This is a genomic window from Acidimicrobiia bacterium, from assembly GCA_030584185.1.
In the GTDB taxonomy this organism is placed as follows: Bacteria; Actinomycetota; Acidimicrobiia; order Spongiisociales; family UBA11373.
In genome coordinates, this window is sequence record CP129495.1 from 626127 (window position 1) to 682679 (window position 56553).

The 56553-nt window shown below is 68.1% G+C and carries 59 protein-coding genes and 1 other RNA gene (2 of these 60 running past the window's edge); 18 read left to right on the forward strand and 42 right to left on the reverse strand.

All coding sequences use genetic code 11. The features are described from left to right. From QY307_03210 to QY307_03225, 4 genes are all read right to left on the reverse strand, one after another. Positions 1-185, reverse strand: the 5' end (the start) of a protein-coding gene (locus QY307_03210) for an MBL fold metallo-hydrolase (protein WKZ83752.1). It extends 466 nt beyond the left edge of the window; the window shows 185 of its 651 coding nt (coding positions 1-185); its start codon is at positions 183-185; the stop codon falls past the left edge of the window. 133 nt (positions 186-318) lie between these two features. Beyond that, positions 319-1692, reverse strand: coding sequence for a hypothetical protein (locus tag QY307_03215; protein WKZ83261.1), 1374 nt, complete (start codon positions 1690-1692; stop codon positions 319-321). Then, positions 1689-2534 carry a PHB depolymerase family esterase gene (locus QY307_03220; protein ID WKZ83262.1) on the reverse strand — a complete coding sequence of 282 codons (846 nt, stop codon included), beginning with the start codon at positions 2532-2534 and terminating at the stop codon, positions 1689-1691. The genes QY307_03215 and QY307_03220 overlap by 4 nt, the downstream gene beginning before the upstream one ends. A gap of 36 nt (positions 2535-2570) precedes the next feature. Beyond that, positions 2571-3170: a hypothetical protein gene (locus tag QY307_03225; protein ID WKZ83263.1), complete on the reverse strand. Its 600-nt coding sequence runs from the start codon at positions 3168-3170 to the stop codon at positions 2571-2573. Positions 3171-3273: 103 nt separating this feature from the next. Here QY307_03225 and QY307_03230 point away from each other — a divergent pair, with 103 nt between their 5' ends. Then, complete coding sequence (locus tag QY307_03230) at positions 3274-3957, forward strand: response regulator transcription factor (GenBank protein ID WKZ83264.1); 684 nt, start codon at positions 3274-3276, stop codon at positions 3955-3957. Further along, a complete protein-coding gene (locus tag QY307_03235) occupies positions 3954-5228 on the forward strand; it encodes a HAMP domain-containing sensor histidine kinase (protein ID WKZ83265.1) in 1275 nt (424 codons plus the stop codon). Before QY307_03230 ends, QY307_03235 begins: the two co-directional genes overlap by 4 nt. A 60-nt stretch (positions 5229-5288) precedes the next feature. Here the strand turns inward: QY307_03235 and QY307_03240 are convergent, their stop codons facing one another. Beyond that, complete coding sequence (locus tag QY307_03240) at positions 5289-5987, reverse strand: hypothetical protein (protein WKZ83266.1); 699 nt, start codon at positions 5985-5987, stop codon at positions 5289-5291. 106 nt (positions 5988-6093) lie between these two features. Here QY307_03240 and QY307_03245 point away from each other — a divergent pair, with 106 nt between their 5' ends. After that, complete coding sequence (locus tag QY307_03245; GenBank protein ID WKZ83267.1) at positions 6094-6450, forward strand: DUF983 domain-containing protein; 357 nt, start codon at positions 6094-6096, stop codon at positions 6448-6450. On the opposite strand, the gene QY307_03250 is transcribed toward QY307_03245, so the two are convergent. After that, on the reverse strand, positions 6447-8111 hold the full coding sequence (locus tag QY307_03250; GenBank protein ID WKZ83268.1) for a DUF885 domain-containing protein: 1665 nt from the start codon (positions 8109-8111) through the stop codon (positions 6447-6449). The two genes, QY307_03245 and QY307_03250, sit on opposite strands and share 4 nt — an antisense overlap. 70 nt (positions 8112-8181) lie before the next feature. Here QY307_03250 and QY307_03255 point away from each other — a divergent pair, with 70 nt between their 5' ends. Both QY307_03255 and QY307_03260 read left to right on the forward strand, forming a co-directional pair. Next, entirely contained in the window at positions 8182-8871 is a 690-nt protein-coding gene (locus tag QY307_03255; GenBank protein ID WKZ83269.1) for an AzlC family ABC transporter permease, read from the forward strand. Further along, complete coding sequence (locus QY307_03260) at positions 8868-9194, forward strand: AzlD domain-containing protein (GenBank protein WKZ83270.1); 327 nt, start codon at positions 8868-8870, stop codon at positions 9192-9194. The genes QY307_03255 and QY307_03260 overlap by 4 nt, the downstream gene beginning before the upstream one ends. On the opposite strand, the gene QY307_03265 is transcribed toward QY307_03260, so the two are convergent. From QY307_03265 to QY307_03280, 4 genes are read right to left on the reverse strand one after another with little or no spacing between them, the layout of a single operon-like run. Then, complete coding sequence (locus QY307_03265) at positions 9184-10068, reverse strand: hypothetical protein (GenBank protein WKZ83271.1); 885 nt, start codon at positions 10066-10068, stop codon at positions 9184-9186. The two genes, QY307_03260 and QY307_03265, sit on opposite strands and share 11 nt — an antisense overlap. Before the next feature lie 15 nt (positions 10069-10083). Beyond that, complete coding sequence (locus tag QY307_03270) at positions 10084-10932, reverse strand: hypothetical protein (GenBank protein WKZ83272.1); 849 nt, start codon at positions 10930-10932, stop codon at positions 10084-10086. Positions 10933-10965: 33 nt separating this feature from the next. After that, a complete protein-coding gene (locus QY307_03275) occupies positions 10966-11832 on the reverse strand; it encodes a hypothetical protein (protein ID WKZ83273.1) in 867 nt (288 codons plus the stop codon). Between the two features lie 52 nt (positions 11833-11884). Then, a complete protein-coding gene (locus tag QY307_03280; GenBank protein ID WKZ83274.1) occupies positions 11885-12568 on the reverse strand; it encodes a DUF4328 domain-containing protein in 684 nt (227 codons plus the stop codon). Between the two features lie 76 nt (positions 12569-12644). Here QY307_03280 and QY307_03285 point away from each other — a divergent pair, with 76 nt between their 5' ends. From QY307_03285 to QY307_03295, 3 genes are read left to right on the forward strand one after another with little or no spacing between them, the layout of a single operon-like run. Beyond that, positions 12645-13571 carry an ABC transporter ATP-binding protein gene (locus QY307_03285; GenBank protein ID WKZ83275.1) on the forward strand — a complete coding sequence of 309 codons (927 nt, stop codon included), beginning with the start codon at positions 12645-12647 and terminating at the stop codon, positions 13569-13571. Then, a complete protein-coding gene (locus tag QY307_03290; protein ID WKZ83276.1) occupies positions 13571-14344 on the forward strand; it encodes an ABC transporter permease in 774 nt (257 codons plus the stop codon). Before QY307_03285 ends, QY307_03290 begins: the two co-directional genes overlap by 1 nt. Further along, positions 14341-15150 (forward strand): ABC transporter permease, encoded by an 810-nt coding sequence (locus tag QY307_03295; protein WKZ83277.1) that lies wholly within the window; start codon positions 14341-14343, stop codon positions 15148-15150. The genes QY307_03290 and QY307_03295 overlap by 4 nt, the downstream gene beginning before the upstream one ends. On the opposite strand, the gene QY307_03300 is transcribed toward QY307_03295, so the two are convergent. Next, the gene (locus QY307_03300) at positions 15147-16352 is read right to left on the reverse strand and encodes a hypothetical protein (GenBank protein WKZ83278.1); all 1206 of its coding nucleotides are present in this window, start codon (positions 16350-16352) and stop codon (positions 15147-15149) included. The genes QY307_03295 and QY307_03300 overlap by 4 nt on opposite strands. A 30-nt stretch (positions 16353-16382) precedes the next feature. Next, positions 16383-16655, reverse strand: a complete 273-nt coding sequence (locus QY307_03305; GenBank protein ID WKZ83279.1) for a hypothetical protein — start codon at positions 16653-16655, stop codon at positions 16383-16385. A gap of 90 nt (positions 16656-16745) precedes the next feature. Between QY307_03305 and QY307_03310 the strand changes: the two genes are divergently transcribed. The 3 genes from QY307_03310 to QY307_03320 all read left to right on the forward strand — a co-directional run bounded on the left by QY307_03310 (position 16746) and on the right by QY307_03320 (position 18855). Next, a complete protein-coding gene (locus QY307_03310; protein WKZ83280.1) occupies positions 16746-17144 on the forward strand; it encodes a DUF2177 family protein in 399 nt (132 codons plus the stop codon). A 296-nt stretch (positions 17145-17440) separates the two neighbouring features. Continuing rightward, entirely contained in the window at positions 17441-18112 is a 672-nt protein-coding gene (locus QY307_03315) for a helix-turn-helix domain-containing protein (GenBank protein WKZ83281.1), read from the forward strand. 65 nt (positions 18113-18177) lie between these two features. Beyond that, positions 18178-18855 carry a hypothetical protein gene (locus QY307_03320; GenBank protein ID WKZ83282.1) on the forward strand — a complete coding sequence of 226 codons (678 nt, stop codon included), beginning with the start codon at positions 18178-18180 and terminating at the stop codon, positions 18853-18855. A gap of 130 nt (positions 18856-18985) precedes the next feature. Here QY307_03320 and ssrA read toward each other — a convergent pair. The 11 genes from ssrA to QY307_03375 all read right to left on the reverse strand — a co-directional run bounded on the left by ssrA (position 18986) and on the right by QY307_03375 (position 29726). Beyond that, positions 18986-19338, reverse strand: a transfer-messenger RNA (tmRNA) gene (gene ssrA, locus QY307_03325). 61 nt (positions 19339-19399) lie between these two features. Continuing rightward, positions 19400-19876: an SsrA-binding protein SmpB gene (smpB, locus tag QY307_03330; protein WKZ83283.1), complete on the reverse strand. Its 477-nt coding sequence runs from the start codon at positions 19874-19876 to the stop codon at positions 19400-19402. A gap of 25 nt (positions 19877-19901) precedes the next feature. Continuing rightward, a complete protein-coding gene (locus QY307_03335; protein WKZ83284.1) occupies positions 19902-20783 on the reverse strand; it encodes a permease-like cell division protein FtsX in 882 nt (293 codons plus the stop codon). After that, positions 20780-21535, reverse strand: coding sequence for a cell division ATP-binding protein FtsE (ftsE, locus tag QY307_03340; protein ID WKZ83285.1), 756 nt, complete (start codon positions 21533-21535; stop codon positions 20780-20782). Before ftsE ends, QY307_03335 begins: the two co-directional genes overlap by 4 nt. 103 nt (positions 21536-21638) lie before the next feature. Beyond that, positions 21639-22758 (reverse strand): peptide chain release factor 2 gene (gene prfB, locus QY307_03345; GenBank protein WKZ83286.1). Its coding sequence is split into 2 segments (ribosomal slippage): positions 21639-22700 and positions 22702-22758, totalling 1119 coding nucleotides; the frame shifts between segments, so codons are not numbered across the junction. 33 nt (positions 22759-22791) lie between these two features. Next, entirely contained in the window at positions 22792-25419 is a 2628-nt protein-coding gene (gene secA / locus QY307_03350) for a preprotein translocase subunit SecA (protein WKZ83287.1), read from the reverse strand. 45 nt (positions 25420-25464) lie between these two features. After that, on the reverse strand, positions 25465-26784 hold the full coding sequence (locus tag QY307_03355; GenBank protein WKZ83288.1) for an HD domain-containing protein: 1320 nt from the start codon (positions 26782-26784) through the stop codon (positions 25465-25467). Next, a complete protein-coding gene (locus QY307_03360; GenBank protein ID WKZ83289.1) occupies positions 26781-27830 on the reverse strand; it encodes a HEAT repeat domain-containing protein in 1050 nt (349 codons plus the stop codon). Before QY307_03360 ends, QY307_03355 begins: the two co-directional genes overlap by 4 nt. A gap of 2 nt (positions 27831-27832) precedes the next feature. Continuing rightward, the gene (locus QY307_03365) at positions 27833-28483 is read right to left on the reverse strand and encodes a response regulator transcription factor (protein WKZ83290.1); all 651 of its coding nucleotides are present in this window, start codon (positions 28481-28483) and stop codon (positions 27833-27835) included. Further along, on the reverse strand, positions 28480-29028 hold the full coding sequence (gene raiA, locus QY307_03370; GenBank protein WKZ83291.1) for a ribosome-associated translation inhibitor RaiA: 549 nt from the start codon (positions 29026-29028) through the stop codon (positions 28480-28482). Before raiA ends, QY307_03365 begins: the two co-directional genes overlap by 4 nt. Positions 29029-29159: 131 nt before the next feature. Further along, on the reverse strand, positions 29160-29726 hold the full coding sequence (locus tag QY307_03375) for a hypothetical protein (protein WKZ83292.1): 567 nt from the start codon (positions 29724-29726) through the stop codon (positions 29160-29162). Between the two features lie 114 nt (positions 29727-29840). Here QY307_03375 and QY307_03380 point away from each other — a divergent pair, with 114 nt between their 5' ends. Then, the gene (locus QY307_03380) at positions 29841-31613 is read left to right on the forward strand and encodes an AAA family ATPase (GenBank protein ID WKZ83293.1); all 1773 of its coding nucleotides are present in this window, start codon (positions 29841-29843) and stop codon (positions 31611-31613) included. 3 nt (positions 31614-31616) lie between these two features. Here the strand turns inward: QY307_03380 and ahcY are convergent, their stop codons facing one another. From ahcY to manB, 4 genes are read right to left on the reverse strand one after another with little or no spacing between them, the layout of a single operon-like run. Further along, positions 31617-32864, reverse strand: coding sequence for an adenosylhomocysteinase (gene ahcY / locus QY307_03385; GenBank protein ID WKZ83294.1), 1248 nt, complete (start codon positions 32862-32864; stop codon positions 31617-31619). Continuing rightward, complete coding sequence (locus QY307_03390; protein ID WKZ83295.1) at positions 32861-33856, reverse strand: bifunctional phosphoglucose/phosphomannose isomerase; 996 nt, start codon at positions 33854-33856, stop codon at positions 32861-32863. The genes ahcY and QY307_03390 overlap by 4 nt, the downstream gene beginning before the upstream one ends. Beyond that, entirely contained in the window at positions 33849-34025 is a 177-nt protein-coding gene (locus QY307_03395; GenBank protein ID WKZ83753.1) for a Trm112 family protein, read from the reverse strand. Before QY307_03395 ends, QY307_03390 begins: the two co-directional genes overlap by 8 nt. 11 nt (positions 34026-34036) lie before the next feature. Continuing rightward, a complete protein-coding gene (gene manB / locus QY307_03400) occupies positions 34037-35362 on the reverse strand; it encodes a phosphomannomutase/phosphoglucomutase (GenBank protein ID WKZ83296.1) in 1326 nt (441 codons plus the stop codon). Positions 35363-35430: 68 nt separating this feature from the next. Between manB and QY307_03405 the strand changes: the two genes are divergently transcribed. Next, entirely contained in the window at positions 35431-36144 is a 714-nt protein-coding gene (locus tag QY307_03405) for a glycosyltransferase family 2 protein (GenBank protein WKZ83297.1), read from the forward strand. Here QY307_03405 and QY307_03410 read toward each other — a convergent pair. From QY307_03410 to QY307_03440, 7 genes are read right to left on the reverse strand one after another with little or no spacing between them, the layout of a single operon-like run. After that, the gene (locus QY307_03410; GenBank protein ID WKZ83298.1) at positions 36085-38280 is read right to left on the reverse strand and encodes a hypothetical protein; all 2196 of its coding nucleotides are present in this window, start codon (positions 38278-38280) and stop codon (positions 36085-36087) included. The genes QY307_03405 and QY307_03410 overlap by 60 nt on opposite strands. A gap of 58 nt (positions 38281-38338) precedes the next feature. After that, a complete protein-coding gene (locus QY307_03415) occupies positions 38339-38539 on the reverse strand; it encodes a hypothetical protein (GenBank protein ID WKZ83299.1) in 201 nt (66 codons plus the stop codon). 29 nt (positions 38540-38568) lie between these two features. Then, positions 38569-38865, reverse strand: a complete 297-nt coding sequence (locus tag QY307_03420; GenBank protein ID WKZ83300.1) for a hypothetical protein — start codon at positions 38863-38865, stop codon at positions 38569-38571. A gap of 4 nt (positions 38866-38869) precedes the next feature. After that, the gene (locus QY307_03425; protein ID WKZ83301.1) at positions 38870-39097 is read right to left on the reverse strand and encodes a DUF3499 family protein; all 228 of its coding nucleotides are present in this window, start codon (positions 39095-39097) and stop codon (positions 38870-38872) included. Positions 39098-39149: 52 nt separating this feature from the next. After that, positions 39150-39524 carry a hypothetical protein gene (locus QY307_03430; protein WKZ83302.1) on the reverse strand — a complete coding sequence of 125 codons (375 nt, stop codon included), beginning with the start codon at positions 39522-39524 and terminating at the stop codon, positions 39150-39152. Continuing rightward, positions 39517-40845 carry a DUF5719 family protein gene (locus tag QY307_03435; protein ID WKZ83303.1) on the reverse strand — a complete coding sequence of 443 codons (1329 nt, stop codon included), beginning with the start codon at positions 40843-40845 and terminating at the stop codon, positions 39517-39519. The genes QY307_03430 and QY307_03435 overlap by 8 nt, the downstream gene beginning before the upstream one ends. Further along, complete coding sequence (locus QY307_03440) at positions 40842-43637, reverse strand: hypothetical protein (protein ID WKZ83304.1); 2796 nt, start codon at positions 43635-43637, stop codon at positions 40842-40844. Before QY307_03440 ends, QY307_03435 begins: the two co-directional genes overlap by 4 nt. A gap of 27 nt (positions 43638-43664) precedes the next feature. Between QY307_03440 and QY307_03445 the strand changes: the two genes are divergently transcribed. The 3 genes from QY307_03445 to QY307_03455 are packed head-to-tail and all read left to right on the forward strand — an operon-like array spanning position 43665 to position 46192. After that, a complete protein-coding gene (locus QY307_03445) occupies positions 43665-44585 on the forward strand; it encodes a 2-phospho-L-lactate transferase CofD family protein (protein WKZ83305.1) in 921 nt (306 codons plus the stop codon). After that, the gene (gene cofE / locus QY307_03450) at positions 44582-45286 is read left to right on the forward strand and encodes a coenzyme F420-0:L-glutamate ligase (GenBank protein WKZ83306.1); all 705 of its coding nucleotides are present in this window, start codon (positions 44582-44584) and stop codon (positions 45284-45286) included. Before QY307_03445 ends, cofE begins: the two co-directional genes overlap by 4 nt. A 21-nt stretch (positions 45287-45307) precedes the next feature. Next, a complete protein-coding gene (locus QY307_03455; protein WKZ83307.1) occupies positions 45308-46192 on the forward strand; it encodes a zinc finger domain-containing protein in 885 nt (294 codons plus the stop codon). 4 nt (positions 46193-46196) lie between these two features. Here the strand turns inward: QY307_03455 and QY307_03460 are convergent, their stop codons facing one another. The 5 genes from QY307_03460 to QY307_03480 all read right to left on the reverse strand — a co-directional run bounded on the left by QY307_03460 (position 46197) and on the right by QY307_03480 (position 50865). Continuing rightward, the gene (locus QY307_03460) at positions 46197-47132 is read right to left on the reverse strand and encodes a GDP-mannose 4,6-dehydratase (GenBank protein ID WKZ83308.1); all 936 of its coding nucleotides are present in this window, start codon (positions 47130-47132) and stop codon (positions 46197-46199) included. 7 nt (positions 47133-47139) lie between these two features. Continuing rightward, positions 47140-48180: an NDP-sugar synthase gene (locus QY307_03465; protein WKZ83309.1), complete on the reverse strand. Its 1041-nt coding sequence runs from the start codon at positions 48178-48180 to the stop codon at positions 47140-47142. Further along, positions 48164-49396: an LCP family protein gene (locus QY307_03470; GenBank protein ID WKZ83310.1), complete on the reverse strand. Its 1233-nt coding sequence runs from the start codon at positions 49394-49396 to the stop codon at positions 48164-48166. The genes QY307_03465 and QY307_03470 overlap by 17 nt, the downstream gene beginning before the upstream one ends. Before the next feature lie 130 nt (positions 49397-49526). Beyond that, entirely contained in the window at positions 49527-50123 is a 597-nt protein-coding gene (locus QY307_03475; protein ID WKZ83311.1) for a hypothetical protein, read from the reverse strand. 34 nt (positions 50124-50157) lie between these two features. Next, positions 50158-50865 (reverse strand): biotin--[acetyl-CoA-carboxylase] ligase, encoded by a 708-nt coding sequence (locus QY307_03480; protein WKZ83312.1) that lies wholly within the window; start codon positions 50863-50865, stop codon positions 50158-50160. 20 nt (positions 50866-50885) lie between these two features. Here QY307_03480 and QY307_03485 point away from each other — a divergent pair, with 20 nt between their 5' ends. Next, positions 50886-52436 carry an acyl-CoA carboxylase subunit beta gene (locus QY307_03485; protein ID WKZ83313.1) on the forward strand — a complete coding sequence of 517 codons (1551 nt, stop codon included), beginning with the start codon at positions 50886-50888 and terminating at the stop codon, positions 52434-52436. Between the two features lie 10 nt (positions 52437-52446). After that, positions 52447-54198: an acetyl-CoA carboxylase biotin carboxylase subunit gene (locus QY307_03490; protein WKZ83314.1), complete on the forward strand. Its 1752-nt coding sequence runs from the start codon at positions 52447-52449 to the stop codon at positions 54196-54198. 24 nt (positions 54199-54222) lie between these two features. On the opposite strand, the gene QY307_03495 is transcribed toward QY307_03490, so the two are convergent. The 3 genes in view from QY307_03495 to QY307_03505 are tightly spaced (at most 21 nt apart) and all read right to left on the reverse strand, a layout consistent with a single transcriptional unit that may run on beyond the window. Then, a complete protein-coding gene (locus QY307_03495) occupies positions 54223-55062 on the reverse strand; it encodes a DMT family transporter (protein ID WKZ83315.1) in 840 nt (279 codons plus the stop codon). Positions 55063-55083: 21 nt separating this feature from the next. Next, positions 55084-56448, reverse strand: a complete 1365-nt coding sequence (locus QY307_03500; protein ID WKZ83316.1) for an FAD-dependent oxidoreductase — start codon at positions 56446-56448, stop codon at positions 55084-55086. Beyond that, positions 56445-56553, reverse strand: partial view of a methylmalonyl-CoA mutase family protein gene (locus QY307_03505; GenBank protein WKZ83317.1) — the 3' portion only. The gene runs 1478 nt beyond the window's last position; only the last 109 of its 1587 coding nucleotides appear in the window; the start codon falls outside the window, past its right edge; its stop codon occupies positions 56445-56447. Before QY307_03505 ends, QY307_03500 begins: the two co-directional genes overlap by 4 nt.

Sequence of the window (56553 nt, forward strand, 5' to 3'; positions counted from 1 at the left end):
TCGGCCACGCCCGGTGGGGCGAGAACCGGGAGGCCGGCGACCTCCGGGCGGTCGAAGCGGAGGTACTGGAAGAGAAAGACGAGATCCGAGCAGTGGTCGGGATGGCCGTGGCTGAGCACGATGGCGTCGGGCAGGAGGCCCGCCTCCATGAGGGCGGCGAACGTGCCCGGTCCGACGTCGAGCATCACCACCCGGTCTCCACAGGAGACGAGGTAGCCCGAGCCAGGCCGCCCCGGCGTCGGATAGGTTCCGTTGCTACCCAATACCTTCAGTCGCACTGCGTGGCGAGCCTAGATACCAGCCGGTTCCGCCGTTTCCTCAGGCGACGGCGAGGACCGTCAACCCGGTGCAGGTGAGCAAACCCATCAGGGCGACCATGGCGTACTGACTGCGTACCGAGTCGCCTCCGGGAAGCCGGGCCAGGGCGCGATCGTGAGCCAGGGTCACCGCGACCAGGTGTCCGATCAGGATCACGATCAGTTGCACCCACCACACCGCCACCGGAGGGAGCCAGGTGAAGTCCGGGGAGAAGTCGGCGGTGCCGAAGAGGTCCCATCCCCTTGCGAAGGGATCGGAGAACGCTGCCAGCAGCGACTGCCCTTCGAAGGCGATCAACGTGAAGTAGTGGGCGAAGGCATAGGCGACGGCGATCGGCACCAGGGTGTGGGCGAAGGAGGCGGCGACCTCCGTGGTTCGCAGCCCGGGGGTGTTGGCCGCCCGGGCCGCCCACCGGCATGCACCCAGGTAGGCGAGGTGGACCAATGCGACGACGATCAGTAGCGAAATGGTGGTGAACCAGATCGCGTGCTGTGCCGAGCCGACCAGGGCAAAGCCCATGTCGTCCCAGAACGGGGTTCCGGCAAGACCGTCGTAGGTGACGGACCCGATGGCAGCGTTGGCGAAGAAGGCCAGACCCGGCCACTCGGGAAGGGCCACCAGCCCCCGCAGCCATCCCCGGTACCGCACCCTGCCCTCCGCGTCCCGACCGAAGGGAGCGATCCCCGAGAAGAGACGGTGGTAGACGGTGAAGGCGTCCGCCGAGGCCATCGCCCGGGAGACTCCCGTCACCCGGGTCCACAGGGCGAGATACCCGGTGTAGAAGAGCGCCGCCCAGGCCAGTGTCGCCGGATCACCGGAGCCGGGGTGTATCAGCTCCAGCCAGACGAAGGCGAGGAGGGCGAAAGCCGCCGGCCACACGCCGAGGCGCCCGGGGCCATCCGGCCCTTCTGATCGAATCAGCCCGCCGATGGCGCGCCACGGGTTGAGCACCTGCCACAGGTTGCCGGTGGCGACGGCGGCGAACGGGATCACGAGCCAGAACACCACCCACACCACGATCGGACCCAGATTTCCACCCTGGCCCCCGTCGAGGAGACCGGCGGTGACCACCAGCGCCAACCCGGTGACCCCCACCCACCGCAACACGATCGTCAGCCACTCAGGGGGCAGCCACCCGGTTCCCCGCCATCGTGGTCCTCCCTGGAGGCGGGGCCGCGGCCAGGCCACTGCCAGCAGCCCGAACGAGGCGAGGAGCACGACCAACGCAGCCACCAAGAAGTACTCCAGCGGCAGGGGCAGGTCGCTGCGCCCGCCTATGCCGTGTGCGGATGCCTCACGAGGAAGGGCGAGAAACATCAGGACCGCCGTTCCCGTGAGCAGCAACCTGCGGGGGCCCCTGGCGATTTCGATCACTGCCCGTTCCGAGACTGGTCGAGGAAGAACTGCCACATGAGCTCGGTGGCGTCGATCGATTCGGTGGAGGCCCCACGCCCTACCGAGAGCGCCGACCCAGGCCATCCGTGTCTCCCGTCCTCGATCGTGTACAGGAGCACCGGTGCCGGACAGCCGTCCCATGCGGCGAGCGACACGTCGTCGGCCACCCTCGAGTGGCTGGGCCCGGAGCAGTCACCGGCGTCGGCCCACTCACCCGCCCAGGTCTCGACCGGGGCCACCGCCACACCCAGCCCGGCGTAGGGGACGATCCGGTCGGAGGTGCCGTGGAAGGCGATCAGCGGGCTCCTGATGGACCCTTCGCAGGCGCCCGACTCGTGCGGACCCGCCACCGATCCGACGGCGGCGAAGAGGCCGGGAAGGTCGCACCCGAGGCGGGCCGCCATGGCACCCCCGTTCGACATGCCGGCGACGAAGACGGCCTCCCGATCGATGGTGACGATCTCGGCCACCGTCTCGACGAGAGCGGCTGCGAACTCGACGTCGGCGGGGCCAAACCCCCGTACGGCCCTCCATGTGGGAATGAGCCCCACCGCCTGCGGGTAGGCGACGACGAAGCCATGCCGATCGGCCGCATCGTCGAAGGCGGTGAGCTCCCGCACCTCCTCGGACGAGCCGCCGAGTCCATGCAGGACCACGACGAGCGGCGCCGGGCCTTCCAGGTTCGGCGGGGCGTACAGATGGAAGGTGCGCTGCCGATCGCCCACTTCGAGGTCCATGCGCCGGTCGATGCCGGCAGGAACGGCCGAACCGCATGCGGTGGCGACGATCGTGGCAACGAGAACGGCTGCTTGCAGGCGCACGGTCGGGCACGGTACCCCAAGCGACGCCGTCGGTTATCAGTCGTCGTCCGAACCCTCGTCCGAGTCACCGGAACCGCCCGAGTCCCCCTCCTCGATCACACGCCAGACGAGCACTCCACCTTCGACCTCGGCAACGACCTTGAACTCGGAACCCTCGGACTCGAACTCGACCTCCACCGTCTCGGGCCCGGCATTGGTCACCTCGGCTCGATACGGGTTCACCGGGGAGGCCGACACGAATGACACCGCCGAACCCTGCACCGCCACCCCGACGGTTCCCACCCCACTCACCGTCTTCCACTCCGTCGATGGTGCCACGGCGGTGGTGGTCGTTGCGGCGGCGGTCGTGGTCGTGGTCGAGACCTGGGGAACCGTGGTCGTGACGGGTGGCGGCACCACGGCGCCTCCCTCGGACGTGACCGTCACCTCTGGCAGATCGGGCATCGTCGTCGCCGGGGCCACCGACGTGGCGACGGTCTCGGGCACGGCGAGCCGGGCTGCCACGTCGGAAGCCGCCACGGGAGTGGCGGGACGGGCTGCCACTTCGTTTCCCGCCAGGGTGACTGCGGCATGGGTGAGGGTGGCCGTGCCGGTGGCGGCCAGCACCCAGAGCACCCCGATCCCGATTCGCTTCATCACGAGGCCATTCTCCGTCCCCACCGTCATGCCGTCCGTAACGGGATCTCAAGATCTCTTGAAGTCGCGTCGTCCACCGTCGTCGCCACCTATCGTGCTGGCCATGGTCGCCATCCTCATGATCGAGGACGATCAACAGATCAGGGAGCGAACCGCCCGAGCGCTTGCCGAACGAGGCCATTCGGTCGGCTCCAGGCGCACCGGATTCGAGGGCCTCTCCGCCCTGGTCGACGAGGCCCCCGATCTCGTGATCCTCGACCTCGGTCTGCCCGACGTCGATGGCGCCGACCTCCTCAAGATGATCCGAGCAGTGAGCCGGGTCCCGGTGATCGTCGCCACCGCCCGCAGCGACGAGATGACGGTGGTGTCCCTACTCGATGCCGGTGCCGACGACTACGTCATCAAGCCGTACTCCATGGATCAGCTCGAGGCCAGGATCCGGGCCGTGCTTCGCCGCACCTCCTCCGACGAACGACACCGGCTCATCGAAGTGGGCGGGTTGCTCGTGGACCTCGCCGGGCGAACCGTCACCCTGGACGGCGCCACCCTCGAGCTGTCCCGCAAGGAGTTCGATCTCCTCGCCCACCTGGCGGTCAATGCGGGCGAGGTGATCTCCAAGCGAGACCTCCTTGCCGAGGTGTGGCGGGAACCGTACGGGGGGAGCGAGAGCACGGTGGACGTGCACCTCTCCTGGCTGCGCAAGAAGCTCGGAGAGTCAGCCGCATCTCCGCGCTACCTGCGCACCGTGTTCGGAGTGGGTGTCAAGCTGGTGGACCCGGAGGCATGAGACGCCGGCTGGCCACGGTGACCCTGGCCACCGCCAGCCTGATCGTGATCTCGTTCCTGATCCCGCTGGGCCTGCTCGTCCGGCGACAGGCCGAGGACCGGGCCCTGGCCAGGGCCGAATCGGATGCCAGGGCGGTGGCCACGGCGCTGGCGGTGGCCTCGTCGTTCGGTGGAGCCTCTCTTGAACCCGAGGTCGTTGCAGCCGTGCTCGGAGCGTACGGCGCCACCGATGGGGTGGGGGTGTTCCTGAGCGATGGGAGCGTGATCGGCGACGGCCAGGCCGGTGATCCCGAGGTCGCCGTGGCGGCTTCCGGTGTGGCATACACGGCGCGTACCGGCGGCGGGGCAGCGGTGCTGGTGCCCGTGGTGACTCCGGAGGGGAACCTGGTGGTGCGGGTCGAGGTCTCCGGCGCCGTCCTCACCGAGGGCGTGGCCTGGGCATGGCTGATCCTCGCTCTCCTCGGTGGCCTGCTGCTGGCGGTGGCGGTCGCCGCCGCCGACCGGCTGGGGAGATCGATGGTGTCCCCGGTCGAAGCGCTGCGTCGGTCGGCGGCGGCACTCGCCGAGGGCCGCCTGAACACACGGGTGGACCCTGGAGGGCCGCCCGAAGTGGCCGAGGTGGGTCGAGCGTTCAACGAGCTCGCAGACCGGCTTGGCGACCTGCTCCAGGCCGAGAGAGAGGCCGCAGCAGACCTCTCCCACGGCCTGCGCACACCGGTGACGGCCTTGCGCCTGCAGGTGGAGAGCATTGCCGATCCGACGCTTCGCCAGACCCTGCTCGACGACGTCAGGCGCCTGGAGGTCGCGGTGGGCTCCGTCATCACCGAAGCGCGCTCCAGGGGCGACGAGGAGCCCCCTCACTCCCGTCTCGACACCCTGGTCGCCTCACGCAGCGACTTCTGGCGGGTGCTGGCTGAGGAGCAGGGAAGGGTGTTCGAGGTATCGATTCCGTCGTCGGCGGTCGAGGTCCGCTGCACCGCATCGGCGGTGACATCTGCGATCGACAACCTGCTCGAGAACGTGTTCGCCCACACCGCGCCAGGGACGCCGCTTCGGGTCTCGGTGACGCATCGACCCGCGACCCTGACCGTCGAAGACGGCGGGGGTGGCCTGCCTCGAGACTCGGTGGAGCGAGGGGTCACCTCGGCCGGCTCCACCGGGCTCGGCCTGGACATCGTGCGCCGCACCGCAGAGCGCTCGGGCGGACGGCTGGAGGTGGGCAGTTCCGAGCTCGGCGGCGCCAAGGTGACGGTGCGTTTCGGCGCTCCCTGACCGGTCACGCGAGCGGGCGCCCCGACGGGGCGCCCGCAACCCTTTCGATTCGGGCAAACCTCAGGCGTCATCCGAGTCGTCATCAGACTCGTCATCCGAGTCGTCCGAGTCGTCGTCCGAGTCGTCGTCCGACTCGTCATCAGAGTCGTCATCAGAGTCGTCCGAGTCGTCATCAGACCCGTCATCAGACCCGTCATCAGACCCGTCATCAGACCCGTCATCAGACCCGTCGTCAGAGTCGTCATCAGACCCGTCGTCAGAGTCGTCGTCCGACTCGTCATCAGAGTCGTCCGAGTCGTCATCAGAGTCGTCCGAGTCGTCATCAGACTCGTCATCAGACTCGTCATCAGACTCGTCATCCGACTCGTCATCCGAGACGCCATCCGAGTCGTCATCCGAGTCGTCATCCGAGTCGTCATCCGAGACGTCATCCGAGTCGTCATCCTCCGAGGCAGGATCCTGAGTCTGGATCTTCAGCGAGCCATCTTCGAACTCCACCTCGAGCTCGATCTCGGCGCCTGCCTCCGACGAGAAAGTCACCTCGAGGTGCTTCCCGTCGCCGTCGTCGACGGCGACGGTCCAGCCTTCCTCGACCTCGACGTCGATCAGCGTGATCGTCCCGTCCTCGGCGGTGAAGATCACCTTGCCCGCTTCACCGACCTGCTCGGTGTAGGTCTCGGCCCGGGCAGTGGCCATGCCGGCGAATGCGATGCCGACGATCAGCACCGCCGCCCCTCCGAGGGTCGCCAAACGCTTCATCTCGATCCTTTCGTAGGTTGTGCACCCCAGAGTGCGCCACCCGCCCATTCGGGCGCCTGAGTGCGTGCTTATGAGGGTCTGAAGCGCCGACCACAATGGCGGCGACATGCTCCGACGGTTCTCCTGGGCGGTGACCCTGCGCTGTCCCGACTGCGGCACTCCCGCCACGCGACGCTTTCGGCTCGTCGAGTCGTGCCAACACTGCCGACTGCGGTTCGAGCGACACGAGGGCTACTGGGTGGGAGCCGTGGCGGTCAACACCCTGGTGACGATCGCCTTCTTCATCACCTTCTTGGTTGGTTCGATGGTCCTCACCTGGCCCGATCCCCCATGGGGCGCCATCACAATCGCAGCCGTCATCGTCAACCTGGTGCTGCCGATCGCCTTCTACCCCTGGTCGAAGACGATCTGGGTCGCCTTCGACCTCGCGCTCCACCCGCCCCAACCCGAAGACAGGGTCTAGGCGCCCATCCGCGCCCGAAGCAGGTCGAGACCGATGGCGCCGGCTTCGAGCAGCCGAGAGTGGAAGATCTTCGGATCGAAGCCGGGCTTGCGGCTCGCCTCGTCCCGCATCTCCCGTATCGCCTTCTGCCCGAGCTTGTAGGAGATCGCCTGGCCCGGCCACCCGAGGTACCGGATCATCTCGGCCACCGACATGTCGTGACCCTGTGCGGCGTAACGCTCCAGCATCTCGACACCGAGTTCGAAGCGCCAGGGCTCTCCGGGGTGGAACTCCTGTCCCGCCGGGATCCGGTATCCGAGGTGGCTCCCGATGTCGATCACGACCCGGCAGGCGCGCAGCATCTCCGACGCCAGCTTCCCCATCACATAATCGGGCTTCTCCAGATACCCCAGCTCCTCCATCAGGTCCTCGGCGTACAGCGCCCATCCCTCCCCCGAGCCGCTGTACCAGACGGCCAGACGATGCAGGCGCGAGAGCCGCTCACCGGCGGTCACCTGCAGACCGAACTGGAGATGATGTCCCGGGAATCCCTCGTGGTAGGCAGTGGTCACCTCGTCGAAGAGGGGGATCACCTGCTGGTCCCCCTTGGACCACCACACCGTTCCCGGCCGGCTGAAGTCCTCCGAAGGGCCGTTGTAGTAGGCGCCGAGGGATCCCCCGGGCGGGGTCATCCGCACCTCGATGGTGCGGATCGGGTCGGGGACTTCGAAGTGCACCCCGTCCAGCTCGGTGAGCGCAGCCAGCTGGCGGTCCAGCATGATTCGCCGAAACTCCTCCTGACTGGTGGCGGCCCGAGCCGGATCGGTCTGGAGCAGTTCGAGAGCCTCGTCCAGGCTCCCACCGGGCACGATCTCCCCGGCCACCTGCTCCATCCTCCGCCGCAACCGGATGACCTCCTCCCAGCCCCACTCGTATGCGAGGGCGGGATCAACCGTCGCGCCCAGGAACCGGCGGGCCAGGCGCACGTATCGCTCCTCGCCCACGGCATCGTCGGCCGGCGCCGACGGCAGGTAGGTCCCCTCCAGATAGTCGGCCAGGGCGGAGAACCCCGACCGCGCCGCGGCCACCCCCGTCGCGACCGCCTCGGTCAACGCCGGATCGCCGATGCCTGCCTCCCGCATCGCCGCCGGAAGCGAGAGAAAGTGCGACCCGTCCCCGGCGTGATTGCGCGCCTGCCTCACCGCCTCGACCACCTGGCGGCGGGCGACGACCTTGCCCTGGCGGCGGGCCGCCTCCAGCCTCGAGGCGTACGCCGATGCGGCTGCGGGAAGCCCTTCGAGGCGGGCGGCGATGGCACGCCAGCCCTCGTCTGACTGCTGGTCCATCTGATCGAAGACGTCGCGAAGCGTCTGCAGCGTCGATGCGATGCTGTTCAGATCGAGCAGGTGCTCACCGTCGTCGAACTCGGCGAGGTTTCGCTCCAGTTCGTCCTCGGCGACCTGCCTGGCGAGAACGGCGAAGGGCTCCTCGGCCCGGGGGAGATTTCGAACCCTGAGCAGCTGGCCGCGGAACATGTCGGCCACCGCCTCCGAGCCTTCGAGTCCGAAGTCCTCCCAGCGGTCGTCGTGCCCGGCGATCCCGAGATAGGTGGCCAGCGTGGGGAGGGCGGCGGCGATCTCGTCGACCAGGTCGCTGCTCAGCGGATAGATCGGGTCGATCAAGAGAGGTCCTTCCGCAGACCGCCGGAACATAGCGGGTGGCAGGGGCCCCGTCACTAGGCTCCACGCTCCGTTGTCCCCGTCCCGCTCTTCGCGTCCGTTCGTCGGCGGCATCGTCGACGTGGCGCCGATCCTGCTCGGCGTGTTCCCGTTCGGTGTCATCGCCGGAGTGGCGGCGGTGGACGCAGGACTGTCGACTGCTCAGGCAATCGCGGCCTCTCCGATGATCTTCGCAGGCGCCTCCCAGCTGGCCACCATGGACCTGTTGTCGAGCGGCTCCGCCGCCGCCGTGGTGATCGCCACCGCCCTGGTGATCAACTCGCGCTTCGCCATGTACTCGGCGGCGCTGTCGCGACACCTCACCGGCCTCGGTGGCCCCCAGCGGGTCGTCGCCGCCTATCTCCTCACCGACCAGGCCTTTGCCGTCTCGGTGATTCGCTACGGGAGGGAGTCGTGGGACCTGGCATCCCGCTTCGCCTTCTACCTGGGGGCTGCGATGGGTCTCTGGTTCACCTGGATGGTGGCGACGGTGGCCGGGGTGTTCGTGGGCGCCGGGGTCCCACCGGAGTGGTCGCTCGACTTCGCCGTGCCATTGGTGTTCCTGGCGCTGCTCTTCCCGGCGATCAGGGACCGGGGGACCCGGACCGCCGCCATCGTGGCGGGCTCCGTCGCCGCCGTCGCCGGCGGCCTGCCCCTCAACCTCGGGCTGCTGGTGGCGGTCGCCTGCGGGCTTATCGCCGGTGTCGCCGCGGGGCGCCGATGACAAGCGGAACGGGCATCTGGCTGCTGCTGGCGATCATCGGGCTCGGGACCTGGCTGATCAGGCTCTCGTTCCTGGCCCTGCTCGGCCGCGTGGAGCGCGTTCCCCCGGCGGTCGAGCGGGTGCTCTCCATGATTCCCGCGGCGGTACTGGCAGCGCTCGTCGTCCCCGGTATCACCCGCGCCCAGGGACACCTCGACCTGGGTACGGCTCGTTTCGCCGCCGGTGTGCTGGCGGCCGTGGTCGCGTGGCGGACGAAGAACGTACTGGCGACGATCGCCGTCGGAATGGGAGTGCTCTGGATGCTGTCCGCCGTCAGCAGTTGAATGCGCCGGCTGCCAGGGCGTCGGCCGAGTCCGGGGCGGCCTCGAACCCGTCCTCGAACCCGAACTGGAACCCGGTTCCCGCTGGATCCCACTGGTAGAACCGGGAACGGACATCCCACAGGGTGCCCCCGGTCGCGCCGGCAGAGGTCTCGTACACACCGTCGGCGGCACAGGTGAGCCCCTCGCGGTGTGCGGCGCCGAACCCGTGAAGGAACTCGAGCGGCGGGTCGCCGGGCAGGTGGGCCACCTCGACGGTGCAGCTCGTCGTCAGGTAGTAGAAGGCGTACACGTCATGGCCCGAGAGCAGCGACTTCTCGGTGCGGATGAGCACGCCGTCGTTGGCGGGGCCGAAGTCGATCACACCGACGAATTCGGGCGGGAAGGCCGGTGCCGAAGGGGCGGCAAGTGGCGTCGAGATCATGTCGTTGGGGAAGAGGGCGAACCCGAGCCGATACTGGCCGCCGGATAGGTAGAGGATGGCTCCGTCGGCCTCCATGATCGAAAGGGGCTGCGGATCTCCGTCGAAGTTGCCCGGCCCCCCAGCCACCAGAGCCCCCTCGGCCAGTGGTTCAGCCGCCAGGGCGGCGCACCCCGCCCAGGGGTTCGGCGCAGCGGTGGTGACCGTGGTGGTGGCGGCAACCGTCGTGGTGGTCGCCGCCTCGGTGGTCGTGGTCGTGGCCACCGTCGGTCCTGTGGTGGTCGCAGCCTCGGTCGATGTCGTGACTGGGCCGGAAGTGGTCGTCGACTCCACCGTCGTGGTCGTCGAGTCGGCGGCGACCGGATCGCCTCCACCGCTCGACATGACGACCACCCCTAGGGTGATGACACCAACCACCGCCGCTGCGATCAACCAGCGGAGATCGGTGATGTTCATCTGGCCTCCTCCCCGTCAGCAGCCGAAACTGCCCGCCCCGAAGATGATGGCGTCGTCCGCAGGCGACGTGAGCGTCGAGATGGATGAGGTCTGCAGCTGGAACTCCAGCAAACCCGGCACCCAGAGGTACGACTTGGAGACGTACTCCCAGGTCACGCCGTCAGAGGAGGTGGCACTGGTCGTGGTGAGGGTGTCGCCGGAGCAGCTGAGCCCATCGAGATGGGTGACCGAGCCGCCGCTGAGGAAGTGGGCGGCGCTTCCGGTGCTCAACGTCGCCTCATAGAGATTGCAGCCGGCCCACACCACCGTCCCGATGATCTCGGTGGATGCTCCCCCGTCGATCCGAGCGAACCCGACCGGAAAGCCGTCGAAGCTGAAGATCGACACCGGCCACGCCGGGCCGAACACGGCGGTCCCCTGGGCGTATCCATTCGAGAGCCTGATCGCCACCCACCAGGTGCCGGCATCCTCGAAGGTGATGAGGCGGTCGAGCAGTCCGTCCCCGTTGAAGTCTGCTTCGGGGCCGAGGGTGGCGCCGGCCGGAACGCTGAGACCAGGGATGCCTGAACAGCTGCCCGCGGTGCCTCCGGTGGTGGTGGTCGCAGCCACCGTCGTCGTCGTGGCGGCGGTGGTAGTGGTGGCGGCGGTGGTAGTGGTGGCGGCGGTGGTAGTGGTCGCAGCCGCCGTCGTCGTGGTCGCCTCGGACGTTGTGGCGGGCTCGGCGAGGGTCGTGGTGGTCACAGACGTAGACGCAGCCGACTCATCCTCTCCTCCCCCGAGGAGAACCACCAGGAGCAGCACCACCAGCAGCGTCACCAGGGTTCCCGACAGGAAGAACACGAGACGCTTCTGTGCTTCGGTCACTGTCGATCCTTCCGATCGGCGCTGTGGGCTCGGTCAGGGAGAGTAGGGGCAGGAGAAGTCGGCATGGGAGAATATTGCGGCTTCATCGGCCGGGTACACCAGCGTGGATGCCGCCGCTCCGCCGAACAGGAGCCCCCTGGTGATCGGGTCCCAGTCGTAGCGATAGGTGAACGCCTCCCAATTCGTCCCATCGGACGTGGAGGCCGACAGGGCGGTGACGCCGTCCATGGCGCAGACCATTCCGTCCATGTGGGTGACTCCACCGCCCCGGACGAAAGTGGCCTCCCCGACGCCGTCGATGGTCGAGTAGGCGATGGAGCATCCGTTCAGCTGAACGAAACCGAACACCTGGGTGGAAGCGCCGGCGTCGACGGCGGCGATTCCAACCCACTTCGGGTCCCCGACGAAGGCCTGCGCCCCCAACGCCTCGGCGGGGCCGAACACCGCCATCTCTGTGGCGTAGCCGTAGGAGAGAGCGATCTGGACGCGGCCCGAACCGTCGGAGGCCTGATAGGCGACGAGCTGGTCGGCGGTCCCGTTGCCATCGAAGTCGCCGGCGGCCACCGTCACCCCGGGTCCCGGCGACGGCGTCGAAGCGCTGGGGAGGCCAGTACAGGGGCCGCTCGGCGCCGCCGTGGTGGTGGTCGTTGCAGCCGTCGTGGTAGTAGCCGCTGCAGTCGTGGTCGTTGCAGCAGTCGTCGCCGCCTCGGTCGAGGTGGTGCTGGCGGGTTCGGTCGTGGTGGCGGCCAGGCTCGTGGTGGTGGCCTCGGAGGTCGATGCGGCGGCAGTGGTGTCGCTGGATCCGTCGCCGCGGGTCAACACCACGGCGAGCAGCACGACACCCAGGGTGGCGGTGATCCCAAGGAGGAACATCAGAATCGTTCGGTTCCGGTCGTTCATGGGCACCTCCGTGGGGCGCGATGATACGACGGCAATCGCCGCGGGGCAGGGATCAACGGCTGGCCATGCGACCCAGCCGCTTCATGGCGGCCGCACCGACCAGGGCCGCCGCGGTCGAGATCGCCATGCCGAGGGCGGTCGCTCTGACCCCGAGCAGGTAGAGGTCGGCGTCGAATGCGAACTCGCCGTCGAGCTGACCGTCGCTCATGCCGAGCCCGGCACCGAACACGATCGCTGCGATCACGAACAGTGCCCACCACCAGCTCGTGATCGCCGAAACCCTCCGATTGCGCCACTCGGTCGAACCCTCCTCGGCAGCGATCAGGACCCGCTCCATCTCGTTCAGCACCAGCTTGGGGATGATGAAGTTGGCGAAGGGGATGAACCAGCCACCCACCGCCCAGCCGGCGCTCCACTTGCGGTTCGCCGCTCCCGAAGTCTCGACCACGCGGTAGGTCTGGTACCACCAGATCACGGCAAGGATCCCGGTCACCAGTGCGGCCAGGGAGAACACCGCCAGCACGGCCTCGGTCACCTCCTCGGCATCGACCAGTCGCCTCACCATGCCACCGTCCCCGGCCATCACATCGGCCACGAGTCGGGCTTCGTTGGAGGCCGCGATGGCTCCTGCCAGCGAAGCCGCTGCGGTGGCGTACAGAAACCCGCGCAGCGTGCTGATCAGGCCGGGGGCCACCCGGTAGCGTCCCGCATCGATCGTTTCGTCCGACGAAGTCATGGCGACCTCCTTCGTGGGCGCGTCATCGTGCGCCGAGGCTAACTGGTGACATGCGATCGCTAGTGTCGCTGCACTCATGTCCGAATCACTCGTCCAAGCCATGGGGCTAGAAAAGTCGTTCGGCAGCCTCGTCGCCGTCGGCGGGATCGACTTCGAGGTGCGCCGGGGAGAGGTCTTCGGGTTCCTAGGCCCCAACGGCGCCGGGAAGTCGTCGACGATGCGCATGATCGGGGCGGTGTCCCCATCGAGTGGCGGAACCCTGAGCGTCCTGGGCATGGACCCCGACCGCGACGGTCCCCGCATCCGGGCCCGCCTGGGCGTGGTGCCCCAAGAGGACAACCTCGACCTGGAGCTCACCGTCTACGAGAACCTGTTCATCTACGGGCGCTACTTCGGCCTTCCCCGCAAGGTGATCGACGAACGCATCGACGAGCTGCTGCGTTTCGCCCAGCTCGACGAGCGCCGCAAGAGCAAGGTGGAGCCGCTGTCGGGTGGAATGAAGCGTCGCCTCACCATCGCCCGGGGACTGATCAATCGGCCGGAGATGCTCATCCTGGACGAACCGACCACCGGGCTCGACCCTCAGGCCCGCCACCTGCTCTGGGACCGCCTCTACCGCCTGAAGCAGGAGGGGGTCACCCTGATCATCACCACCCACTACATGGACGAGGCGGAACAGCTCTGCGATCGCCTGGTCATCATGGACAAGGGCAAGATCGTGGCCGAGGGCTCCCCACGGGGGTTGATCGAGGAGCACTCCAGCCGCGAGGTCCTGGAGCTTCGATTCCCGGTCGGGACCCAGCAGGACCACGCCGCCGAGCTCGAAGGGCTGGCCGAGCGCGTGGAGGTGCTGCCCGATCGAGTGCTGCTCTACACCGGCGACGCCGACGAGGCGGCGGCCGCCGTACACGCCCGCGGGATCATCCCCGAGTCCACGGTGAGCCGGCGCGCCACGCTGGAGGACGTGTTCCTCGGGCTCACCGGCCGCACCCTGGTGGACTGATGGCCGCCACCCCGCTGCGGGTTCTCGAGGCATCGGCCCGGGTGTATCGCCGCACCTGGCGGGGAAGCGTCGTCAGCACCTTCCTCAACCCGGTCCTGTTCCTGCTCGCCATGGGAATGGGCCTGGGCAAGCTGGTGGACGCCGGCGGAGGCGAAGCGACCCTCGACATCACCTACCTCAAGTTCCTCGCCCCTGGCCTGCTCGCCGCCACCGCCATGACCACCGGTGCCGGCGACTCAGCCTTCCCCGTGATGGCAGGCATCAAGTGGCGCAAGACGTTCGAGGCGGTCCTGGCCACCCCGGTTGGGGTGCGCGACCTGGTGGTGGGACTGATCTCATGGGTGGGCGTCCGGCTGTTGTTCGTCACCCTCGTCTACTCGGGCGTGATGACCGCCTTCGGGGCAACCACGGTGGTCGAGGGCCTGCTCGCCGTGCCGCCTGCGGTGCTCACAGGAGTGGCGTTCGCCGCAGTGATCGTCGCCTACACCGCCCGGCTCGAAGACGAACAGGGACTCGCCAGCCTGTTCCGGTGGGGGATCACCCCGCTGTTCCTCTTCTCGGGGACGTTCTTCCCGGTATCGCAGCTGTGGGGATGGATGCAGCCCGTCGCCTACACCACCCCCCTGTTCCACGGTGTGTCGCTGTGCCGAGGGCTGGCACTCGGAACCGGCTACGTCGTCCATCCGCTGTTCAGTGCCGCCTACCTTCTCACGATGCTCGGCCTCGGGCTGCTGGTGGCCAACCGCTACATGACCCGGAGGCTGGTCAAGTGACCGGTCCTGCAACACTCGTGCCGCGGGTCGCTCCTCCGTTTATTCGTGGCAGCGCCGTTCGCATGCTGGAACGCAGTGCCCTCGTCTACCGGCGCATCTGGGTGCTGGTTCTCTCCGGGTTCTTCGAACCCATCTTCTATCTGTTCTCCATTGGGGTCGGGGTGGGAGCACTGGTGGGTGATGTGTCCGTGGGCGGCGGGCGCACCGTGGAGTACGCAGCCTTCGTGGCTCCGGCACTGCTCGGGGCGTCGGCCATGAACGGCGCCATCTACGAGTCCACCTTCAACATCTTCTTCAAGCTCCGCTACGGGAAGGTCTACGACGCCATCCTCGCCACACCGATGGAGCCTCGGCACATCGCCGTCGGCGAGATCGCCTGGTCCCTGGGTCGCGGGCTGCTGTACGCCACCGCATTCCTGATCGTGATCACCGGATTCGGATACGTGGAGTCGGCGTGGGCGGTGCTGGCGGTGCCGGCGGCGGTGCTCATCGGGTTCGCCTTCGCCGCCCTGGGGATGGCCGCCACCACCTTCATGAAGTCGTGGCAGGACTTCGACCTGGTGAACATGGTCACCCTGCCGCTGTTCCTCTTCTCGGCAACCTTCTATCCGATCGACGTGTACCCGGAGGCGTTCCAGGCGTTCACCCGCCTTTCACCCCTGTATCACGGGGTCGAGCTGATCCGGGCGCTCACGCTCGGCACATTCGACTGGAGCATCGCCGCCCACGTCGGGGTGTTGCTCGGACTCGGGATGGTGGGAGCGGCGATCACGGCCCGCAGGCTGAACAAGCTGCTGCTCTCCTAGGGAGTGGTCGCCGCCCCGCGCCGCCCGACGGTCAGTACCAGCACCACACGCACCAGGTAGTCGACGAGGAACAGTGCCGCCAGGGCCACCGGCACCTCGCTGCGCACACCGAGCGCCAGCAGCACGGGAACGGCATTCGCCACGACCGAGCGCATCGCCCCCTGACCGTGCATGCGGGCGAAGTTGGCGGTGAGCCTCTCCCCCGGGCCGGCCAGGACCGGGACCAGGTAGGCGAGCGAACCGAACAGCACCAAGCCGACCCCGGCCGCTCCCACGGCCGTGGCCCGAGCGTAGAGGAGATGACCTTCGGCGAGCAGGGTGTAGGCCTCGTGCCCCACCCATCCGGTGAGCCACAGCGATCCGCTCAGGATGAGCAGGGCGGGCAACCCACCCCGCAGCAGCCGGGCGATGCCCAGGCGACTCACGATCCCACCGAGGATGAGCGCCGCTGCCGCCCCGACCAGGATGCAGCCGATGCCGACCACGGCTGGCCCCGACACGATCCCGGCGGTGAACAGGGCGAATGCGCCGACACACAGCCAGAAGGCGGCGACCGCCTCCTTGCCCGACACCAGCTTGTGGCGGGCGGTCGTCGGGAGCAACGTGGGAAGCGTCCCCAGGATGCTGAACCCGACGAGGCCGACCAGGTTGAGGTGCATGTGGGCGGTGCGCAGATCGAGGTAGGAAGATCCCCCCACCCCGGAGCCGATGATGCCACCAAGGGTGACCCCTACTGCTCCCGAGGCAAGCGCAAGCAGGTAGAAGCGCGAGGCGAGATCGAACCTGCGCAGCAACGAACGACGAACGATGCCGACGAGGATCCAACCCAGTGCCACCAGGCCGATGCCGACCAGTGTGGCGCCGGAGATGGTCATCCAGTCCACTTCGTTGGCAACGCCGAGCACCGCCAGGAGGGCACCCACGGCAAGCGACCATCGCTGCGCTGCAGCAAGGCGGGGATCGGCCGGAACCGACGCCGACCAGGTGGTCGAGAAGAGCTGGGTGGCGCCGGAGATTGCGAGAAGAACCGTGCCCGCCATGAATGCGTGGAGTGGACCCCACCAGGTGCCTTCACCACCGATGGCGCGCAGGACTCCCCAGATCGCAGCCCACGCCATGAAGATGGCCCCGAGGCGGAGTGCCGATGCGGCGACCCCGTGCGAACGCGCCACGCGTCGCTGCCTTCCCGTCTCGACCTGCATGGATTCGAGGTTAGGCGGGGTGGGAGTCCATCAGAGCCGACCGCCGGGGGTGGCCTCGAAGTCGTCGATGTCGAGCGCATGGCGAGGCCGCGGCGGGCGACGCCACGACGAGATACTCGCACCACAGTGGACCACGGCCCGCGAAGGGATGGACTCCCAGGGGGAGTGAAGCCTGCGAGCGCGACGCCGTACCACCCCTACGAGCAGAAGCGTGAGCACCGACAGGGCGATGCCGAGCAGGGGACGCGCCAGACCCCGGGTGACCACGAGCCACCACACCCACGCCCCACCCAGGCCGTACACGAGAGTCAGGTAGGCAGCGATGATCGGAGAGTACCTGGGGCATGCACCCCGTATAGGGTGCCGGATCGACTCAGCCGATACTGGAGGACCATGAACGCCAAGCTGTTCGCCGTCGCACTCCCCGTGTTCTTTGCCATCGACATGGTGTGGCTCGGCCTGGTCGCCAAGGGCTTCTACCGGCGCCAGCTCGGTGCCCTGATGCGCACCGACGTGAACTGGGCGGCCGCCATCGTCTTCTACCTGCTGTTCATCCTGGGCCTTGTCGTGTTCGTGGTGGCTCCAGCCGTGGACGCCGGCTCGTGGACTGAGGCGGTGTGGCGCGGGGCCCTGTTCGGGCTGGTGACGTACGCCACATACGATCTGACCAACCTCGCCACGCTTCGCGACTGGCCGCTTCCGATGAGCCTGGTCGACCTGGCCTGGGGAGCCGTCCTGGCGTCCTCGGTGGCGGTGGCAACCTACGGGATCGGAACCCGGCTAGGGGTGTGAGCCGCACGGGCCGGAGAGGGCAGCGGGCGAGACTTTCCATCGGGGCCTGCCCCCGGTTGACTCCCATTTGCGGGGGAAGGAAAGACCGAAACGCAGCATCGCCCCCGAAAAGGGGGCGATGCAAGTGGAGGTGCGGGGAGTCGAACCTCGAGAGATGAGGCAGACCCGTGTTTCCTATTGAGGTCGTGGATCTGCTCCCCCGTGAGAGCGCCTCCCACTCGAGGAGCCAAGTCGCTTCAACAGCAACACAGGTCAGAGGATTGACAAAATACTGCCGATACCGGTATAGTTTTGTCATGTCACTGGTAGACGTTGCGGAGGCTGCTCAGCAACTGGGTGTGAGCCCGAGGCGAGTACGGCAGATGCTGGCCGACGAACTCGTGCCCGCGGTTCGTATCGGTCGAGCGTGGGCTGTGGAACAACGCCACGTCGACCACCTCAAGAACCACCGAGCCTCCGCCGGGAGACCGTGGAGTCCTTCATCAGCATGGGCAGCCCTCGCCGCGGCCGATGGTCGTGAGCATTCGCTCTCTTCTGTTGATCGGTCGCGGGCTCGCCGCCGTCTCGGTCGGGCAGGGCTCGTTGGAATCGCCGAGAGGCTGGCAGCCCGAGCCGACTCCAGGCGATTCTATGGACACCCCTCCGTACTGGAGCGGCTCGGAAACGCACCCGATGTCGTCCGCTCGGGGGTGAGTGCAGCAAAGGAGCATGGTGCCGATCTTCTCGCATGGGGTTTCCTGGAGGCGTACGTCCCGAGGTCCGCCGCGGACGGCATCATCAGCAAGTACGCACTCGACGAGGATGCCGAGCGGGCGAATATCGTCCTCAGGATCGTCGAAGACTCGGCGTGGCCGTTTGCTCCAGGTGAACGTTTCGCCCCCAGAGCGGTCGTCGCCATCGACCTACTCGAGTCGGGGGATGAGCGATCACGTCGATCCGGTCTGGCACTGGCACGGCAGTCGCCATGATGGAGAGCCCCACTATCCAACGGGGACCCGTCCGGTTGCCGAGCCTCCCTGGGCAGGCTGATGAGTTGTGGGAAACGCTCATCGAGCTCTGGAAACGTCGCCCAGGCGGCTGGACTCTCATCGGCGGACAGATGGTGCTGTTGCACGCCCTGGAGAACCTTGCGACACCCCCGCGGATTTCGACCGATCTCGATGTCCTGGTGAATGCACGGCTGGTGACTGGCGCAACGGCTGAGTTCGCAGCCGAACTCTCAGCTTGGGGATTCGACATGGACGGTGCATCCCCAACCGGTGTTGCTCACCGCTACGTTCGCCACGGAGTGGCGATCGACGTCTTGGCGCCTGAAGGAGTTGGTGGCCGAGCCAACCTGACGACGACGCCGCCGAATCGAACCGTATCGGTTCCTGGCGGAACACAGGCTCTCGCTAGGACCGAGCTGTTGCCGGTCCTGACGGCAGCTAGCGAAGGACTCGTGCCGAGACCTTCGCTGTTGGGGGCTCTCGTGGTGAAGGCGGCTGCCGTTGATGTTGACGATGCTCCCCAGGCGCAACTGCAAGACCTTGCCTTCCTTCTGACTCTCGTCGACGATCCCGTTGAGCTTGCGAGCCAGCTAACCCGCAAGGATCGGACTCGGATTCGATCCCGATCGGAGCTCTCCGACGGTTCAGACGCGGTCTGGCGAACCCTGAGCCAAGAGCAGGCCGATCGAGCGAGAGCGGCACTCAGAATCCTCTCGGCCTGATCACCTGCGTGATGGCCACCCCCAACCACCCACCAACAGCACCCCCACCCACCCCGACCAACATCAGCCGGGCAACAAACAGAGCCTCCCCGCCCGAAACGGGGCATCGCCCCCGAAAAGGGGGCGATGCAAGTGGAGGTGCGGGGAGTCGAACCCCGGTCCTCCGCCGTTTCGATGCCGGCATCTCCGAGCGCATCCGATGGAGTGGATTCGGGAGACGAGGCCCCATCGGAAGGTGGTCCCGTTCCCTATCCGGTGTGTCTCAGCCCGCCGCTACCGGAGTCCCGGCGGGAGCCTCCCCCATTGCGGCGCCCGGGTCCGGCGAGGGGGGAGCCCACCGGTCGGACGGGCTGCGCTAGTTAGGCAGCCAGTGCGAAGTTGTCTTCGGCACTTGTGTTTGATCCCGGTTCTTTAACGAGGACTCCGGGGACCTCGGCTCGCTTCCGGCACCTCCACCGTCGGAGTCGAAACCAGTTCACCCCCGTGTTGGTGCCCACCAACTGTACAACGCGGTGCCGTCAAGACCAGTTCCCACCGAATGCCATCAGTCGAGGCTCTTGTGACGGATCGCCCGCTGCATCTCGCGATCCGCCTGGCGGCGCTTGATCGTCTCGCGCTTGTCGAAACGGACCTTGCCTTTGGCGAGACCCAACTCCACTTTGGCCAGACCCTTCTTGAAGTAGATCCGCAGCGGCACGACGGTGAGGCCCTTCTCGGCGACCTTGGCCGCCATCCGGTCGATCTCTGCTCGATGCAGCAACAGCTTGCGGGTCCGCTCCGGGTCGTGCCCCCCATCTCGGGCGAAGCCGTAGGGAGAGATCCGCACCCCGAACAGCCAGAACTCGCCACCGTCGACGGCGGCGTAGGCGTCCTTGAGATCGACGAGCCCGGCGCGCATCGACTTGACCTCCGAGCCGGTGAGCGACAGCCCCGCCTCCACCGTCTCCAGGATCTCGTAGTCGAAGCGGGCCCGCCGGTTGGTCGACACCACCTTGATTCCCGGCTCTGGGGTCTTGGCCATCGGCAGCCACCGCACCGCCGGGACCTCAGTCCCGGAGGAACCCCCACATTCCGAAGGCGCTACCCATGAGGCCGGTACCGGCCCCGAACCCGAGCACGATGATCGACTGGCGCAGCATGAACTCGAACGGGACCACCACCGACGCCGGGTCGATGGCAGTGGAGAAGAGCCCGGCGATCGAGCCGCGAACCCCCCACACCAGCAACACCGCCAGCGCAGCCCCGGCAATCCCCTCGAGCAGACCCTCGAGGAGGAAGGGAATCCGCACGAACCAGTTGCCGGCGCCGACCAGCTTCATGATCGATATCTCGTCGCGGCGGGCGAAGATGGCGATGCGGATGGTGTTGGCGATCAGCACCACCGCCGATGCTCCCAACACGACGACGATCCAGAAGGCGAAGGTGCGCAGGCGATCCGATCGAGCCACGAGGGCGTCGATCGCCTCATCGGCAGCGGAGACCTGTTGGATGCCCGGGATCACCACCAGACGGTCGGTGATCTCGGCGTAGGCGGCGGCCTCACGCGGGGCGATCCGCAGCGAGGCCGGCAGGACGGATGGGTCCTCCTCGACCACGTCGATCAGAGACTGCTGGTCGGCGAATAGCTCACGGAACTCGATGAGCGCCTCGGCCTTCGAGAAGTAGGTGACGCTCTCCACCTCCTCCCATGACTGCACCTCCGCCTGCAGGGCGTCGATGTCGTCCAGGCCGAGGTCGTCGGAGAGAAAGGCGATCACCCGAACGTTGTCGTCCCAACGCCCGATGTCCTCGTCTATCGACCAGCGCAGGACGATCGTGCCGAAGACCAGGGTCAGCATCACGAACACGGCGACGACGGCGGCGAACACCACCAGCACGTTGCGGCGCAGATTGGACAGAGCCTGCCCGAGCAGGTACTGGAACCTCATAGGCCGCCGTTCCCCGGGCTCTGCTCGTCGGCCTGTTTCCCATCGGGACCACCGTCGAAAGCCGGCATCTCACCCGTCTCGTACGAGCCCCGGCTCTGGTCGCGCACCACACGGCCCCGCTCCAAGGCCACCACCCGGCGCCGCATGGCATCGACGATGGCGTGATCGTGGGTCGCCATCACCACGGTGGTGCCGGTCCGGTTGATGCGGTCGAGAAGCCTCATGATCCCCACCGAGGTGGCCGGATCGAGGTTCCCGGTCGGCTCGTCGGCGAGGAGTATCAGCGGGCGGTTGACGAAGGCGCGGGCGATCGATACCCGCTGCTGCTCGCCACCAGACAGCTGGGTTGGGAGGCGGTCGGCCTTGGCTCCCAAACCGACCAAGTTGAGGACCTGGGGAACCTGACTGCGGATCACGTGCCTGGGGCGTCCGATCACCTCGAGGGCGAATGCGACGTTCTCGAAGACGGTCTTGGTCGGAAGCAGCTTGAAGTCCTGGAACACGGTGCCGATGGAGCGCCGCAGCAGGGGCACCTTCCATGAGGGGAGGCGGGTGATCGCCTTGCCCGCCACCCAGATCTCGCCTTCAGACGGCAGCTCCTGGCGGAGCATCAAACGGATCAGGGTCGACTTTCCCGAGCCGGAAGGCCCGACCAGGAACACGAACTCGCCCTTGTTGATCTCGAGGGAGACATCGCGAACGGCGACGGTTCCACCGTCGTACACCTTGGTGACGTCTTCGACCCGGATCATGCAGCGCCCTCCCGGAGCGCGGCGCGACGGCATCCGCTCCGCGCCTCACGACCGGGGCGAGGTTAGTGGTGACCCGGTGCTGTGAAGCGGATTGGGAATCGGGTCATGAGGCCCCGGCCTGTTCGGCCTTCTCCCGCCGCCACTGCAGGTAGGCGTCCACGAAGGGGTCGAGTTCGCCGTCGAGGACACCCTGCACGTTGCCGACCTCCACTCCGGTGCGCAGGTCCTTCACCATCTGGTACGGCTGAAGGACATATGACCGAATCTGGCGACCCCAGGCGGCCTCGCCCTGGTCGCCCCGAATCTCGTCCAATTCGGCCAACTGGTCGCGCCGTGCAGCCTCAGCCAGCCTCGCAGCCAACAGGGCCATCGCCCGGTTCCGGTTCTGCAGCTGGGACCGCTCCGCCTGGCAGGCGACCACGATTCCGCTGGGCAGGTGTGTGATGCGAATCGCCGAGTCGGTCTTGTTCACGTGCTGCCCCCCTGCGCCCGAGGCGCGGAAGGTGTCGATCCGAAGATCGTCGGAGTCGATGGCGACGTCGGCGATCTCCACCTCGGGGATGACGTCGACGCCTGCGAACGAAGTATGGCGGCGCGAGGCCGAGTCGAAGGGGCTGATCCTCACCAGCCGGTGCACGCCCCGCTCGCCCTCCAGCGTTCCGTAGGCGTGCTCGCCGCGGACCGAGATCGTCGCCGACCTGAGTCCGGCCTCTTCGGCCTCGATGACCTCGTCGACCTCTACGTCGAATCCGTGCAGCTCGAAGTACCGCAGGTACATGCGCAGCAGCATCTCGGCCCAGTCGGAGGCATCCACGCCGCCGGCCCCGGCATGTATCGAGACGATGGCGGGACGATCGTCGTAGGGGCCGAAGAACAGCGTCTCGCGCTCCAGGACGGCCAGGTCGGACCCGATGCGGGCCAGCTCGCCTGCCACCTCGGCAAGCACCCGGTCGTCGCCCTCGTCCTCGGCCAGACCGAGCAGGATCTCGGCATCTTCGATGGCGGCCTCGGTGCGAGCCACGCGGTCGACGACCGCCTCGAACCTGGAGAGCGTCCGGGTCACCTCTCGGGCCCGGGCCTGGTCCTCCCACAACTCGGGTGCGGCCGCCTGCTCTCTCAGCGCGGGCAGCGCCTCCGACTTCGCCGCGACGTCAAAGGAACCTCCTGGCGTCGTCGAGACGGGCGCGCAGGTCGGCGATCGCTGCTCTGGGGTCGGTGTCCATCGGAAGGTAACGGTAGCGACCGCGTGGGGCTCGCTACGCAGCCGCCCCATGGCACTTCTTGTACTTCTTCCCCGACCCGCAGGGGCAGAGCTCGTTGCGCCCCACCTTGCCCTCGGCCACCGCCTGCTTCTTGACAGGACCCCCGCTCCCGCCCTGAAGGCGCACCGAAGGCTGCGGAGCGTTCTGCCGCTCGACCATCTGGGCATGGAACAGATACCGAACCGAGTCCTCCTTCACCGACTCGATCATGTCGGAGAACATGTCGTAGGCCTCACGCTGATACTCGGTCAGCGGATCGCGCTGCCCCATCGCCCGCAGCCCCACGCCGGAGCGCAGGTAGTCCATGTCGGCGAGCTGCTCGCGCCACTTGGTGTCGACGATCGACAGCACCACGGTTCGCTCCAGTTGCCGCTGCAGGTCGGGCCCGAACTGCTCGGCGCGCCTCGTGTAGGCCTCCTGAGCATGCTCCACCGCCCGGTCCACCACTGCACCGGCTTCGCGGGCTCCGGCCATCAGAACGGCCGAGTCGGGAATGGTCGGCACCACCAGCACCAGCCGGCGATGAAGCTCATCGACATCCCACTCGGAGGGGGACACCTCGTCGCTGACCACCGACTCGACCGTGCCGGCGACCACGTCCTCGATCCACTCGCGAACCAGCTCCTCGGTGTTCTCACCGGTGAGCACACGCTGGCGCCAGGCGTAGACGACCTCGCGCTGGCGGTTCATCACCTCGTCGTACTTGAGTACGTTCTTGCGGATCTCGAAGTTCTGCGACTCCACCTGGCTCTGCGCCCGCTCGATCGCCTTGGTCACCATCCCGTGCTCGATCGGCACGTCCTCGGGAATGCGAAGCCGGCGCATGATCCCCTGCACCCGATCCGTGGCGAACCGTCGCATCAGGTCGTCCTCGAGGGACAGGTAGAATCGCGACTCCCCTGGGTCGCCCTGGCGGCCGGAACGGCCGCGCAGCTGGTTGTCGATTCGCCGGGAGTCGTGCCGTTCGGTGCCCAGCACGTACAGCCCGCCCAGTTGGCGCACCTTCTCTCGTTCGGCACGGGTCTCGGCCAACAAGGCATCGTGGGCCCCGGCGTGTGCCTTGTCGTACTCGGGGGTACCCGGCGCCATGCCCCGCTTGATCATCTCCAGCTTGGCCATCTCGTCGGGATTGCCTCCCAGCTGGATGTCGACGCCGCGTCCCGCCATGTTGGTGGCGACGGTGACCGCACCGATCCGGCCCGCCTGGGCGATGATCATGGCCTCCCGCTCATGCTGCTTGGCGTTGAGGACCTCGTGAGGGATCCCTCGCTTCTTGAGGGCGTTCGAGAGCCGTTCCGACTTCTCGATCGAGATGGTGCCCAACAGAACGGGCTGGCCGCGTTGGTGGCGATCGGTGATGTCCTCCACGAGCGCGTTGAACTTGGCGTCCTCGGTCATGTAGACCAGGTCCGGCTCATCGCGGCGGGCTACCGGAACGTTGGTCGGGACCTCCACGACGTCGAGCCCGTAGATCTCGTGGAACTCGCCAGCCTCGGTGAGGGCGGTCCCCGTCATTCCGGCGAGCTTCTCGTACAGGCGGAAGTAGTTCTGCAGGGTGATGGTGGCCAGGGTCTGGTTCTCCTCTTTGACCCTCACACCCTCCTTGGCCTCCAACGCCTGGTGCAGACCTTCCGAGTAGCGCCGGCCTTCGAGGATGCGTCCGGTGAACTCGTCGACGATCTTGATCTCGCCGTTGGACACGACGTAGTCCACGTCACGGTGATACAGCGACTTGGCGCGAAGACCGGCGTCGAGGTGGTGGATGAGGTCGACGTTGGAGTGGTCGTACAGATTCTCCACGTCGAGCATCTTCTCCACCTGGGAGACGCCCTCCTCGGTGGTGATCACCTGGCGCTTGGCTTCGTCCACCTGGTAGTGGACGTCCGGGATGAGGCGCTGCACGATCCGAGCGAAGTCGCGGTACCACTTGGCCGACTCGCTGACCCGGCCGCTGATGATCAAGGGAGTGCGCGCCTCGTCGATCAGGATCGAGTCCACCTCGTCGACCACGGCGTAGTTGTGCCCTCGTTGCACCATGTGCGCCGGGTCCATCGCCATGTTGTCCCGCAGGTAGTCGAACCCGAACTCGTTGTTCGTGCCGTAGGTGATGTCGGACAGGTACGCCGGGCGACGCTCGTGCGGCTGCATCGACGACTGGATCAGGCCCACCTCGAGGCCCAGGAACCTGTGCACCCCACCCATCCACTCGGCGTCGCGCCGCGCCAGGTAGTCGTTGACGGTGACCACGTGGACGCCTCTTCCTTCCAGAGCGTTGAGGTAGACGGGCATCGTGGAGACCAGGGTCTTGCCCTCACCGGTCTTCATCTCGGCGATGGCATGACGATGCAGGGCTGCGGCCCCCAGCACCTGCACGTCGAAGTGTCGCTGTCCGAGCACCCGGCGGGCGGCCTCCCTCACCACGGCGTAGGCCTCGGCCTCGATGTCGTCGAGAGGTGCACCGTCGGCCAGCCGGGCGCGGAACTCCGACGTCTTGGATCGGAGGTCCTGATCGGAGAGCGACTGGGTGGCAGGCTCGAGGGCATTGACCGCGGCGACCACTCGCTCCAGGCCCTTGTATTTCTTGCCTTCGCCCGCGCTGAGGAGTTTCTTCAGCAAGGCCATCGGGACCTCATGATATCCCCGTGGGGTTCCTGGGGAACCGGGTCGTCAGACGGCCGTCGCCCGGTGGCGCTCCACCACCTCGAGCAACGACCCGGGATCCACCCCGACGTCGGACGGCAGGAGGTGAGCCGCAACCTCGTCGGCTGCGAACTCGATGATGCGGTCACCTGGAGCGATCGACCCGTCACCCTCACGAACGACGATCCCGCGGCGGCCAGCCCCTTCCGTGGTCACCACGACCACCACCTCACCGCCTTCGAGTCGAAGAAGCGACCCCGGCGGGTGGGTGCCCATCATCCCGATGAACAGCCGGACCACGTCGGCATCGTGCACGGTGCCCGCCCCCTCCAGGAGGAGACGAAGCGCCTTGCTCGGGGTACGGGCCGGGCGGTAGGGACGATGGGCTGTGACCGCCTCGTAGGTGTCGGCCACGGCCACGATCCTGCTGTAGAGGTGGGGGCGCCTGCCCCTCAGGTCGGGGTACCCGCCGCCGTCGACACGCACGTGATGCTCCAACGCCACGGCAGCGGCGACCTCCTGCCCGGGTCCGGTTGCAGAGAGGATGGCGAGCGTTCCCTCCTGAGGATGGAGGCGGACCTGGGCCCACTCCTCGTTGCTCAACCGGCCCTTGTTGTGGAGAGCGGCCTCGTCGACGACCACCCGTCCGACGTCGTGGAGCATCGCAGACAGGCCGAGCATTCGCAGTCGATCACGATCCATCCCGATGAACCGGCCCAGGGAGAGGGCAAGCAGGCAGACGTTGATCGAGTGGTAGTAGGTGAGCTCATCGTGGTTGTGCACGGTCGCCATCAGCAGCGACGACCCCGGATCGGCAGCGGCTCCATCGAGGAAGGCGTCGACCACGTCGAGCACCTCGACCAGGTGAAGCGTGCGACTGCGCGACACGCCACGCAGGGCATCGAGCGACTCCGAGTAGGCCCGCCGCAGCGTGGACAGTGGCTGGACGTCCACCTCTGCCATCGATACGGAGCGCTCGTTCAGCAAGACGGTGCCGCCTGCAGGAAGGTCGTCGGACCAACCGGCGACCAGCGTTGCGAGATCGGCGAGGTCCGAAGCCGTTGCCTCTGGCCGAATCGTGATCGTCTCGATGCGCCGCTGTTTCATGGCCTGCAAGAGGCTGTCGAACTCCGTGGAGGTGTTGGCCAGGACGTCGCGCCCCAGATAGAAGGCATCGCCCACCACGGAGATGACCGCCTCCTCTCCGGAGGCGGTGAGCACCTCGGCGGCGTCGTGCAGGGCGCCGACCGCCCAGTCCAGCGCAGGGTCACCGACCGGGTTCTGAGTCATGCGTCGGCCGGTGTGGAACAGGGCACGGAAGAAGTCGCGCGCCAGCAGCTCACTCATCGCCGTCTCTCCAGGGCGAGTCGAGCATGGTCCCGGGCAACCTTCTCGGCGCCTACGGCGAAGCGCTTGCCTGCCATGCGGTGGAGTGCCTCGGTGGCGGCGGGAGTACTGCGTTCGGCGATCACCTTGACCAGTCGCCGGGCGTCGTCCGGGGTGGCACGCCCGGTGGCCAGATGGTCGGCCACCCTCAGCACCACCTCGTCCGTGGGGATCGAGCGCAGCAGCGAGAGGGCCCCGTTGCGCACCCGCTGGCTCGGGTCGGCCAGTGCCTTGGAGAGCATCGGGACCGCCTCCTCGCCCTCAAGGGTGGCCAGGGCGCGGATGACCTCCACTCGAACCCGATCATCCGGATGATCTAGCACCGCCATCAGAGCGGGCACCCCGCTCTCTCTACCGGTGTTTCCGACCGCGATGGCGACGTTGCGCACGATGAACCAGCGGTGATCGCGCAGCCAAGGCGTGATGTATCGCACGTCGCTGCGCCCCACCATCGTCAGGTACTCGACCAGGTGCCTGCGGTTGACCGGCGGCTCGTCGAGGGTCATGGCGTCGATCAGGTACTGGACCAGCGGCTCGCCCCACGCCGAGAGCAGCGCGGCGGCCTCGTCGGGTCGCTCCGACTTGGAGAGCAGGGTCACCAGCTCATCGAGGATGTCGCTTCGCGAGAGGTCCCGCAGGGCGTCGTTGACGTGGACGATGAACTCGGCGGGGAACACCGGGGCCTCGGTGACGGCGCGCATCCACACGCCGGCAACGGGGAAGTCGCCCTTGCGCACCGCGGCCACGACCTTGCTCGACCAGGCCCTCAAGAGTCGCCGGAAACGCTCCGGGCGCTCCTCGACGCGCAGCAGGTCGCGAAAGGCCAGGATGACTGCGCGCGGGTCGTCGTCGGGACCGGGAAACTCCTCGGCCACCCGCTCCATCAGCTCGGAGTCGCCCGAGGTGGCGTCGACCGAGTCGAAGACCGCCCGCAGGTGTTCGAAGCGCTCGGTGTGGAGATCCTCGACCTGTGAGGGCGCGGTCCTGGTGGCGCCGTGGCTGGTCATGGTCACAACTCGATCAGGTTCTCCCGGATGGCGTAGAGCACCGCCTCGTTCCGGGAGTGGAGCCCGAGCTTGTCGAGCACGTTGCGAACATGGTTCTTCACGGTGTTCTCACTGATGTACAGAACGTGTCCGATCTCCTTGGAGGTCATGCCGGCGGCGACATGGCGCAGCACCTCGATCTCGCGGCCGGTGAGCGCCGGCTGGCGGGAGACGGTGAAATCCTGGTGGCGAAGCAGCTGGCTGAGGACGTCGAGCAGCTTTCCGGTCATGCCGGACGAGATGGCCGCTCCTCCGGCAGCGACTTCGCGCAGCGAGGCGGCAAGGACACCGAAGGACGCGTCCTTGACCAGATACCCCCTGGCCCCGACCCGGATGCACTCCAGGAGGTCTTCTTCGGATTCGCTCCCGGTGAGCATCACGACCTTGCTCGACGGGCTGGCCGCTCGGATCTTCTCGACGACGTCGAGACCGGATAGCCCGGGCATCAGGATGTCGAGCACAACCAGATCGGGCTGCAGCCGCTCGGCGAGGGTGACGGCACCCTCCGCATCGGATGCCTCGCCGACCACCTCGAAGCCCTCTCGCGACAGGGCGGCGGCGAGGCCGGTGCGAAAGAGTTCGACGTCGTCTACGACCAGAACGCTGTTGCTCACTGTGGCTCTATCAGCCCCAGGCTCCCGCCGCGACGACGGTACAGAACCCCGTACCGATCGTTCTCCGCGTTGAGAAACAGATAGAAGCTGTGTCCAAGCAGTTCCATCTGAAGGGCTGCCTCCTGTGGGGTCATCGGTTTCACGGCGAACCGCTTCACCCGCTCGATGGCGAGACCGCGGTCCTCTTCTTCTTCGACCCCCGGAGTCGCCTCATTGAGCCGTTTCTCCGACCCGCGGCGATGCCGGGAGATGATCCTCTCCTTGTGGCGCCTGAGCCGCCTCTCGAACTTGTCGACGGCCACATCCAACGCCGTTCGCTCGTCACCCCCCGCCGACTCGACCCTCACCAGCTGTCCGGCGACGAGCGCGGTGAGCTCGACCCGAAACCTCTCCTCGGAGAGCCGGGGGTTGTGCTCCTCCGAGAACTCGACGTCCACCGACTCGGCCCCGTCGAAGACCCTGGCGGCGCGCCCGATCTTCTCGATGGCCAGATCCCGGACCTCGTCGCCGAGGCTCATGTGGCTGGAGTGGACGCGAATCTCCACGAATGGCTCCTTCGTTGCTCGATGGCGGCTCCCGAACCGGGAGGCTCGTGACGAGGCGGCTCCCGCCGGTGTGGCCCCATGGCCGAACCGGAGACGGCCGCCGGCCCGCAGCTGCGGTCCATACCCTGATGTTATCCCCGACCTGCGTCGTCGGAGGAGGGCCTCACAGCCGATGTGAGCGTCACCGCGACCGAGGCGCCGGTCGCCGCGGCGGCAGCCAGCAGCGTGTTGCCGGTGGTGACCACGTCATCGACCAGCACCACCCCGGGAGGCACCGGCCCCTGGAGCCGGAACCGCGCCTGCCCGCGCCGGGCGCCGGCACCCCCGGCGCGCCGCCGCACCCATGCCGGCGGACTCAGTGCCATCGACACCGGGATGCCACTGACCCTCGACGCCGCCCGTGCCAGCTCAAGGGCCGGATCGACGCCGTAACGCCATCGGCGCAGCATCACCCGGGGCACCGGCATCAGGGCCTGCGCTCCCGCCGGCAGGCGGTCGGCAAGCACCCTGCCGATCCCGGGTGGCACCACCCCGGAGTACTTGAGGAGGTGCACGATTCGACGGGCCGCCCCCTCGTGGCGGAACACGGAACGCACCAGCAGGCCATCGATCCAACACTCCGCTGCCGGGGCCAGGGTGGAGTGGCAGGACGGGCACAGGCACCCGTCACCGGGAAGGCGACACACGAGACAGGCCACTCGGGAAACCTATGCAGTGCCGCCCCGACATGGTACCCCCGTCATGACCACTTGGCGCATCGGACAAACACGGAGCGTTGTCGTATGATGCGACCCTTCGAGGGAGTGGCATCCATGCCGGCCGACGTCAGCGTCGTCAGAGAGGCCCAGCGCCAGCGGCGCCTCCGCCGCATTGCCTGGGTCCTGGCCCCGCTGGTCGCATGGCTCTGGATGCGTGCGCTCTCCGGCAACCCGGTTTCGCCGGGCTGGCCCGCCTTCGGCCCCGAGGCCGTGATCTGGCTGCCGGCCCTGTTGATCATCCTGCTCCTCGGGGTGATGATCCTCGCCCCGATGCTCGGATCCGGCAGGAGCCCGGAGGTCGTGTTCCTCCCCGAGCAGATAGAGGTCGGCTTCGCCGACGTCAAGGGCATGGGACCGGTGCTCGAAGAAGTCGAGCACACCCTCGAGGTCTTCCTCAACCACCGGCACTTCCGCGACCACATGGGCGGCGAGCCGCGGCGCGGAATCCTCTTCGAAGGCCCGCCCGGCACCGGCAAGACCCTCACCGCCAAGGCCCTGGCACACGAAGCCGGCGTCCCGTTCCTCTTCGTCTCGTCGACCGCCTTCCAGAGCATGTGGTACGGGGCGACCGCACGCAAGATTCGCTCCTACTTCCGCCGGCTGCGCAAGGTCGCCCGACAGGAGGGTGGCGCCATCGGGTTCATCGAGGAACTGGACGCAATCGGAGGCCGTCGCGGTGGCATGGACCAGGCGACTGCCACCGACCCGGGAGTCAGCCGTTCGATGATGTCGGAAGGCACCGGGGGGGTGGTCAACGAGCTACTCGTTCAGATGCAGAGCTTTGACGAGCCACCGCGTCTGATGAAGTGGAGCAACGGTCTGAGGCGACTGGCCAATCGGCTCCTGCCCCCCCACCGACAACTGAAGACCAGCCGCCCTCCGTTCTCCAACGTCCTGCTGATCGGTGCCACCAACCGGGCCGACACCCTCGATCCGGCTCTGCTGCGGCCGGGACGATTCGATCGGGTACTTCACTTCGGCATCCCGGATCGCCGTGGCCGCCGCCAGTTGATCGACCACTTCCTCAACCGCAAGGCCCATGACGAGACCCTGGACGACCTGGCTCGTGACGACCTGGCGGCCAGCACCATCGGATACTCACCGGCTTCGCTGGAGAGGCTCTTCGACGAGGGGTTGTTGTTCGCCCTGCGAGATGGCCGCGACCGGCTCGCCGTGGGCGACCTGCGCCGCGCCCGCCTCGACGTCGAGGTGGGCCTCGCCGAGCCCACCGAGTACACGCCAGAGGAGCGCCACGCCATAGCAATACACGAGTCGGGCCATGCCGCAGTGGCCCACCTGGTGGGACGGGGTCGCAAGATGGATCTGCTCTCGATCGTCAAGCGACGAGACGCCCTGGGAATGCTCGCCCACTCGGACACCGAGGAGAGATACACCCGTCGTCGCAGCGAGGCGTTGGCGCTCATCCAAATCGCACTTGGGGGGATGGTCGCCGAGGAGATCACCTTCGGGGAGTCGGGCAGCGGCCCCTCCGGCGACCTGGCTTCGGCCACCAAGATCGCCGCCGAGATGGTCGGGGCCATGGGCCTGGGCGGGTCCCTGGTCTCGCTGCGGGCCGCCGAGGCGGGGCCGTTCGCCGGCGATCTGGTCGCCCGCGTGCTCGCCGACGAGCGAGGACGAGCCGCCATGGAGCGTCTCCTCGACGACCAGAAGCAACTGGTGACCACCCTGCTTCGCGAGAACCGTCACCTCATCGAAGCTCTCGCCGCCGCCCTCCTGGAACGCGACGAGCTGGTGACCCGCGAGATCGACGAGGTGATCGCCGCCGCGGTCGTCGCAAGACCCGTCCTCATCGACGTCACCGAGTGACGGTCAGGTCCCCTGCTCCCAGGACGCCAGGTAGGACCGCTGCTCCTCGGTCAGATGCTCCAGCCCGCCCCCCAGACGCTCCAGTGCGATGGCCGCCACCTCGGCGTCGAGGTGGGCAGGAAGACGGTGAACCCTGGGCTCGAGTGAGTCCCTGTGGGTGATGAGCCATTCGGCTGCGAGCGCCTGGTTGGCGAACGACATGTCCATGACCTCGGCGGGATGCCCCTCTGCGGCACCGAGGTTGACCAGGCGTCCATCGGCCACCACATGCAGCCGCCTCCCGTCCTCCAGGAGCCACTCGTCCAACTCGTGGCGGAGCCGCCGGCGCCCGCGAGAACGGGCGGCCAGGGCAGCCAGATCGATCTCGACATCGAAGTGGCCGGCATTGGCCATGATCGCCCCATCCTTCATGTGATCGAAGTGCTCGCCACGCAACACGTGGATGTTCCCGGTGACCGTGATGAACAGGTCCCCGATCGCGGCCGCCTCGGTGGCGTCGGTGACGCGATGGCCCTCCATCGCCGCAGCCAGCGCTCGAACCGGGTCGACCTCGACGACCACCACGTGGGACCCCATCCCCGCGGCTCGCGCCGCCACGCCTGCGCCACAGTCGCCGTAACCGATCACCACCACCGTCTTTCCTGCCAGCAGCAGGTTGGTGGCCCGGATCACGCCGTCCAGCGCCGACTGCCCGGTGCCATGGCGGTTGTCGAACAGATGCTTGGTGGCCGAGTCGTTCACCGCCACCACCGGAAAGCGCAGGACACCCTCGGCTTCCATCGCACGAAGGCGGATCACCCCGGTAGTGGTCTCCTCGGTGGAACCGATCGGCGTCTGCGCCGGCCGCTCCTTGAGTAGCGTCGTGACCAGGTCTGCACCGTCGTCCATGGTCACGTCGGGGGCACCATCGAGCACCGTCCGGATGTGGTCGTAGTAGCGCCCCGAGTCCTCACCCCGGACTGCGTACACGGAGATCCCTTCGGCCACGAGCGCTGCGGCCACGTCGTCCTGTGTCGACAATGGGTTGGATGCGCACAAGGCGACCCGGGCGCCACCGGCGCGCAGTGTCAGCATCAGGTTGGCGGTCTCGGCGGTCACGTGGAGGCAGGCCCCCACGGCGAATCCGTCGAGTGGGCGCTCCCTCTCGAAACGGGAGCGGATCGCCTGGAGTACGGGCATGCGGGTCGATGCCCACTCCACACGCAGCGCCCCCGCATCGGCCAGGGATGGGTCGGCGATGTCGTGCTTCACGGTGCCTCCTCTGCAAGCATCTTCTTCAGCCGCTGAATCACGGCCACCGGCACCGGATCCACCCCGGCCCGCTCGGCGATCACCACCGAGACCAGGTCACCCACCAGCACCAGCGAGAACAGCCTGGTCAGTACGCCACCTCCGACAGCGGTTACCTCCCCGGCGATGTGGACACCTTCCATGAGCCGGCGGGTGAGGTGCAGGCGCTGTGCCATGCGAGGGCTGTCATGGGGGTCGTGGAGGAACACCACCCCCACCGCTTCGCCGGCCAGGTCGGGGAACGCGGTCCACCCGACGAGCTCGTTGTGGTTCAGTTCCGGCAGCACCGAGAACCATGCCGGAGCCTTCCCGTTCTCGTTGATCTGTGTCTTCCACCTCCCGGCTGCTGCGGAGGCGACCCCGGTGGCGCCGTAGATGATGGCGGCACGGCCCGCGAGCTCTCCGGCGATGGTTTCTGCATGCTCGACGACTCCGCCTTCGAGCATGCCGTCCAGGGCTGTGGCCGCCTCGAGCAACCCCGAAGCCGTGGGACCGGCCACCCCCGAAGCCTCCAGGATCTGCAGCACGGCGCCCGAGAGGTAGCCGGCTGCGGCACGCGGCTGCGGCCCCGGGGGGACCTCCAGGTGTGGCAGTCCGTGCTCCTCGGCCAGGGCGCGCAATGTCCCGCCGGTCGAAGTCGTGACCACCGGAAGGCCGGCCGCCAGTGCCGCCTCCACCCCGGTGAGGGTCTCCTCGGTGTCGCCGCTGTGCGAGACCGCCACCACCAGGGGACGAATCGCCGTGGCCCAGCCCGGCAGGCCGTAGGACTTGTGGACCGCCACCCGCCTTCCCTGAGAAGAAGCGAACACCTCGGCCACGTCACCTGCGAAGCCGGAACCACCCATCCCGATGATCAAGGCCTCCGAGGCGCGGGGTACCGACGGTGGCGTGATGCTCGCAGCCCATCGCAGCTGCTCGGGAAGGTCGGCGATCAGTGCTCTCATCTCATCCATCGGCTTCTCCCTCCGCGAGGCTCCGTCCCTCTTCCGGGAGCATGATCGGCACTCCCCCTTCCACCCGATAGGCGAGTCGGCATCCGGCGCACACGAGTTCCGAGTTGTCGAGGCCCATGGCGCCGTGACACGCCGGGCAGACCAGGATCTCCAGGAGACGATCGGGGATCGCCTGGCCGCTCATGCGAGAACGGCCCGCACCCGGTCGACGAGGCCGGCCACGGCCTCGGGATCGGGCGCCTCCACGTTGAGCCTCAGTACGGGCTCGGTGTTGGACGGCCTGAGGTTGAACCACCGATCGCCCAGGTCGACGGTCAAACCGTCGAGGCGATCGTGATTCCCCGGAAACGCCTTGGCTGCCGCCTCGAGCGCTGCCGACTGATCATCCACCTCGAGGTTGAGCTCGCCGGATTGCGCGTAGGGCTCGTACTCCTTCCGGATCTCCGACAGTGGCCTGCCATCCTCCGACAGCAGGCGCATCAGCACCAGCATGGCCAACACCCCGCTGTCGGCCCGGTGGTGATCGCGGAAGTAGTAGTGGCCGGAGTGCTCGCCTCCGAACTCGGCGTCGGTCTCGGCCATCACCGTCTTGATGAAGGAGTGCCCCACCCGGGTTCGGATCGGAACGCCTCCCTCGGCCAACACCCTCTCCGGAACCGCCCGGCTGCAGATCAGGTTGTGGACCACCCGGGCGCCGGGACGCCGGCGCAGGAACCAACTGGCGATCATGGCGGTGATGGTGCTTCCCGAGAGGGGCTGCACGGCGTCGTCGATGAAGAACGCCCGGTCGGCGTCGCCATCGAACGCCACCCCGAGTGCAGGACGACTCTCGGTCATCAGGCGCTCCAGGTCTCGGAGGTTCTCCGGGCGCAACGGATCCGGGTGATGGTTGGGGAAACTGCCGTCGGGGTCCAGGTACAACCCCGATAGCTCGGCCGGGATCGAGTCGAAGATGCGCGGGATCACGACACCGGCGACGCCGTTGCCCCCATCGACGGCCACGGTCATCGGGCCGATGCTCTCGGCTTCGACCACCCTCAGGACGTGATCCACGTAATCGCCTACCACGTCGCGCCGGGTGAGGGCACCAACTCCATCGGTGACGACCTGCCCGCTCTCGGCGAGTTGGCGCACCTCCGCCAACCCGGTCTCGGCACCCACTGGAGCGGCACCGGGCAGGCACAGCTTGATGCCGTTCCATCCCTTGGGATTGTGCGATGCGGTGATCATCGCCGCAGGCTCCGAGAAGATGGCGGCAGCGTGGTAGGTCATGTCGGTGGCCACCATCCCCAACAAGTCGACGTCGGCTCCAGTGCCGGCAGCACCGGCAGCAAAGGCGTCGGCAAGGGCCGGCGATGAATGCCGGGCGTCGTGCCCCACCGCCAGGCGCCCGGCGCCGGTCCAGGTGGCGAAGGCGGCACCGATGCGTAGCGCCACCGTTTCATCCAGCTGAGACGGAACCAGGCCGCGCACGTCGTAGGCCTTGAATATGGCGGCGAGATCCATGAGGGAACCATTCTACGGCGGGGTGCGTACCCGGCCGACTGCTGCCGACCCTTAGACTCGCCCGAATCGTGCCTCCCAGGCTCACCATCGTGGTACCCGTTCACAACGAGGCTGGATTCCTGCCCGAGGCCCTGCCGCGGCTCATCGGCGTGGCCAGCGGGCTAGGGGATGACGTCGAGGTGCTGGTGGCCGAGAACGGCTCGACCGACAGCACCGCCGAGATCGCCCGATCATTCGCCGACGCCCACGGGCGCATCACGATCCTGAATCTGCCCGAGCCGGACTACGGAGCGGCGATGCGCGCCGGATTCCTGGCCGCAAGCGGGGAGTGGGTGGCCAACGTGGACATCGACTACTTCTCCGAGGAGTTCCTGAGAGCCGCCCTGGATCTGGGTGACGAAGCCGACGTGGTCCTGGCATCGAAACGGGCCGTCGGGGCCGAGGACCGCAGGAGCCTGCTGCGCAGGCTCGGCACCTTCGGCTTCAACCTCCTGCTGCGAGCACTCTTCCGGTCGAAGGTGAGCGACACCCATGGGATGAAGGTGCTGCGCCGTTCGGTGGTCACCGAGATCGCTCCTGAGGTCATCTCGACACGCGACCTGTTCGACACCGAGTTGGTGATCCGTGCCGAGCGTGCCGGATACCGCATCGTCGAGGTCCCGGCACTGGTCGAGGAGATGCGAGAGGCACGCTCGTCGTTCCTCAAGAGGGTGCCGCGGACGCTAGCCGGGCTGCTGCGGATCCGACGGGCGCTCCGTGGAGAGCGCCGATCGGCCCGCTGACCGGCGCCGCCGCAGCAGCACCCCGTACCCAGCCAACGCAACCAGAGCGCTCAGGGTGAGAAACTTCCCGACGATCTCGGGCGCCTGCTCGGCGAACACGATCTCGACGTCCTCCTGTGTCGGGACCACCACCATCAGCGACGGGGCGGCGCGGTACGGGCCGGCGGCTCCGGAGGCCGTCCAGTTGGGGAAGTAAGAAACCTTCACCAGGTGGGGCACACCGACGGCGGTGGTGTGGAAAGCGATGCGATGGTGATCGACCACGAGATCGGTCACTTCCCCGGTGGACACCGCTCGGCGCTCCCGATCGGACACCTCGACGATCCGCCGCCACCCCGGAGGCCCTTCCTCCACCATGAGACGATCGAGGGCGGTGACGTCGTCGTACCAGTCCAGGCTGGCCTCGAAGAACCCCTCCTCACCCGACCATACGGCCGGCTCCGAAGAGGCGACCTCCACGAGAGAGGTCTCGGGCAGAGCGAACACGGTGAACGGCTCCGAGGTCGCCAGGACCTCGAGTCCGTGGTCGGTGGCCGCCTGGGCTGCCTCCTCGGTGAACGAGACGAAGTAGGTCACGCCGAACAGGGAGAGGTGCGCCACGCCGCGATCGAAATCCATCGAGTGATACCTGAGCCCGGACACCGGGTTGGAGGGCCGCAGGCTCACTTCGGCGGCGTTGAGGAAGTGGAAAGGGGTCGACAGAGCCGACTCGAAGAACAGTCCCTCCATCGAAGGGTGACCCTCCGACCAGTACGGGATGAGCATCAGCGACATCGGCGTGCCGTAACGGTTCATCTCGTTGTTGGCCTCCCACATCACCCTTCCCGGAGGCAGTGTGTCGATGGTCTCCATGAGGCCGCGGTACTCGGCCCAGTGATCCGTCTGCAGGATCGGGTCGCCCTCCGAGGTGAAGGCGAACACTTGCTTTCCCTCGTATCCGGAGTAGTTCCAGCGCGCCCAACCGGGGGTCTTGTTGATGCCGCTGATGCCGAGAACGAGCATCGCCACCGCCGCCGCTGCCGCCAGCGCCCAGCGAGCGGTGTCCCCCCCGCGCATTCGACGGGCGAGCCACTGCACGCCTGCGCCGGCCCCGATTCCGGCGAGCAGGAACACGGCGTAGTACCAGTACGGCAGAAGGCGCGCGTTGTACAGCTTCCGGTAGTCGATGAACTGGATCAGGTAGTACCCGGAGACCGGGATCACCAGCAAGGCGATCAGCGGCCCCACGATGTGACGCCGGGAGATGGCCCAGCCCAGGCCGGCCACCGCCGGGACCAGCAGGGGCCAGAGCTCGCGCTGCAACACCGGCTCGATGCCCTTGACCGGGAACCAGCCCATGTCGGTCGTGTACGGGATGGTCGCCAGCAGCGGCAGAGCCCAGAAGGCGGCAAGAGAGAACCCGACGCCCCAGGAGGTCGCCAGGTGGGTCGGCCCCCGCCGCCGAAAGAGCAGCGGCAAAGAGGCCAGCACCACGATCAGCGTCGTGATCACGTGCGAGAGCGCAGTCAACGCCAGGAGTACCCCGGCGCCGACCGTGAACCCCCGCCCCTCACGCACGTTGCGGATGACCACACCCAGATACGCCACCGAGAAGGCGAACGACCACGAGAAGGAGTACTCGCCTGCAAGCGTGGAGAGCGTGTTGCCGCCGTAGATGGAGAAGCTCTCCATGAAGATGAAGGTCCCCCCGGCCACCGCCCCCACCAGCGAGACCGGCCGGGTGAACCCGATGCCGCGGCACAGGACGTAAGAGGCGAACGGGAGTGCCACCAGGCCGGCGACCGTGACCAACTTGAAGGCGACGCCGTAGGGGAGGATCAGGTCGAGCAACACGATCATCGATGCCGGAAGCGGAAAGTAGAAGTAGAGCACCGGCATCCCGGCGTACCAGTCGTTGGTCCACCCCAGGATTCGGCCATCGGAGAACAGCGTGTCCCGCATGTATGCGGGCAGGAAGACGTGAGCACCCATGTCGCCACCGGTCGGGGTGTTGGCGGTGAAGATCAGGTCCGGCCGCATCATGAGGAAGGCGACCAGTGCGGCAAGACCCAGAACCGACGGCGTCACCCAGCGGTGCCAGGACCAGCGCCCTGGGAGGGTGGCCTCACTGGGAGCGATGGGATGCTCGGCTATCACGGCCAGGGGAGGCTAACGCCGACCGAGGGCAAGGCTGCGGTCCGCCGCGAACGACCGGTCAGCGGCGGCGGGCCTTCTCCAGCACGGCCGTCAGGTCGATCAGGCCGGAACCTGCCTCCCACCAGCGATGCTCGCAGCGATGGCACGAGTTGAAGGTGACATCGGTGTCGTCGGGCAATGTGATCTCGATCTGAATCGCGTCGCGCGCCCCGCACTTGCCGCACGGCACCGTCGACGCCTCTGTGGCGCGTCTCGCCATCCCTTCCTCCTGCTCCACCGGAGACGATATCAATCGGCAGCACGAGTGCTGTGCTTTACCGGTTCCTCTTCCAGCTTGCCCACGTATCGAGATCGCCGCCGCCCGCCCTCCCGCCAGTAGGCGTACCAGTAGGGACCGTGCGGACAGCGGGTACACGACTCCTTGCCGCAGCGCACCCACTGGCGCCGCAGGGACACGCTCGGCGCCCCCGCCTCGAAGGAGACCCCCCGATTCTCCAGGCGCGCCCGGGCGAGGATGACGAGCCTCCGCAGCTCGTGCTCGTCCATCCCCATGACCGCGTCGAGGACGTCGCGGTCGATGGGCACGACGTCAAGCGACCTCGAGCGAGGCGAACAGCGGCCGCAACGCCCGGCGGCGATCGACCAGCGTCCACCCCACTGGCGGCGTCATGCGCGAGGCATGGTCCTCGCACATCGCATACCCCCGCCCGGGCGTGGTCGGCTCGACCAGGTCGTCGAGCCAGATCGTTCCGTCGTCATAGTTGAACGACATCACGATCCCGGCGGGGGTGCCACAGCGAACACAGCGTTCGGTCATGTCGGCAGGATAATCACAATCATGTGATTCCGTGTCGAGTTGTCTCGCCTGGTCAGCCGGTGGCGAGGAGCCGGCGCACCGAACGCCGGGACATCCGGCCCGCCAGGCGGCCCATCTCGGCACCGGATTCATCCCTGACGACCAGGAGTGGAACACCGCCGACTCCCGCGCCACGGAATCGCTCCGGCTCCAGTTCGAAGGCGACTTCTCTGAAGACCATCCCGGAGCCACGAAGCAGGCGCCGAGCCCGCTCGCAACGAGAACACCTCTCGGCGGTGAACAACAGCACCCGGGCGTCGAAAGCCGAGAGGTCGAGATCGGCTCGGGACAGACGGCGTCGCTCTCCCGCCCTCCCCCACCAGGCAATCCCGAGACCGATAGCCAGAGCGACGCCTGCCAGCGCCACCCTCCCCAGCGCCTCACCCATCGAGTTCGACCGGTGAGCCGATGCCGAAGGCGACACCCTGGTCGCCCGACATCGTCCAGCCCACCATGAGCGGTTCGGGAGCGGAGACCAGGTAGCCGAGGGCGGTGCGCGTCGTCTCCAACCGAAGCAGGCGACCGGGATCGACCACGTGTCGCGAGTTGCGTACCTCGCCCGAGGTGAGGGTGCCGACGGTCACGGACAGGGGCTCGTCAGAGGTGTTGAGCAACCACAGGGCACCTTCGACGCCGGCCATGGTGCGCACGCCAGGGAGCAGCCAGGCGCGCGACCCGGTCGAGGAACCGGTGGTCACGGCCGTTCCGCCGGTACCTACTGCGGTCACCGCCACCGAGACCGGACCGCTGGCGGTGACACGCGCCCCGAGAGCCTGTGCCGGCAGTTGGGACAGGTCGACGCGCAGCGGCGACTGGGCGGGCACCGTCAGGTCGAACTCTTCCGGGAAGGCCTCGGATTCGCCGAATAGGTCGATGGTGACCTCCACCGGAGACAGCCCCGGGTTGGCCACAACCAGGGCGGCGGCGACACCCTCGGTCTGGACGACCGGGAGCTCCCAGGTGGGCGACAGGCCGGTTCCGTTCCAGAATGCCTCGTCGGTTCCGGACCCGTAGGCCATCACCGGGACGATGAGGCCGCTCTCGGTGCGCACCGAGACCACCAGGGACTGCCGCTGCCGGAAGACCTCCTGGAAGGAGACGTCGCGCCAGGAGCGGGGATTCACCGACACCGACCGCAGCCCGCCGAGTGCCTCCACCCCGATCTCGGAGAACGCTCCGATGCTCACTTTGGCCACCTCGGGAAACGGGTTGAACAACCTCAGCGTCAGGGTGTCGTCGTCCATGGTCGATCCACCGGCGAAGAACCACTCGTCTCCCCCATTGGTGATGCAGGCATCGCCCATCACGACATCCCCGAAAACGGTCACCGAGGCGGCCGACGGGCCTCCATCCATCTCGATGAAGCCCGCAGAGTCGCCCCTCGTGGCTATCTCGGAGAGGTTCAATCCGGCGGCACCGTACGGGAGGACGGCCAGGGAGGCGAGATCGGGTGGCTCCCCGGGTATCGCGACGGGGAAGGTCAACGAAGCGGTTGCCTCCTCGATCGAGGCGACCGAAAAGTAGGAGTCGCGTTCGGTTCCTGCCTGTCCCCAAGGGCAGTACCAGATCGAGCTGTCGGCCGGCGAGCCGATCCCCGGCGGATCGATCACCAGCCCGGCGAGCGGCTCCGGCGGCTCCGCCGGAGCTGGCAGAAGGGCAACCAGAGCGCCGCCGGCAAAGAGCAGGACGAGGGTGACGATCCGCCTCATCGCCGCTCGCCTTCGGCACCGCCTCGGCGCACCCCGAACAGCACGGCGAGACCCAGCAGAGCCAGCCACACGGCGGCCCCGATCGCCTGGAGTCGACGGGGCAGGTGACCGGCGAACTCCACCCGGCCCGGGTTTCCCGAAAGGCGATTGGCCCATCCCTCCTGCTGCCAGTCGCCGGGCCCCCAACGCCAGTCGCCGTTGACGGCCACCACGACCTCGCCAGAGGCGCCATCGGGGGCGACGAAGCCGGTGCCTTGCTGCCACCAGGCCGAACCGTCACGCGACACCGCCAGGGCGGCCTTCACCTCGTTGCGATACACGGGGAAGTCGAGCGAACGCAGCGGAACGATGTCGAGTTGGGTGTCGAAGAACGCCTGCAGTGGGCTCGGCTCGGCGAACACCACCCATCCGATGCCGAACCTGGCAAGCAGCTCCCCGGCACGGCGCTCCCCGCCTTCGACGATCGAGCCCAGTGCCTCATGGAAGGCGTCGTCCCCCATTCGAGGCGTGTTGAGGAGCGCCTCCCAGGTACGGGGATACGGAGGAACGAACACCCGATATCCGAGCCCATCGAAGTCCCGCTCGTCGCCCGGTATCGATTCGGCCGGCCCGAACAGCAGGATGCGCGACGGCGCCGCGTCCTGCGTGTCGGCGAAGCGATAGATCCCGTCGAGGGTGTCCGGCGGCAGTCCTGCCCTCCCCGGGCCCGCCACGGTGACCGTACCGAGGACGAGCAGCACGGCTGCACTCCACGCCGCAGCCGCTCCCAGCGAGGCGGAGCCACCCCAGGCCCTCCTCCTCCTGCCTGCCTCTAGAGCGGCCCCGACCATGATGGCGAGGCCCAGCCCGGCCGTGGTCCCACCGAGCACCAGCATCTGCGAGCCGCCTCCGAGATCACCGCTTCGGGCTGCCGCCGCCCCGATGAGGCCGAGGAACCCACCCCACAGGGTCAGTGCCCCGAGTTGCCGGTCTCCGGTGCCGATGACACCGACCGCGATCACCGCGATCAGGGCCACCACGAGCCAGGACGGCGCCCAGAAGGCCGGCTCCCCGGATCGCAGAAACTCCACCGGCCTGGAGTAGAGGATCCAGGGCATCAGCAGCGGAACGGCGGCGACGGTGGAGGCCAGCACCCTCCACAGGGCGGGTCGGCTGCGGGGCACCCCGACAAGTGCCGCGGCCACCACGACGAGCAGAGCCACCGGCAGGCTCGCCGGCGAGAACGCCGCGGCCGCCCCGACCAGCAGCGTGATCAGTGCCAGGCGCGGTAGCCGGCCCTCGGGTCCGATGTCGCCGAATGCGGCGGCCACAGCCCAGGGCAGAAGGGCAACTGCGGGAAGCACCGACCAGTGGGTCTCGGCCATCATCGCGCCCACGGCGACACCGGCCATGAGGGTGAGCCCGGCGAAGAGGCCGACGGCCGAATCCACGCCTCGATGGACAAGCAGCCTCGAGAGGCCGAAGACGCCACCGATCGCCGCAGCCACGGTGATTGCGGCCACGGCGGCGCCGCCGCGGCCGAAGAGCAGCAACTGGACCACTGCCGTCGCCGCCACCGAAGGGTGCAACACCTCGGGGGATCCGAACCCGGCCGGGTTCCAGCCACCGGCGTAGGCGTCCAGGGCGTCCAGAGCGCCCTCCGGTGGCAACAGGCTGAACGCTCCCATCGGCAGGCCGTCGCCCCAGATCTGACGGGTCGCCACCAGGGCGTACCCGACCACCACCAGCCCGGCGAAGAAGGCAGGATTGCGGATTCTCTGCTGCCCGGCCTCGACCGCCTCGGCGAATCCGGAGAGCACGCCCTCCGGGAAGCGACTGCGCACCTTCTCGGCCACCTCGTCCCAGAGGTGACGGAGCCGAGCCGAGCCGTTGACCTGGTATCGGAACAGTTCCTCGTCGCCCGCCTCACGGCCCCTGCGTGCCTGGAAGCGGGCCCTCAGTGCCGACGGAAGATGGAACAGGTTCCAGAACCCTGCGGCCAGGAGCCCCGGGAGTGCGAAGCGGCCCACGACCAGTCCGAGCACGCTCTCTGCGAGCCCCACCAGGAAGGCGACCGGAATCGCCCAGAGCAGGGTCAGCGGAGAGTAGGCCTTGATCATGGCCCGGGTCTCCCCTGCCCGCTCCCGCCAGCGAGGGGCCGGGTCGGGACCCTGGTACCCGACCACGCTCGAGGGCACCACGACGACCCGTCCCCCGCGCAACCTGGCACGCTGGCAGAAGTCGACGGCGGCCGATGTCGGCGACATCAGAAGGTCGATCCCGCCCAGACCGCGGAACAGGTCACGGCGGATCAGCATCGAAGTGTCCGAGACCGCAGCCACGTCACGGATCACGTCGTACTGGGCCTGATCCTGTTCGCCTGGCTGTAGACCGGAGTAGGGGGCGTCGAAGACGTCGGTCGAGTAGCCGACCGAGATGAGGAGCCTCGGATCGGATGCATCGACCACCTTCGAGCCGGCCACCGAGGCGTCGACCCTCGCGCCATCGGCGACGAGCGCCGCCAGCGCCTCGGGTCGAGGGCGGGCCCGCTCGCGCAGGGCCCAGATGTAGTCCACCGCAGCCGGAACGGAGTCGTAGACGGCCTTCATGTGGGGACGCCAGGTGGCACCTGCTTCGGTTGCGGCGTGACGGACCTCGTCCGACCCGCCAACCACGATGACCCGGCTCGGCCCATACACTTGGTCTGCGATCGCCTCCAGACAGGGGCGGAGATGATCGGGGTCCTCGGCGGTGACCACTGCCACGACCCCGGGCGCGGTTGGACTGGAGGTCGACTGGGGGTCCGTGGACATGGGTTGGCATTGTACGAAGGGCGCGAGATGACGAGGGTCACTCTGCTTTCGGGTGGCGTCGGTGGTGCCCGGGCGGCGAGGGGGTTCGCCGCAGTCCTCCCCGCCGAGGACCTCACCGTCGTGGTCAACGTGGGCGACGACGATCGCATCCATGGGGTGCACGTCTCCGCCGACGTCGACACCGTCGTGTACACACTCGCCGGACGCGTCGGTCCACAGGGCTGGGGGCTGGCCGGCGACACCTTCAATGCCATGGAAGCGCTCGCCGCCCATGGCGTCGACACCACCTTCAGGCTCGGCGACACCGACCTCGCCACTTGCCTGTTCCGAACCGAGGCACTCGACGACGGCGTGGCGCTCTCCGAGGTGACCCGTCGCATCGCGGCATCCCTCGGTGTGGTGCACTCGGTGCTCCCGGTCACCGACGGCGCGCTGCGCACCAGGCTGCGAACGACCGCAGGCCAGTGGCTCGCCTTTCAGGAGTACTTCGTGCTCCGGGGCCACCGAGACGAGGTCGCCGAGATCGAGTACGCCGGAGCCGGACTGACCGCCCCGGCACCGGGAGTCCTGGAGGCGGTGGCCGGCGCCGACCTGCTGGTGATCGCCCCGTCGAACCCCCCGCTGTCGATCTGGCCGATCCTCGCCGTTCCCGGGATCCGCGATGCCGTCGCCGCGACGCGGCGGGTGATCGCCATCAGCCCGCTGTTCGCCGGGCGGGCGCTGAAGGGCCCCGCCGACCGGGTGATGGCCTCTCTCGGCCTTCCCCCGGGAAACGCCGGTGTCATCGAGGCCTACCGAGGACTGCTCACCGACCTCGTCATCGACCAGGGTGACTCCAGGGATCTGGGAACCCTCGCCGGACAGGTTCGGATCCACTCCACCGACACCCGGATCCCGGGAAGGGACGAAGGGGCCCGTCTCGCCGAGTTCGTCCTGGGATTGCCATGACCCTCTCCATCCATCCGCTAGGGGGCATGCCCGAGGTGGAGCCGGGCGACGATCTGCCCCGGCTCCTGCTCGAGGCGGTTGGTGCCGCCGGTTTGCGACTCGAGACCGGCGACGTGCTGGTGGTCACCCACAAGGTGGTCTCCAAGGCGGAGGGAGCGGTGGCCCCGCTCGACGGCGATGAGGAGACTGCGTATCGCGCCCTGGTCCTGGAACAGGCCGATCGAGTCGTAAGGCGTAGGGGTCCGATGGTGATCGCCCGGACTCGCCACGGGTTCATCTGTGCCAACGCCGGCGTCGACCGCTCCAACGCCGCCCCCGGCACGGCGGTGCTGCTGCCCCACGATCCTGACCGTTCGGCACACGGAATACGCCTGGCACTGCGCGCCGCCACCGCGGTCGACGTCGCCGTTGTGATCACCGACACCTTCGGCCGTCCCTGGCGCCGCGGCCTGGTCGATGTCGCCATCGGCGTGTCCGGGATCGAGCCGCTGCTCGACCTGCGGGGCACCCAGGATGCTCAGGGAAGGACCTTGACCGTCACCGAGGTGGCCGTGGTCGACGAGATCGCTGCCGCCGCCGACCTCGTGATGGGCAAGGCGGACGGGATCCCGGCCGCCCTGGTGCGCGGCCTCGGCGGAACGAGGGGTGAGGGCCGCGCCACCGACCTGGTGCGCCCGGCCGACGAGGACATGTTCCGGTAATCGAACCCAGGTGGCGGTCCCGTGCCCGAACTCCCCGACATCGTGGTCTACCTGGAACGACTGGAGGCGATCGCCGGCCACGGCCCACTGCTCCGCCTGAGGATCGCGTCTCCCTGGGTCCTGCGCACCTTCGCCCCTCCTCCCGAAGCCGCAGCCGGTCGAAAGGTCATCGCCTACCGACGAATCGGAAAGCGAATCGTGCTCTGCCTCGAAGGCGACCTGAGCATCGTGATCCACCTGATGGTCGCCGGTCGATTGCGCCTGAGACCCCCGGGAGCAGCCATCCCGGGACGGCGCGGCCTGGCAGCCATCGACTTCCCCGGCGCCACGTTCCTGCTCACCGAGGAAGGGACCAAGAGGCGAGCCGCGATCCACCTGGTGGAGGGTGATGACGCCTTGGCCGCGCTCGATCCGGGAGGCGTCGAGCCGCTCGACTCGTCACCAGGTGAGTTCGCCGCCGCCCTGATGCGAGGGCGTCACACGCTGAAGCGCTCCCTGACCGACCCCAGGATCATTGCCGGGATCGGCGGAGCCTACGCCGATGAGATCATGCACCGGGCCCGGCTGTCACCCCTCGTCCTCACCGATCGACTCACGGCCGAGGACATCGTCCTGCTCCATGCGGCGACGCAGGAGATTCTCACCGAGTGGACACAACGGCTCCGCTCCGAGGCGGGAGAGGGGTTCCCGGAGAAGGTGACCGCGTTCCACCCCGAGATGTCCGTTCACGGACGGTTCGGCCTGCCCTGTCCGGTGTGTGGGTCGCCGGTGCAGCGGATCGTTCACGCCGACAACGAGACCAACTACTGCGCCCGCTGCCAGACGGGAGGCCGGATCTTCGCCGATCGCGCCCTGAGCAGGCTGCTCAAGCAGGACTTCCCTCGCGACATCGAAGATCTCGAGTGACGCTTCAGCCGGCCCGCGCCCACTCCACGGTCCGCTGCAGCCCCTCGGCCAGAGGCGTCCAGGGCTCCCACCCCAGCTCGCGCTTGGCACGCGAAGGATCGATCACGGAGCGGTAGATGTCGCCCGGCTTGGCCGCGGCGTACTCGGGTCGCGACGGAAAGCCGGTGGCCCCAGCGATCAGTTCGTACAGGCGGTCGATCGAAGTGTCGGTTCCGGTCCCGACGTTCAAGAAGAAGCCGTCGGCGGTGTCGGCGGCCCGCACGAAGGCGTCGCACACGTCACCGACGTAGACGAAGTCCCTGGTCTGGCGCCCGTCGCCGAAGATCGTGGGTCGCCGGCCCTCCAGCATCGCCTGCACGAAGATGGCGACCACCCCGCCCTCGAGCGAGGCGTCCTGCCGGGGGCCGTAGACGTTGGCCAGGGCCAGGAGCGTGTACTCGAGGCCGTGCACCTCGCGATACCAGCGGAAGTAGTCCTCGACGATCTTCTTGGAGATGCCGTAGGGCGAAGCGGGGCTCTTCGCCGCTGTCTCCTTGGCCGGAAGCTTCACGCCGTCTCCGTACACGGCGCCTCCCGAAGAGGCGAAACACACCTTCCGGGCACCGGCGGAGAGCGACGCCTGAAGCACGTTGAGGGTGCCGATCACGTTGATCTCGGCATCGTGGATCGGGTCGTCCATGGAGGGCCTCACCTTGGACTGGGCGGCGAGATGGAAGACGACCTCGGGGCCGAAACGGCCCAGGACATCGGCCACTTCGGGGGCGCGTACGTCGGTGACGTGGACCTGCACCCCGCGGTGCTTGGCGGCGGTGAGGTTCCCCATCTGGCCGCTGCTCAGGTCGTCGACGACGAGCACGCTCCAGTCGCGATCGCGCAGGACCTCGACCAGATGGCTGCCGACGAACCCGGCACCGCCGGTCACCACTGCCCGTCTGGTCACGACACCCTCATTTCGGTGGAGAGAAGCTGACGCTACCCGGCGCCAGAACGGTCGCCGGGGCAATCCTCACCCCCCGGTCGAGCTCGCATCCCGAACCCACCACGGCGCCGGGACCCACCATGGCGGCGCCGGTGACGATCGCCTCCTCGCCGACGACGGCGGCAGTGCCGATGACCGCCCTGTGCACGACGGCGCCGGCAGCGATCTCGGCCCCCGAGAGGATCACCGCCTCCTCGACGACGGCGGTGGACGCCACCCGGGCGCCCTCGCCGACGAACGACCAGGCGCCGCGACCGGCGGGATGGTCGTGCGCCCGCTCTGGGCGGTGGAGTGCAGTCGCCCCGGCATGTACCGCGTCGTGCGCCGCCAGGTAGAGATCGGGGGTCCCGATGTCGATCCACTGTCCTTCGAGGATCACCGCTCCGAGTAGCCCGGCCGAAGCCAGATCGGGGAACACGGTTCGTTCGAAGGAGAGGGGTCCCACCGGGTACCTCTCGAACACCGAACGCTCCAGGGCGTACATCCCGGCATTGACGGTTCGCGCCGGAGCCTCGGACGGCGGCGGTTTTTCCACGAAACGCTGGACACGGCCCGAGTCGTCGGTCACCACTACCCCGTACGCCGAGGTGTCCTCGACCTCCACCAGGCCGAGGGTTGCCGGCCCGGCGGCATCGACGACCCGGCCCAGATCGGCCTCGACCACGACGTCGCCGTTGAGCACCAGGAATCTGTCCTCCAGCGAGTCCAGGACGGCCCTCACCGGCCCGGCGGTGTCGAGCGGGGTGTCCTCGACGGCGAGACGAAGGTCGATGCCGGCCCGCGGGACGGCCACATACTCCTCCCAGCGCTCCAACAGGTGCCTGCCGACGGCGAGAACGACCTCTTCGACACCGACCCCGGCCAGCTGCCTCAGCTGATACTCGACGAAGGGAACCCCGGCAAGCGGAAGCAACGCCTTCGGAGAATCGTGGGTGAGGGGCCACATCCTGGTGCCCCGACCCCCGACGAGTAGAACGGCCTGGCGGGGCCGATCAGCCAGGGGGGACATCGGCACCGAGGATGACCACGATCTCGACGTCGGCGGGCGTACGGCCCAGGATCACCTCGCCGTATCCGAGGGCATCGCGCACCGCCTGGGCCAGAGCCAGGTTGGAGGCTCCCGACACGATCTGAGTGACGGCGTAGTCGCTGCGGGCCGAGTCGATCGATCCCACGACGTCGAAGCCGGCGGAGGAGAGCTGGGTGCCGACGGTGGCAGCCGAACCGGAGACACCGTTGCCGTTCTGAACCTGGATACGCGCTTCGGCGTCGGTCGTCATCTCGACGCCGCTGGCGAAGGCGTCGATGACGTTGGAGGCGTCCGGTTCGACCCGGACCACGTAGGAGGTCCCACCCTCCGAGAAGTTTCTCACCGGCAGCGTCATCGACTCGACGCTGGCGCCATCGATGGACCGCATCGACCAGGCCAACTGGATGATCTCTTCGGCATCGAACGCCGAATCCGAGACCACGAAGCCTCCCAACGCATCGACCAGATCGCTGAAGCCCGAAGGCGACGAGGGCCGATCCACCTGGGTGAGGATGGCTAGCAGTACGTCCTGCTGGCGACGGGTCCGGCCGATGTCGCTGGCATCGACGCTCACCCATTGGCCGTTGCGGAACTCCTGGTACTTGCGACTGCGGGCGTAGGCGAGCGCCGTGTACCCGTCGAGGACCTGTGTTCCGGCACCCACCTCCAGTCCGGAAGACAGATCGCGGGCGGGGTAGGGGAAGGTGAGGCGGATGCCTCCGATGGCGTCGATGATCGAGGCGAACCCGGCGAACTCGACCTGCAGGTAGTGGTGGATGGGGAGCCCGGTCTCGTCGGCGACGGCGGCGACCAGGTTGCCCGCTCCCGAGTTGAAGGTGGCGTTGACCCTGCCGACGGTGCCTCCGTAGTCGATGCGCAGGTCGCGCGGGATCGACAGGAGCTGCACCTTCCCTTCCTGCGGGAGTACCTGCATGAGGATGATGACATCGGCGCGCTGCCCTCCGGCAGGACCGAAGCCCTCCAGCGAGGTCAGGCTCTCCCGGCTGTCGCTGCCGACCAGGAGGAAGGTTCGCGGGGCCGACAGTTCTGGCGGCAGATCGGACAGCGGAACGTCGCCCTCGGGAAGGGTGGAGACCGCCGAGGAGACCTCACGCGCCGCCCAGAGGACCGCCCCCAGGGTTCCGAAGACGGCCAGGTTGGCCACGATCAGGAACCAGACCAGGGCGCGCTTCATCCCCTTCTTGGGTGGGGTGGAAGGTGGAGGGGGCGGAGGGACCGGCGCCGGAGGACGCGGATGGGATGGCATGGTCATGGGTGCGCCAGGAGGTTATAGCAGTGGTGGAGAACTGCGAGACAACGGCCGCTCAGGCGAGGGCGGCGACGCCGAGGTGCAGATCGAGAAAGCCGACCATCCGGGCGAAGGCATCGCGAGCCGCCGCATCGCTGTAGTCGGGCGAGCCGTCGTCCCAGAATCCGGGTTCGAGACCGCGGTACACAACGACGGCGCCCCCGGTCGGCTGCTCCGCGTCGTTGGTGGTCACCAGGAGAGCCGGCACGCCTGCGGGCAGTTCGAGGTCGGCGGGCTCCGGCGAGAGAAGCGCCAACACCGCCCCGGGCCCCGCCACCTGGACCGCCAGCGGCGAGCCGGTGCCGATACCCACCACTGCATGGGTCCCGCCGCGCGACCACTCGCCCCACCCGGCGCCGAAGGCGGCAACGGCGACCTCAAGATCCCCTGGCACCGCTCGGGGCACCACGGCGGCGTATCCGTGTCGCGCCAGGTGCCGCGCCAGGGCCTTGGTGGGAGACGAGGGCTCCGGATCGGGGGACGCCACCACCACACCGGGGTGGCGGCCTTCGGCATCGGGGCGCGCCAGGTAACAGGAACGGTGCGGGGGCGTCGGCAGCGGCTGGATCCCATAGAGGATGGGAACCCGACCCTCGCCCTGGAGTACGGTCATCTCATCACCTCGGTGACCAGGCTAGCGAGGCGGCTCAGTCGGCCCGACGGCGGACCGTGTGGACCTCCCCCGAATCGAGCAGTACCTCCCCACGATCGGAAGCCACCACCAACCGCCCGGCGGAGTCGACGTCGGTGACCACGCCGGCACCGTCCGGCTCCCATGTGATGCCTGCTCCGATCGTGGAGCACAGCCGTCGGTACTCGTCCCGACCCCAGTCTCGCGGGCCTGCGGCGAGACGCTCCAGCAGGCGGTTCGCCCACCCCTCGCCCACCGCTCGAGCGGTATCGGGCCCCGGGTCGAACGCGAGGACGGAACCGATCCCCGGTGGCGGATCGGCCCACCACAGGTTGACACCGAGACCCACCACCACCACTCCCTCGGCGTGCTCGGCGAGGATGCCCCCCACCTTGTCGACTCCCGCCATCAGGTCATTGGGCCACTTGAGGAGCAGGCCCCCCTCCAGCACGTCGAGTGCCGACAGGCCGGCGACCAGGGGGACGAGGCTCAGTGTCTCGACCGGCCAGTCGGGCCTCCAGGCGAGAGAGGCGGCGACGGCCCTCGGGGCGTCGATCCATGGCGCCGACGACCGCCCTCTTCCGCGCCGCTGAGAGGCGGCGGTCACCAGCACCGGGGCATCGACGAAGCGCGCCCGGGCTTCGTCCTGGGTGGATGCGACCGAGTCGAGATGATGGGTGATCAGGGTGTAGCCATCCGGGGTGCGCCGCGAGTCGAACCCCAAAGACCATACTCCGGGGACCGATGAGCACCGAGGAACGGATCGAGCGGCTGCGCCGGCTGCGCGACGAGCACGACCACGCAGGGAGCAGTCGCGCCGTGGACAAGCAGCACGAGGCCGGCAAGATGACTGCGGGCGAACGCATCGAGGCCCTCCTCGACAAGGGCTCGTTCGTCGAGCTCGACATGTTCGTGCGACATCGAGCCCGGGGCTTCGGGATCGAGGACCAGCGGCCGCCGGGCGATGCGGTGATCACCGGATGGGGCACCATCGACGGCCGGCAGGTTTTCGTGTTCGCCGAGGACTTCACCGTTTTCGGGGGCTCTCTCGGGGAGGCGGTGAGCGAGAAGATCTGCAAGGTGATGGACCTGGCGATGGACACCGGTGCTCCCCTCATCGGCCTCAAGGACTCGGGTGGGGCGCGCATCCAAGAAGGCGTGTTCGCACTGGACGGATACGGGAAGATCTTTCGTCGCAACGTCCGGGCGTCGGGGGTGATCCCCCAGATCTCTGTGATCATGGGACCGTGCGCCGGAGGAGCGGTGTACTCGCCCGCCATCACCGACTTCGTCTACCAGGTGGAGGGCACCTCCCACCTTTTCATCACCGGCCCGGACGTGATCAAGGCCGTCACCGGCGAGGACGTCACCTTCGACGAGCTGGGCGGGGCCGGCTCACATTCGACGATGTCCGGGGTCACCCACTTCGTCGCCTCCGACGGCCGTCAGGCTCTGGAGGAGGTGCGGTACCTCCTCTCCTTCCTGCCGCAGAACAACATGGAGGCGGCCCCGTTCTTCACCCCCTCGGACCTCCCCGACCGCATGGATGAGGGGTTGACCACGATCGTCCCCGACTCCCCCAACCAGCCGTACGACATGACCGACTTGATCGCCCTGGTGGTCGACGACGGGGAGTTCTACGAGGTCCACCAGCACTTCGCCCCGAACATCTCGGTCGGGTTCGCCCGGCTCGACGGGTACTCGGTGGGGATCGTGGGCAACAACCCGGCGTTCCTGGCCGGGACTCTCGACATCGATGCCTCGGTGAAGGCGGCGCGCTTCGTGCGCTTCTGCGATGCCTTCAACATCCCGATCGTCTCCTTCGTGGACGTCCCAGGATTCCTTCCCGGCGTGGGACAGGAGCACGGCGGGATCATCCGTCACGGCGCGAAGCTGCTGTACGCCTACTGCGAGGCGACCGTCCCGAGGATCACGGTGATCACCCGCAAGGCGTACGGAGGCGCCTACGTGGTGATGAACTCTCGCAGCGTCGGGGCCGACATCGCCTTCGCCTGGCCGACCGCCGAGATCGCCGTAATGGGAGCCCAGGGAGCCGTCAACATCATCCATCGGCGGGAGATAGCAGCGGCCGACGATCAGGATGCGGCCCGGGCCGGTCTCATCGCCGACTACGAGGCCGCCTTCTCCAACCCCTACGTGGCCGCCGAACGCGGGCTCATCGACGAGGTCATCGAGCCCAGGGAGACGCGGGTCCGCCTCATCCAGGCGCTCGAGATGCTGCGCACCAAGCGGGTGACCCTCCCGCCCAAGAAGCACGGCAACGTGCCTCTCTAGGATGCTCGCAATGCGCAGCGTGCTGGTGGCCAACAGGGGGGAGATCGCCGTTCGGGTGATCCGCGGCGTCAAGGAGCTGGGGCTGCGCGCCGTCGCCGTCTACTCGGAGATCGACCGGGACGCCCTCCACGTCCGCCATGCCGACGAGGCGTGGAACATCGGCCCCGCCCCTGCTGCAGAGTCGTACCTCGACATCGACGCCATCCTTCGGGTGGCCGCCGAGAGCGGTGCCGACGCCGTGCATCCCGGTTACGGGTTCCTCGCCGAGAACGCCGAGTTCGCCTCTCGGGTCATCCATGCCGGTCTCACCTGGGTGGGGCCGCCGCCGGCCGCCATCACCGCAATGGGCGACAAGATCGCCTCGCGCAAGGTGGCCGAGCAGGCCGGCGTGTCAGGGGTGCCCGGGACCATGGAGCCCCTGCCCGACGCCGACGCGGTTCGTGCCGTCGCCACACGCTTCGGGTATCCGATCGCCATCAAGGCGGCTCACGGCGGTGGTGGAAAGGGGATGCGGGTGGTGCGCTCCGCGGCCGACCTCGACGAGGCGTTCGAGTCGGCGCGGCGGGAGGCCGACGCCTACTTCAAGAACCCGGAGGTGTACGTCGAGAAGTACCTCGAGCATCCACGCCATGTGGAGGCACAGATCATCTTCGACAAGCACGGCAAGGGAGTGTTCCTCGGCGAGCGCGACTGCTCCTTGCAGCGGCGGCACCAGAAGCTGGTGGAAGAGTCTCCGTCCACCGCTCTGGACGACAAGCAGCGCAAGGCGCTGGGCAAGGCGGCGCTGGCCGTGGCCAAGGTTGCCGGCTACGAGAACGCCGGGACGGTCGAGTTCCTCGTCGATGCCTCTGGCAGCTTCTACTTCCTCGAGATGAACACCCGGCTTCAGGTGGAGCACACCGTCACCGAGATGGTGACCGGCATCGACCTGGTGAAAGAGCAGCTGCGGGTGGCGATGGGGGAGCCGCTGTCGTTCGGCGAGATCTCGGCCCGGGGCCATGCCATCGAGTTCCGCATCAACGCCGAGAACCCGGCGACCGGCTTCCTCCCCAGCCCGGGCCGGATCGTGGACTATCGCCAGCCGGGTGGCTTCGGCGTCAGGGTCGACAGCGGGTACGAGGCGGGCTCGGCCATCAGCCAGTACTACGACAATCTGGTCGCCAAGCTGGTCGTCTGGGGCAGGGACCGCCAGGAAGCCATCGAGCGGTCGCGCAGGGCACTCGACGAGTACACGATCACGGGAGTCGAGACCACCATCCCGTTCCATAGGCTCGCCCTCGACCTGCCTGCGTTCACCGCCGGCACCCACCACACCCGCACCGTGGAGGAGGAGATGGACCTGACGGCGATCCGCCACCCATCCCCGTCGCAGCTGCCAGAAGACGAGGAGCTGGCGGAGCGATCGATGACCGTCGAAGTGGGCGGACGGCGGTTCGTCGTCAAGACCTGGGCCCCCGAGACGCTTCCGGCAACCTCGACCTCGGGGCGGCGCCCGGCGCCGCGACGACGGCCACCCAAGCTCTCGCAGGCCCCGGCGGCTGGCAACAGCGCGGGCGCCATCACCGCTCCCATGCAGGGGACGATCGTCAAGGTCCACAAGAAGGCCGGCGACCGCGTCGAGGCCGGCGACCCGCTGTTCATCCTCGAGGCGATGAAGATGGAGAACGAGATCCGGTCGCCTGCCGGCGGCGAGATGGTTGATCTGAGGGTCCAGCCCGGCGACAAGGTGGCGAGCGGCGCCGTGCTGGCGGTGGTGCGCTAGATCGGTCTCTCGGTTCGGAGCGCCTCACCCGAGAGTGATCATCAGGATGGAGCCTGCCGCCAGCACCAGGCCCAGCCGCTGCTTGGCCACTGTGCGCTCCCCGAAGAACACACGAGCCAGGGCGATGGTGACCGCCGGATAGAAGGCCATCACCACCACCACCAGCGAGAGCAACTCCTGGCGCACCGCCACCAGGAACAGCACGTTCGCCGCGATGTCGAGAAGCCCGGCGGCGCCGACGACGCCCCACGACCGGCCTTCGGGAAGCAGGGGCCTTCCGGCGACCAGCGCCACCAGGGCCATCAACGCCAGAGAAGCAACGCGGGCGCCTGCCAGCGGCCACACACCCGATGAATCCCCGGTACGGGAGATCAGGATCCCGAACAGCCCGAACCCGAGCCCGGCGATGCCCCCCAGCATTCCGGCGCGCAGGGCGGTGGCGCGTACCGCTGCAGTCCCGTCGCCGGACGGCAGCAGGATCAGAGCAGGCACGGCCAGGGCCATTCCCAACGCGGCGGCCCACCCCGGGCGTTCTCCGATGAGCAGGCCGAAGACCACGGGCACCACCGTCCCCACGACTGCGGCGGCGGGAGCCGCCACCCCGACCCTTGTCGTCGCCAGGGCGTGATAGAAGACGACCAGGCCGGCGGCTCCGAAGACGCCTCCGGCGGCTCCCCATCCCAGGGAGCCCCAACCAGGCGATCCCTCGGAGAACAACGGAGCGGCGGCGAAGATCGCCACCAGAGCCACCACATGGGACCCGATGACCACGGTCACCGCCGCCATGCGACGGGTGGCGAGAGCACCGAAGAAGTCGGCCACGCCAAAGGCGAGCGACGACAGCCCTGCCAGCAGCAGCGGCATCAGATGACTCCAGCGATGTCGTCAGTCGGCGGCATCGGCCAGACTCTCGGCGAGCGACGGGTGCACCATCAACGTGTCGACCAGTGCATCCACCCGCAGGCCCGCCTGGGCGGCCAGCGCCAGGATCCCTATCAGTTCCGATGCGTGGTGTCCGACGATGGTCCCACCGAGCACGACGTGAGTGGCCGGGTCCGATATCACCTTCACGAAGCCGGTCGGGTTCCCCTGGATGAGGGCGCGCGGGTTGGCGGCGAACGGAACCTTGGTGATGCGTACCTTGCGCCCTGCCGCCCGGGCATCGGCCTCCTCGAGACCGACCGAGGCGATCTCCGGCTCGGTGAAGATCGCCTGGGCCACCGCCTCGCTCGCCGTGGGCCGCACCGGTAGCCCGAGGGCGTGACGGGCGATTCGGCGCCCGTGCATGGCGGCCACCGAGGCGAGCGGGATGCGGCCGGTGACGTCGCCGGCGGCGTACACGTGGGGCAGGGTCGTCCGCAGCATCTCGTCGACGACCACGTACCCGTTCTCGGTGGCGATCCCGACCTCCTCCAGCCCGAGGCCGGTCGAGTTGGGGCGGGACCCGACGGCGAGCAGGACGTGACTCCCCTCGACCCTGCGCCCATCTTCGGTCGCCACGATCACGGCGTCACCCCTCACCTCGGCCGAAGAGGCGCGGGCCCCCTTGAGGAGATGCACGTCGCGCCCCAGGAAGTCCTCCTCCAGGACGGCGGCGACCTCGGGATCGCGATGCGGAAGAACCTGCTGTCGGCTGACCAGGAGCGTCACCCGGGATCCCAGGCTGGCGAACACGTGGACGAACTCGACGCCGGTGACCCCCGAGCCGATGACGATCAGGTGCTCGGGCAGCTCGGGGAGGTGGTACGAGTGACGGGTGGTGAGGATCCGTTCGCCGTCCACCCTGGCCCAGGGCGGCTCCCAGGGCCGCGATCCGGTCGAGATCACGGCCATGTCGAACTCGATCTCCTGATCTCCCCCTGCGGCCTCGGCGATCGCACGGTGTGGCCCGACGAGCCGTGCCCGGCCCGTGATCATCTCCACGCCCTGCGATTCGAGCAACTCACGGGTGTCTCCGGCGAGCCGTTGCGCTATCGCCCGAGCGCGCTCCGAGAGCCCGGCCATGTCGACCGCAGGCAGCCCGACGCCGCCGATGCCGAGACGCGCCGCCGAGCGCAGCGAGTCGAGCCGCATCGAAGAGGCCACCAGAGCCTTGGAGGGGATGCAGTCCCACAGGTGGGCCGCCCCGCCGATGATGTCGGATTCGACCACCGTTACCGCCGCTCCGTGGATGGCGGCGCCGGTGGCGGCGGCGACGCCTCCCGGACCGCCGCCGATCACCAGGAAACGCGGCCGTAGGTCGTCGGTCATGCTCGCGGACGGTAGCGACCGAAAACGCCCTCCAGGGACCGCGACACCTCGCCCACGGTGGCGCCGGCGGCGAGGGCCCTCTTCATCGGGAACAGGAGGTTCCCC

What these genes read in the sequence shown, in the direction of transcription:
- QY307_03225 (WKZ83263.1), bottom strand. Translation starts at nt 3,170, where the DNA reads ATGAAGCGAATCGGGATCGGGGTGCTCTGGGTGCTGGCCGCCACCGGC.
- QY307_03230 (WKZ83264.1), top strand. Translation starts at nt 3,274, where the DNA reads ATGGTCGCCATCCTCATGATCGAGGACGATCAACAGATCAGGGAGCGA.
- QY307_03235 (WKZ83265.1), top strand. Translation starts at nt 3,954, where the DNA reads ATGAGACGCCGGCTGGCCACGGTGACCCTGGCCACCGCCAGCCTGATC.
- QY307_03240 (WKZ83266.1), bottom strand. Translation starts at nt 5,987, where the DNA reads ATGAAGCGTTTGGCGACCCTCGGAGGGGCGGCGGTGCTGATCGTCGGC.
- QY307_03245 (WKZ83267.1), top strand. Translation starts at nt 6,094, where the DNA reads ATGCTCCGACGGTTCTCCTGGGCGGTGACCCTGCGCTGTCCCGACTGC.
- QY307_03260 (WKZ83270.1), top strand. Translation starts at nt 8,868, where the DNA reads ATGACAAGCGGAACGGGCATCTGGCTGCTGCTGGCGATCATCGGGCTC.
- QY307_03265 (WKZ83271.1), bottom strand. Translation starts at nt 10,068, where the DNA reads ATGAACATCACCGATCTCCGCTGGTTGATCGCAGCGGCGGTGGTTGGT.
- QY307_03275 (WKZ83273.1), bottom strand. Translation starts at nt 11,832, where the DNA reads ATGAACGACCGGAACCGAACGATTCTGATGTTCCTCCTTGGGATCACC.
- QY307_03280 (WKZ83274.1), bottom strand. Translation starts at nt 12,568, where the DNA reads ATGACTTCGTCGGACGAAACGATCGATGCGGGACGCTACCGGGTGGCC.
- QY307_03285 (WKZ83275.1), top strand. Translation starts at nt 12,645, where the DNA reads ATGTCCGAATCACTCGTCCAAGCCATGGGGCTAGAAAAGTCGTTCGGC.
- QY307_03290 (WKZ83276.1), top strand. Translation starts at nt 13,571, where the DNA reads ATGGCCGCCACCCCGCTGCGGGTTCTCGAGGCATCGGCCCGGGTGTAT.
- QY307_03300 (WKZ83278.1), bottom strand. Translation starts at nt 16,352, where the DNA reads ATGCAGGTCGAGACGGGAAGGCAGCGACGCGTGGCGCGTTCGCACGGG.
- QY307_03310 (WKZ83280.1), top strand. Translation starts at nt 16,746, where the DNA reads ATGAACGCCAAGCTGTTCGCCGTCGCACTCCCCGTGTTCTTTGCCATC.
- QY307_03315 (WKZ83281.1), top strand. Translation starts at nt 17,441, where the DNA reads ATGTCACTGGTAGACGTTGCGGAGGCTGCTCAGCAACTGGGTGTGAGC.
- smpB (WKZ83283.1), bottom strand. Translation starts at nt 19,876, where the DNA reads ATGGCCAAGACCCCAGAGCCGGGAATCAAGGTGGTGTCGACCAACCGG.
- QY307_03335 (WKZ83284.1), bottom strand. Translation starts at nt 20,783, where the DNA reads ATGAGGTTCCAGTACCTGCTCGGGCAGGCTCTGTCCAATCTGCGCCGC.
- ftsE (WKZ83285.1), bottom strand. Translation starts at nt 21,535, where the DNA reads ATGATCCGGGTCGAAGACGTCACCAAGGTGTACGACGGTGGAACCGTC.
- secA (WKZ83287.1), bottom strand. Translation starts at nt 25,419, where the DNA reads ATGGCCTTGCTGAAGAAACTCCTCAGCGCGGGCGAAGGCAAGAAATAC.
- QY307_03355 (WKZ83288.1), bottom strand. Translation starts at nt 26,784, where the DNA reads ATGAGTGAGCTGCTGGCGCGCGACTTCTTCCGTGCCCTGTTCCACACC.
- QY307_03360 (WKZ83289.1), bottom strand. Translation starts at nt 27,830, where the DNA reads ATGACCAGCCACGGCGCCACCAGGACCGCGCCCTCACAGGTCGAGGAT.
- QY307_03380 (WKZ83293.1), top strand. Translation starts at nt 29,841, where the DNA reads ATGCCGGCCGACGTCAGCGTCGTCAGAGAGGCCCAGCGCCAGCGGCGC.
- QY307_03390 (WKZ83295.1), bottom strand. Translation starts at nt 33,856, where the DNA reads ATGGATGAGATGAGAGCACTGATCGCCGACCTTCCCGAGCAGCTGCGA.
- manB (WKZ83296.1), bottom strand. Translation starts at nt 35,362, where the DNA reads ATGGATCTCGCCGCCATATTCAAGGCCTACGACGTGCGCGGCCTGGTT.
- QY307_03415 (WKZ83299.1), bottom strand. Translation starts at nt 38,539, where the DNA reads ATGGCGAGACGCGCCACAGAGGCGTCGACGGTGCCGTGCGGCAAGTGC.
- QY307_03425 (WKZ83301.1), bottom strand. Translation starts at nt 39,097, where the DNA reads ATGACCGAACGCTGTGTTCGCTGTGGCACCCCCGCCGGGATCGTGATG.
- QY307_03430 (WKZ83302.1), bottom strand. Translation starts at nt 39,524, where the DNA reads ATGGGTGAGGCGCTGGGGAGGGTGGCGCTGGCAGGCGTCGCTCTGGCT.
- QY307_03435 (WKZ83303.1), bottom strand. Translation starts at nt 40,845, where the DNA reads ATGAGGCGGATCGTCACCCTCGTCCTGCTCTTTGCCGGCGGCGCTCTG.
- QY307_03440 (WKZ83304.1), bottom strand. Translation starts at nt 43,637, where the DNA reads ATGTCCACGGACCCCCAGTCGACCTCCAGTCCAACCGCGCCCGGGGTC.
- QY307_03445 (WKZ83305.1), top strand. Translation starts at nt 43,665, where the DNA reads ATGACGAGGGTCACTCTGCTTTCGGGTGGCGTCGGTGGTGCCCGGGCG.
- cofE (WKZ83306.1), top strand. Translation starts at nt 44,582, where the DNA reads ATGACCCTCTCCATCCATCCGCTAGGGGGCATGCCCGAGGTGGAGCCG.
- QY307_03465 (WKZ83309.1), bottom strand. Translation starts at nt 48,180, where the DNA reads ATGTCCCCCCTGGCTGATCGGCCCCGCCAGGCCGTTCTACTCGTCGGG.
- QY307_03470 (WKZ83310.1), bottom strand. Translation starts at nt 49,396, where the DNA reads ATGAAGCGCGCCCTGGTCTGGTTCCTGATCGTGGCCAACCTGGCCGTC.
- QY307_03475 (WKZ83311.1), bottom strand. Translation starts at nt 50,123, where the DNA reads ATGACCGTACTCCAGGGCGAGGGTCGGGTTCCCATCCTCTATGGGATC.
- QY307_03485 (WKZ83313.1), top strand. Translation starts at nt 50,886, where the DNA reads ATGAGCACCGAGGAACGGATCGAGCGGCTGCGCCGGCTGCGCGACGAG.
- QY307_03490 (WKZ83314.1), top strand. Translation starts at nt 52,447, where the DNA reads ATGCGCAGCGTGCTGGTGGCCAACAGGGGGGAGATCGCCGTTCGGGTG.
- QY307_03495 (WKZ83315.1), bottom strand. Translation starts at nt 55,062, where the DNA reads ATGCCGCTGCTGCTGGCAGGGCTGTCGTCGCTCGCCTTTGGCGTGGCC.
- QY307_03500 (WKZ83316.1), bottom strand. Translation starts at nt 56,448, where the DNA reads ATGACCGACGACCTACGGCCGCGTTTCCTGGTGATCGGCGGCGGTCCG.